General features: G+C 61.6%; 49 protein-coding genes and 1 pseudogene (2 of these 50 cut by a window edge). 21 read left to right on the top strand and 29 right to left on the bottom strand.

The window, feature by feature from the left end:
- Positions 1-989, top strand: the 3' portion of a protein-coding gene (locus tag NKJ40_RS04990; protein ID WP_352465069.1) for an adenylate/guanylate cyclase domain-containing protein. Its footprint begins 82 nt before the window's first position; 989 of the gene's 1,071 nt are visible here — the last part of the coding sequence; the start codon falls outside the window, past its left edge; the stop codon is at positions 987-989.
- A gap of 385 nt (positions 990-1,374) precedes the next feature.
- The gene (locus NKJ40_RS04985; RefSeq protein WP_352465068.1) at positions 1,375-3,600 is read left to right on the top strand and encodes a mechanosensitive ion channel family protein; all 2,226 of its coding nucleotides are present in this window, start codon (positions 1,375-1,377) and stop codon (positions 3,598-3,600) included.
- A gap of 371 nt (positions 3,601-3,971) precedes the next feature.
- Here the strand turns inward: NKJ40_RS04985 and NKJ40_RS04980 are convergent, their stop codons facing one another.
- Positions 3,972-4,868 (bottom strand): LysR family transcriptional regulator, encoded by an 897-nt coding sequence (locus NKJ40_RS04980; protein ID WP_352465067.1) that lies wholly within the window; start codon positions 4,866-4,868, stop codon positions 3,972-3,974.
- Positions 4,869-5,132: 264 nt separating this feature from the next.
- Here NKJ40_RS04980 and NKJ40_RS04975 point away from each other — a divergent pair, with 264 nt between their 5' ends.
- The 4 genes from NKJ40_RS04975 to NKJ40_RS04960 all read left to right on the top strand — a co-directional run bounded on the left by NKJ40_RS04975 (position 5,133) and on the right by NKJ40_RS04960 (position 8,099).
- Positions 5,133-5,867 carry an SDR family NAD(P)-dependent oxidoreductase gene (locus NKJ40_RS04975; RefSeq protein ID WP_352465066.1) on the top strand — a complete coding sequence of 245 codons (735 nt, stop codon included), beginning with the start codon at positions 5,133-5,135 and terminating at the stop codon, positions 5,865-5,867.
- Positions 5,868-6,017: 150 nt separating this feature from the next.
- Positions 6,018-6,617, top strand: a complete 600-nt coding sequence (locus NKJ40_RS04970) for an NADPH-dependent F420 reductase (RefSeq protein ID WP_352465065.1) — start codon at positions 6,018-6,020, stop codon at positions 6,615-6,617.
- Positions 6,618-6,620: 3 nt separating this feature from the next.
- Positions 6,621-7,124 (top strand): SRPBCC domain-containing protein, encoded by a 504-nt coding sequence (locus tag NKJ40_RS04965; RefSeq protein ID WP_352465064.1) that lies wholly within the window; start codon positions 6,621-6,623, stop codon positions 7,122-7,124.
- Positions 7,125-7,286: 162 nt separating this feature from the next.
- A complete protein-coding gene (locus tag NKJ40_RS04960; RefSeq protein ID WP_352465063.1) occupies positions 7,287-8,099 on the top strand; it encodes an SDR family NAD(P)-dependent oxidoreductase in 813 nt (270 codons plus the stop codon).
- A gap of 117 nt (positions 8,100-8,216) precedes the next feature.
- Here the strand turns inward: NKJ40_RS04960 and NKJ40_RS04955 are convergent, their stop codons facing one another.
- The gene (locus NKJ40_RS04955; RefSeq protein ID WP_352465100.1) at positions 8,217-9,128 is read right to left on the bottom strand and encodes a LysR family transcriptional regulator; all 912 of its coding nucleotides are present in this window, start codon (positions 9,126-9,128) and stop codon (positions 8,217-8,219) included.
- 88 nt (positions 9,129-9,216) lie between these two features.
- On the opposite strand from NKJ40_RS04955, the gene NKJ40_RS04950 reads away from it, so the two are divergent.
- Both NKJ40_RS04950 and NKJ40_RS04945 read left to right on the top strand, forming a co-directional pair.
- On the top strand, positions 9,217-10,236 hold the full coding sequence (locus tag NKJ40_RS04950) for an NADP-dependent oxidoreductase (RefSeq protein WP_352465062.1): 1,020 nt from the start codon (positions 9,217-9,219) through the stop codon (positions 10,234-10,236).
- 34 nt (positions 10,237-10,270) lie between these two features.
- A complete protein-coding gene (locus NKJ40_RS04945; RefSeq protein ID WP_352465061.1) occupies positions 10,271-10,573 on the top strand; it encodes a putative quinol monooxygenase in 303 nt (100 codons plus the stop codon).
- A gap of 107 nt (positions 10,574-10,680) precedes the next feature.
- On the opposite strand, the gene guaA is transcribed toward NKJ40_RS04945, so the two are convergent.
- The 4 genes from guaA to NKJ40_RS04925 all read right to left on the bottom strand — a co-directional run bounded on the left by guaA (position 10,681) and on the right by NKJ40_RS04925 (position 15,013).
- Entirely contained in the window at positions 10,681-12,243 is a 1,563-nt protein-coding gene (guaA, locus tag NKJ40_RS04940) for a glutamine-hydrolyzing GMP synthase (protein ID WP_352465060.1), read from the bottom strand.
- A 55-nt stretch (positions 12,244-12,298) separates the two neighbouring features.
- Positions 12,299-12,967, bottom strand: a complete 669-nt coding sequence (locus NKJ40_RS04935; RefSeq protein WP_352465059.1) for a 5'-methylthioadenosine/S-adenosylhomocysteine nucleosidase — start codon at positions 12,965-12,967, stop codon at positions 12,299-12,301.
- Positions 12,968-13,119: 152 nt separating this feature from the next.
- Entirely contained in the window at positions 13,120-13,578 is a 459-nt protein-coding gene (locus NKJ40_RS04930; RefSeq protein ID WP_352465058.1) for a PaaI family thioesterase, read from the bottom strand.
- 145 nt (positions 13,579-13,723) lie between these two features.
- Positions 13,724-15,013 carry an RsmB/NOP family class I SAM-dependent RNA methyltransferase gene (locus tag NKJ40_RS04925; protein ID WP_352465057.1) on the bottom strand — a complete coding sequence of 430 codons (1,290 nt, stop codon included), beginning with the start codon at positions 15,011-15,013 and terminating at the stop codon, positions 13,724-13,726.
- Between the two features lie 346 nt (positions 15,014-15,359).
- On the opposite strand from NKJ40_RS04925, the gene NKJ40_RS04920 reads away from it, so the two are divergent.
- Complete coding sequence (locus tag NKJ40_RS04920; RefSeq protein WP_352465055.1) at positions 15,360-16,037, top strand: MIP/aquaporin family protein; 678 nt, start codon at positions 15,360-15,362, stop codon at positions 16,035-16,037.
- Between the two features lie 73 nt (positions 16,038-16,110).
- Here the strand turns inward: NKJ40_RS04920 and katG are convergent, their stop codons facing one another.
- Positions 16,111-18,312, bottom strand: a complete 2,202-nt coding sequence (katG, locus tag NKJ40_RS04915; protein ID WP_352465054.1) for a catalase/peroxidase HPI — start codon at positions 18,310-18,312, stop codon at positions 16,111-16,113.
- 148 nt (positions 18,313-18,460) lie between these two features.
- Between katG and NKJ40_RS04910 the strand changes: the two genes are divergently transcribed.
- Positions 18,461-19,369: a hydrogen peroxide-inducible genes activator gene (locus tag NKJ40_RS04910; RefSeq protein ID WP_352465053.1), complete on the top strand. Its 909-nt coding sequence runs from the start codon at positions 18,461-18,463 to the stop codon at positions 19,367-19,369.
- A gap of 60 nt (positions 19,370-19,429) precedes the next feature.
- On the opposite strand, the gene NKJ40_RS04905 is transcribed toward NKJ40_RS04910, so the two are convergent.
- A complete protein-coding gene (locus NKJ40_RS04905) occupies positions 19,430-19,747 on the bottom strand; it encodes a hypothetical protein (RefSeq protein ID WP_352465052.1) in 318 nt (105 codons plus the stop codon).
- Positions 19,748-20,010: 263 nt separating this feature from the next.
- On the opposite strand from NKJ40_RS04905, the pseudogene NKJ40_RS04900 reads away from it, so the two are divergent.
- A pseudogene (locus NKJ40_RS04900) lies at positions 20,011-20,148 on the top strand (hydrogen peroxide-inducible genes activator); the annotation flags it as partial.
- Between the two features lie 806 nt (positions 20,149-20,954).
- Positions 20,955-22,091 carry a coiled-coil domain-containing protein gene (locus tag NKJ40_RS04895; RefSeq protein WP_352465050.1) on the top strand — a complete coding sequence of 379 codons (1,137 nt, stop codon included), beginning with the start codon at positions 20,955-20,957 and terminating at the stop codon, positions 22,089-22,091.
- 841 nt (positions 22,092-22,932) lie between these two features.
- Here the strand turns inward: NKJ40_RS04895 and NKJ40_RS04885 are convergent.
- Positions 22,933-23,592, bottom strand: a complete 660-nt coding sequence (locus NKJ40_RS04885) for a cupin domain-containing protein (protein WP_352465047.1) — start codon at positions 23,590-23,592, stop codon at positions 22,933-22,935.
- 371 nt (positions 23,593-23,963) lie between these two features.
- Between NKJ40_RS04885 and NKJ40_RS04880 the strand changes: the two genes are divergently transcribed.
- From NKJ40_RS04880 to NKJ40_RS04865, 4 genes are all read left to right on the top strand, one after another.
- Positions 23,964-25,730: an adenylate/guanylate cyclase domain-containing protein gene (locus NKJ40_RS04880; protein WP_352465045.1), complete on the top strand. Its 1,767-nt coding sequence runs from the start codon at positions 23,964-23,966 to the stop codon at positions 25,728-25,730.
- Positions 25,731-26,665: 935 nt separating this feature from the next.
- Positions 26,666-27,808, top strand: a complete 1,143-nt coding sequence (locus NKJ40_RS04875) for a TRAP transporter substrate-binding protein (RefSeq protein WP_352465044.1) — start codon at positions 26,666-26,668, stop codon at positions 27,806-27,808.
- A gap of 107 nt (positions 27,809-27,915) precedes the next feature.
- Positions 27,916-28,584 carry a TRAP transporter small permease subunit gene (locus NKJ40_RS04870; protein WP_292663631.1) on the top strand — a complete coding sequence of 223 codons (669 nt, stop codon included), beginning with the start codon at positions 27,916-27,918 and terminating at the stop codon, positions 28,582-28,584.
- A complete protein-coding gene (locus NKJ40_RS04865) occupies positions 28,581-30,332 on the top strand; it encodes a TRAP transporter large permease (RefSeq protein ID WP_352465042.1) in 1,752 nt (583 codons plus the stop codon). Before NKJ40_RS04870 ends, NKJ40_RS04865 begins: the two co-directional genes overlap by 4 nt.
- Before the next feature lie 337 nt (positions 30,333-30,669).
- Here NKJ40_RS04865 and NKJ40_RS04860 read toward each other — a convergent pair whose 3' ends face one another.
- The 8 genes from NKJ40_RS04860 to NKJ40_RS04825 form a co-directional block, all read right to left on the bottom strand.
- Positions 30,670-31,332, bottom strand: coding sequence for an ATP-dependent DNA ligase (locus NKJ40_RS04860; protein WP_352465040.1), 663 nt, complete (start codon positions 31,330-31,332; stop codon positions 30,670-30,672).
- Between the two features lie 163 nt (positions 31,333-31,495).
- A complete protein-coding gene (locus NKJ40_RS04855) occupies positions 31,496-31,834 on the bottom strand; it encodes a slr1659 superfamily regulator (RefSeq protein ID WP_352465038.1) in 339 nt (112 codons plus the stop codon).
- An 18-nt stretch (positions 31,835-31,852) separates the two neighbouring features.
- Positions 31,853-32,413 carry a slr1658 superfamily regulator gene (locus NKJ40_RS04850; protein WP_352465037.1) on the bottom strand — a complete coding sequence of 187 codons (561 nt, stop codon included), beginning with the start codon at positions 32,411-32,413 and terminating at the stop codon, positions 31,853-31,855.
- A 2-nt stretch (positions 32,414-32,415) separates the two neighbouring features.
- Positions 32,416-34,782 (bottom strand): SpoIIE family protein phosphatase, encoded by a 2,367-nt coding sequence (locus tag NKJ40_RS04845; protein WP_352465036.1) that lies wholly within the window; start codon positions 34,780-34,782, stop codon positions 32,416-32,418.
- Complete coding sequence (locus tag NKJ40_RS04840) at positions 34,779-35,957, bottom strand: methyltransferase domain-containing protein (protein ID WP_352465035.1); 1,179 nt, start codon at positions 35,955-35,957, stop codon at positions 34,779-34,781. The genes NKJ40_RS04845 and NKJ40_RS04840 overlap by 4 nt, the downstream gene beginning before the upstream one ends.
- Positions 35,954-36,481 (bottom strand): ubiquinone biosynthesis methyltransferase UbiE, encoded by a 528-nt coding sequence (locus tag NKJ40_RS04835; RefSeq protein WP_352465034.1) that lies wholly within the window; start codon positions 36,479-36,481, stop codon positions 35,954-35,956. The genes NKJ40_RS04840 and NKJ40_RS04835 overlap by 4 nt, the downstream gene beginning before the upstream one ends.
- Before the next feature lie 148 nt (positions 36,482-36,629).
- Positions 36,630-38,279 carry a putative bifunctional diguanylate cyclase/phosphodiesterase gene (locus tag NKJ40_RS04830; protein WP_352465033.1) on the bottom strand — a complete coding sequence of 550 codons (1,650 nt, stop codon included), beginning with the start codon at positions 38,277-38,279 and terminating at the stop codon, positions 36,630-36,632.
- Positions 38,280-38,699: 420 nt separating this feature from the next.
- The gene (locus tag NKJ40_RS04825; RefSeq protein ID WP_352465032.1) at positions 38,700-39,842 is read right to left on the bottom strand and encodes a helix-turn-helix domain-containing protein; all 1,143 of its coding nucleotides are present in this window, start codon (positions 39,840-39,842) and stop codon (positions 38,700-38,702) included.
- 231 nt (positions 39,843-40,073) lie between these two features.
- Here NKJ40_RS04825 and NKJ40_RS04820 point away from each other — a divergent pair, with 231 nt between their 5' ends.
- Positions 40,074-40,373 carry a hypothetical protein gene (locus NKJ40_RS04820; protein WP_352465031.1) on the top strand — a complete coding sequence of 100 codons (300 nt, stop codon included), beginning with the start codon at positions 40,074-40,076 and terminating at the stop codon, positions 40,371-40,373.
- A gap of 853 nt (positions 40,374-41,226) precedes the next feature.
- Here the strand turns inward: NKJ40_RS04820 and NKJ40_RS04815 are convergent.
- Positions 41,227-42,183, bottom strand: coding sequence for a calcium:cation antiporter (locus NKJ40_RS04815; protein ID WP_352465030.1), 957 nt, complete (start codon positions 42,181-42,183; stop codon positions 41,227-41,229).
- On the opposite strand from NKJ40_RS04815, the gene NKJ40_RS04810 reads away from it, so the two are divergent.
- Positions 42,176-42,301 (top strand): hypothetical protein, encoded by a 126-nt coding sequence (locus NKJ40_RS04810; protein WP_352465029.1) that lies wholly within the window; start codon positions 42,176-42,178, stop codon positions 42,299-42,301. The genes NKJ40_RS04815 and NKJ40_RS04810 overlap by 8 nt on opposite strands.
- 69 nt (positions 42,302-42,370) lie before the next feature.
- Here NKJ40_RS04810 and NKJ40_RS04805 read toward each other — a convergent pair whose 3' ends face one another.
- The 5 genes from NKJ40_RS04805 to hisS all read right to left on the bottom strand — a co-directional run bounded on the left by NKJ40_RS04805 (position 42,371) and on the right by hisS (position 48,454).
- Positions 42,371-42,592, bottom strand: coding sequence for a cysteine rich repeat-containing protein (locus tag NKJ40_RS04805; protein ID WP_352465028.1), 222 nt, complete (start codon positions 42,590-42,592; stop codon positions 42,371-42,373).
- 66 nt (positions 42,593-42,658) lie between these two features.
- Positions 42,659-44,425: an AMP-binding protein gene (locus tag NKJ40_RS04800; RefSeq protein ID WP_352465027.1), complete on the bottom strand. Its 1,767-nt coding sequence runs from the start codon at positions 44,423-44,425 to the stop codon at positions 42,659-42,661.
- A gap of 379 nt (positions 44,426-44,804) precedes the next feature.
- Positions 44,805-45,506: an ATP phosphoribosyltransferase gene (hisG, locus tag NKJ40_RS04795; RefSeq protein ID WP_352465026.1), complete on the bottom strand. Its 702-nt coding sequence runs from the start codon at positions 45,504-45,506 to the stop codon at positions 44,805-44,807.
- On the bottom strand, positions 45,503-46,621 hold the full coding sequence (locus tag NKJ40_RS04790; protein ID WP_352465025.1) for an ATP phosphoribosyltransferase regulatory subunit: 1,119 nt from the start codon (positions 46,619-46,621) through the stop codon (positions 45,503-45,505). Before NKJ40_RS04790 ends, hisG begins: the two co-directional genes overlap by 4 nt.
- A 273-nt stretch (positions 46,622-46,894) precedes the next feature.
- A complete protein-coding gene (hisS, locus tag NKJ40_RS04785) occupies positions 46,895-48,454 on the bottom strand; it encodes a histidine--tRNA ligase (RefSeq protein ID WP_352465024.1) in 1,560 nt (519 codons plus the stop codon).
- Positions 48,455-48,665: 211 nt separating this feature from the next.
- Here hisS and NKJ40_RS04780 point away from each other — a divergent pair, with 211 nt between their 5' ends.
- Complete coding sequence (locus tag NKJ40_RS04780) at positions 48,666-48,920, top strand: hypothetical protein (RefSeq protein WP_352465023.1); 255 nt, start codon at positions 48,666-48,668, stop codon at positions 48,918-48,920.
- 4 nt (positions 48,921-48,924) lie between these two features.
- Here NKJ40_RS04780 and NKJ40_RS04775 read toward each other — a convergent pair whose 3' ends face one another.
- Positions 48,925-49,560 carry a DNA-3-methyladenine glycosylase I gene (locus NKJ40_RS04775; protein WP_292664487.1) on the bottom strand — a complete coding sequence of 212 codons (636 nt, stop codon included), beginning with the start codon at positions 49,558-49,560 and terminating at the stop codon, positions 48,925-48,927.
- A 221-nt stretch (positions 49,561-49,781) separates the two neighbouring features.
- Here NKJ40_RS04775 and NKJ40_RS04770 point away from each other — a divergent pair, with 221 nt between their 5' ends.
- Together NKJ40_RS04770 and NKJ40_RS04765 are read left to right on the top strand one after the other, a co-directional pair.
- On the top strand, positions 49,782-50,516 hold the full coding sequence (locus NKJ40_RS04770) for a L,D-transpeptidase (protein ID WP_352465022.1): 735 nt from the start codon (positions 49,782-49,784) through the stop codon (positions 50,514-50,516).
- 261 nt (positions 50,517-50,777) lie between these two features.
- Positions 50,778-51,698, top strand: coding sequence for a bifunctional 5,10-methylenetetrahydrofolate dehydrogenase/5,10-methenyltetrahydrofolate cyclohydrolase (locus NKJ40_RS04765; RefSeq protein ID WP_292664484.1), 921 nt, complete (start codon positions 50,778-50,780; stop codon positions 51,696-51,698).
- A 12-nt stretch (positions 51,699-51,710) separates the two neighbouring features.
- Here NKJ40_RS04765 and glcF read toward each other — a convergent pair whose 3' ends face one another.
- From glcF to NKJ40_RS04740, 5 genes are all read right to left on the bottom strand, one after another.
- Entirely contained in the window at positions 51,711-53,042 is a 1,332-nt protein-coding gene (glcF, locus tag NKJ40_RS04760) for a glycolate oxidase subunit GlcF (RefSeq protein WP_352465021.1), read from the bottom strand.
- A gap of 68 nt (positions 53,043-53,110) precedes the next feature.
- Complete coding sequence (locus NKJ40_RS04755; protein ID WP_352465020.1) at positions 53,111-53,494, bottom strand: DUF4870 family protein; 384 nt, start codon at positions 53,492-53,494, stop codon at positions 53,111-53,113.
- Positions 53,491-54,747, bottom strand: coding sequence for an FAD-binding protein (locus NKJ40_RS04750; RefSeq protein WP_352465019.1), 1,257 nt, complete (start codon positions 54,745-54,747; stop codon positions 53,491-53,493). The genes NKJ40_RS04755 and NKJ40_RS04750 overlap by 4 nt, the downstream gene beginning before the upstream one ends.
- A 424-nt stretch (positions 54,748-55,171) precedes the next feature.
- Positions 55,172-56,668 carry an FAD-linked oxidase C-terminal domain-containing protein gene (locus tag NKJ40_RS04745; protein WP_352465018.1) on the bottom strand — a complete coding sequence of 499 codons (1,497 nt, stop codon included), beginning with the start codon at positions 56,666-56,668 and terminating at the stop codon, positions 55,172-55,174.
- A gap of 137 nt (positions 56,669-56,805) precedes the next feature.
- A protein-coding gene (locus NKJ40_RS04740; RefSeq protein WP_352465017.1) for a DUF3422 family protein crosses the window boundary here: on the bottom strand, positions 56,806-57,016 show its 3' end. It continues 1,124 nt past the right edge of the window; 211 of the gene's 1,335 nt are visible here — the last part of the coding sequence; its start codon lies beyond the right edge, outside the window — the gene reads right to left on this strand; the stop codon is at positions 56,806-56,808.

Genomic DNA, 57,016 nt, shown 5'->3' with positions numbered 1-57,016 from the left:
ACGCCCAGCTTCGCATAGCTGCGAAGGGCGGCAGCGTCAAACATTACGGACTCTCATCACTTCGCATTGGTAAGCCTGTTGCCGAGCAGCTTGAATTCATGGAAGGTTTGCTGCCCTGCCCGGAGCTTCCATACCATATGGCCATGGTCGAACTGCCCAGCGGGCGTGTCGCGGACCTCCATCTTTTTGCTGACAATGCCTACGTGTGGCTGCTCTTTCTTGACGCCACTGCCGAACGCGACAATAGGCAGCGACTTCAACAGAAGGCTTATGAAATGACGCTCCTGCAAGAGAGGGAGCGTCAACTCAACGAGAAATTACAATCGATGAACGAGGCGTTGAGGGCGAGCCAAGAGGGATTGTCGCGTGAATACCAGCGCGCCGAAGCCCTGCTCCTCAACATTCTTCCGGCGTCTATCGCGGAGCGGCTAAAAGCGCACGAAGAAATTGCAGACAACTACGCAGAGGTGAGTGTTCTTTTTGCCGACATCGTCGGTTTTACGGAAAGAGCGCGGAACGTCGGAGCCGTGACGACGCTCGCTATTTTAAATTACTTCTTCAAGGCGGCGGATCTGCTCTCGGAGCGATACGGCTGCGAAAAGATCAAGACAATCGGCGATTGTGTGATGGTGGTCGCTGGCCTACCCGCCGCGCGATCCGATCATGCGGAAGCCCTTGCGCACTATGCACTTGAACTGCGGAAGGCGGTTAAGCGCGAACGCTTCGCAGGAGAACCGATAAGACTCAGAATTGGAATTCACTCAGGACCAATCGTGGCGGGCGTCATAGGCAAAAGGCGGTTTGCCTATGACCTATGGGGCGACACCGTTAATCTCGCCGCACGTATCCAAACATCCGCGGAGCCCGATGAAATCCGTATTTCGGATGCAACCTATCAACTGCTTGGACCAAATTTTGCTTGCGATCCACTCGCGGAAACGGAATTGCGTGGTACAGGTCGTGTGCGAATGTGGCGGCTCCCGGCCTGATTTGCCGCATGGCAGTGCCGACCCTGGAGCGCGTTGCATCTCAAGCAACATCATGGTTTCGAATGTCCGCAGCGGTGCGCGAAGCAGTCGACCACCGAGCGACCGATGCCCAGTTCATAGAACGGCCGGAGGCCTGGGCCGAGGTCGGAATGCCCTGCCCCGCGGCCAAATAAACACCGCCAAGTACCCGGCGCAACAGTCTGGCTCGGAACGATGACGTCTTGCACCGCAACATCGGTTTCTTCAAGGTAGGGCAACAACGGACATAGATGTCGTTGCTCGCCGATCTGACCGGAAGGTTAACAGCACGATGCCACTCATGACTCGACGATTGGGAGCCAGGAACCTGGCGCGCCCGGCACGGCGTCTCGGAGACCTGACTGCGATGTTTGCCCTGATTGCCAGACCGCTCGTCTTTGGGATCGCCCTTTTGTTGGCTGGTCAGGCGCAGGCGCAGGCGCCGGCGACGGTCCCGCCTGAAAGGGTCAAACAGCTATTCGAGCTTCTCGACGATCCGTCAGTGAAGGCCTGGGTGGCCGAACAGCGAAATCAGGACGCCGGGTCAACGGGAGCGCCTGCCGAGGCAGGAGCTTCGCCGGCCGACGCATCGTCCGACGCCGTCGCCGCACCCGGCCAGATGAATACGATGGCATCCTCGACGCTCGATCGGATCAGGCATCATATCGAAAGAATCGTGCGAACTTTGCCCTTGCTGCCAGGCCAGTTCGCGCGCGTTCGGGCAGAGACGATGGAGGATATGTCCAGCAAAGGGTCTGCCGGCGTATTTGTGCTGATTGCGATGTTCATCGCTGCCGGCCTGGCACTCACTTGGGCAACGTACAAGTTCACCCGTCCATTTCGTCTTTGGATTATCGCTCAACCGAAGGATACGCCCGTTGGGCGAGCCAAGAAGATTGGGGGGCGCGCGCTTTATTCCAGCATGCTGATCGTCTCTTTCGCACTGGGCAGCGCCGGCGCGTTCATGTTGTTCGATTGGCCAATGCTTATCCGCGAGATTGTACTGACATTTCTGATGGCGGCGGTCGTTACATGGGGTGTGCGCATGTACGTCATGGCCATGCTCGTCCCTTCCTTCATGAACGTCGAGAACGCCGTCGAGGTTCGTGCTTTGCCGATCACCAACGAAGCGGCTGACCATTGGTCCTATTGGCTACCTCGGATCGTCGGCGTCTTCGCCTTCTTCGGCGCCGCGTTTATCCTCTTGCCAGGTCTCGGCATCGATCAGGACGGAATGATCGTCCTGTCACTGGGCGCCGATTTCGTGCTGCTGTTGCTCCTGCTGCTCGCCATTTGGCGTCGGCCAAGAACGCAGCGAGACGGTGCGCGCCACATCGGTCACACGGAAGCGACATGGCTATTGGCTGCTTATTTCGTCGTCCTGTTCCTGCAGCGTATCGCCGGCCTTTATACATACTTCTGGTTCACCTTCGCCGCATTCTTCCTGCCTTTGGCAATCGTGGTGACGCAGCGCGGGGTTAATTTCGTTCTGCGGCCAGGTTCGGAAGATGTCGGCCGGCCTACGATCCCGGCGGTGACGATCGCTGTCATCGATCGCGGAATCCGAATGATTTACATCCTAGCGGCGGCTTACTTTCTCGCACGTGTCTGGGGTCTGGACATGCAATCTATGCGGGACAGCGATACGACGACGACGTTCATATTGCGCGGCTTGATCAATGTCGTGGTCATTGCCCTCGCAGCCGATTTCGGCTGGTCGATCATCAAAGCTTTGATCGAACGAAAGCTGGGCATCGAAATACCGCACCCTGTGATCAGCGACGAGGACGTCCCGATCCTCGATCCGCAGCAGGCGCGGCTGCACACGCTCTTGCCGATCCTCCAGAACATTCTGCTCGCATCGATCATCGTGATGGCGGTGCTTATGATGCTCGCCTCGCTAGGTATCCAGATTGGCCCATTGATCGCCGGCGCCGGCGTCGTCGGCGTCGCCGTGGGCTTTGGGGCACAAACCATCGTCAAGGACGTCATTTCAGGCGTGTTTTTTCTGCTCGATGATGCGTTTCGTGTTGGCGAATACATTTCATCGGGCAATTACAAGGGTACTGTGGAAAGCTTTTCGCTGCGCTCGGTGAAGCTGCGCCACCATCGTGGTCCGCTGTTCACGGTACCTTTCGGTGAACTCGGGGCAGTCCAGAACCAGAGCCGTGACTGGGTTATCGACAAATTCAACATCACCGTTGGCTATGACACCGATATCGACTTCGCTCGCAAGCTGATCAAGCGGATCGGCCTCGAACTGGCGGAAGATCCCGAGTTCAAACACTGGGTGCTCGACCCGATCAAGATGCAGGGCGTACAGGAGTTCGGCGAATACGGCATCGTATTGAGGGTCAAGGCCACAACCAAACCAGGAGGCGCCTTCGGTATGAAACGCAAATTCTATGTACGCCTCCGCCAAGTCTTCAAGGAGCAGGGCATCGAACTTCCATTTCCAACGGTCCAGGTCCAGGGGCTACAGAACCCACATGGGGCAGAGAATGCGCCGTTGGAGATCACACCCGAGTTGAAAATGGCCGTCGCGCAGTCGCACACTATTCGGCGCAGAAAAAAAGCTAGCACAACGGAGTAGGAAAGCTGTGACACCTGACGGTCACAACGCGGCTTTCCGCGCATCGCCCGTGGCAGGGATACTCTTCTATCTTCAACCGTTAAGACGAAAAACATACCGTCACGAGCCTCACCGACCCTGACGGTACCTTGAAAAATTCGGCCGGCAGTATGCCGGAGTCCGTTAGACGTGGCGTTGGCGTCAAACTCTACATGCCGATAGATGCCGAACGCCAACGAACGGATCTATTTCAATGCTTTGTAGCGAGGCAGTTCCCAAAAAAGACCGTCGCGAGGCTGCCTACAACCAGAGTCGGTCGCGAGTTTTATGTCGGGCTGCGTAGTTGATACAGCGGTACGCTCGAGACAGCGCCATCGGCTACCTGCCGCGCATCAGTCGCGCGATATGGACAGCCCCGCGAGAAGCGGAGCGTACGCGGCGAGCCTGCGGGATACGAACTCCGTGAAGAGCCGCACGCGCTTCGTCTTGCGTGTCTCCCCCTGTGTGAGAAGCCAGAGCGTTCCGTACATGTGCAGGTCGGTGCCCGGCACCCTCACCAGTAGGGGGTCGGCATCTCCGACGAAGCACGGCAGTGTCGTCATCCCGAGCCCTTGCCGTACTGCAACGATCTGCGCCTCGCCGTCCGTGGTCCTGAACGGAACCCCCGTGGTGCGAACCTCACCCTCGCTGGCCCAATCCGGAATTCCATGAATGCTTATGACGATCCACCGGATGGGATCAGGCGCGCCCGCACGCCATGCGGCTAGTCGATCGCAGGACATGTAGACGCCGCCGAACAGCTCCGGTCCCTTCAGGCCGTGAAGATTGAGCGGCAGGGTTTTGCGGTCGTAGACGACGCGGATCGCGACGTCGGCCTCTCGGTTGGTCAGATTTGCCAGCTCGCCGGACGACAAGATTTCCATCTCGATGTCCGGATGCAGACGCGCGAAATCGGCGAAGTCCGGCATGAGCAGGTGTGTCGCGAGGGTCGGAGCCAACGTCACCCGCAGAAGCCCGCGCACGCTCTGGTCGCGCCCGAAGACGCGCGTCTCCAGCTGGTGCGACGACGCTTCCATCTGGTTCGCGAGCTCGAGGACCTCCTCGCCCGCAGCCGTCAGGCGGTAGCCCGAAGGCAGCTTTTCGAACATCTGCGCCCCGAGGCGTTCCTCGAGCTGTGCGATGCGTCGCAGCACGGTCGAGTGATTCACTCCGAGGCGCTCGGCGGCGGCCCGCACTGAGCCTCTGCGCGCGACGGCAAGAAAGTAGCGAACGTCATCCCAGTCGATCATGGTGCAATCCCGCACCGCGCGGTGCGCCTTCCAAAGCCCGTATCTAACACATCGAACAGCAGTACGGGCGGTCATCATCGCCTATGTCGACGAGCGCGGCGGCCCAATTCCGAACGGCGGACACCGATCGTCGCGGCTGGCGTCCAGCCGGATCGATTTTGCACCACCGATGTGCGTGCTTCCGCACTCAACAACTGACGCCGGCGGACCCATTTCGAGGTTCTCGGAGGCAGATGCTGTCCCGACAACACGAAAGGAGAAGTCATGGGAAAGCTTGAGGGTAAGTTTGCAGTCGTCACGGGTGGATCGAGCGGCATGGCGCTGGCGAGCGCCAAGCGGTTCGTAGAAGAAGGCGCCTATGTTTTCATCACGGGCCGGAGACAGGAGGCGCTGGACGAGGCCGTCAAGCTGATCGGCCGGAACGTGACCGGCGTGCGCGGCGACGCGGCCAATCTCGACGACCTCGACCGCCCGTTCGATACGGTCAAGCGGGTAAAGGGCAAGATCGACATCCTGTACGCGAGCGCCGGCACGGGCGAGGCCGCCCCACTGGGCGAGATTACCGAGCAGCACTTCGATGCGGCCTTCAACCTGAATGCGCGCGGCACGCTGTTTACGGTTCAGAAGGCGTTGCCGCTGTTCAACGATGGCGGATCGATCTTCATGACCGGGTCAGTTGCTTCGATCAAAGGTTTTCCGGGTTACAGCGTGTATGCGGCGAGCAAGGCGACGTTGCACGCATTCGCACGCGGTTGGCTCAACGAACTGAAGGGCAGGAATATCCGGGTGAACGTGCTGCACCCGGGGCCGATCGCCACACCGATGCAGGACCAAGTCCTCACCGAGGAGGCGAAGCAGATGTTCGAATCCCTGATCCCGCGGGGAAAGATGGGGCGTCCTGAGGAAATTGCGGCGGCCGCGGTGTTTCTTGCTTCCGACGATTCGAGCTTCGTGAATGGGGTGAAATTGTCGGTCGACGGCGGCTTCTCGGCCATCTGACATCGCGCCGAATCGCGGGAAGCGGCTGACCGGCGGGAACTAGCGCGTCCATGGTGGAACGACCACGCAAAGGTCGCCACACAGCAGAACGGATAACCCAGCGCCGTTGAAGGCCGGGGAATCAAGACCAAGACGGATCGGAGAAGTATTATGAGCTACGCTATTGTAGGATTCGGTAAGATAGGCCAGGCCCTCGCCCACGCCTTCGCCCGTAAAAACATCGACGTGACCGTCGCGAGCCGCCGGCCGCCCGAGGCGTTGGCGCCGCAGGCTCGGGCGATTGGACCCACGGTCGTCGCCAAGTCGCTGCGGGATGCACTCGAGGCCGACACAATCATCTTGGCGGTCCCGTTCGGGGAGCATCGCGAGGTTGCGAAGGTCCTGCCGAGCTGGAAAGGCAAGACGGTCATCGACGCGATGAACGCGTTTCCAGTCCCTGAAGAGCTGGACGGTCTCCCGTCCTCCGCGTTCGTCGCGAAGGCGTTCACCGGCGCCAAGCTCGTGAAAGGGTTCAATCACCTGATTGCGGCCACCCTGGCTGCCGATCCGATCGTCGAGGGCGGCCACCGGGTCGTCTTTCTGTCCAGCGACGACGAGGACGCGACCGTTCCCGTGGCGGCCTTGGCCAAACAACTCGGGTTCGCACCCGTCAAGCTGGGAAAGCTCAACGAGGGTGGCGCGCTGGTGCACGCACGCGGCCGCACTTGGGGCCAGCTCATCTTCCAGGATTTGTTCAAGAAGGAGCAGTGACCGATGTATGACCATGTGATTTGGCCCGAGCGATATGATCCGAAAACGTCGGCCATCTACGCACTCAACGACATTGACGTGAAGGCGCCGCCTGAAGTGGTCTGGAAGCTGCTCGTCGATGCCGAGAATTGGTCGAGCTACTTTCCCGCCGAAGATCAGGTCAAGATCCTGACCGGCAAGCCGGAACTGGCGCTTGAAACCAGATACAGCCGGGTGACGGTTGGCTTTCCGATGAGTCTGGTCGTGACGGAGTGTGAACCCCTCCGCAGGCTCGCGTGGGCGACGACCGTCGATGGCGACGAGACCGGCTCGAGCGCGTACCACGGCTGGGTCATCACTCCTACGGTCGATGGCTGCCATGTGCTGACCGAAGAAACGCAGCAGGGCCCTTGGTTCCTTGAGGAACTCGGGCGCAAGCATCCCGGTGCACTCTACCGCTATCACCAGGAATGGGTCGAAAGCCTCGCCCGCGCTGCGGAGGCGGAAGTGGTAAGCAAGGCAACGTGATGCGCTTGTCTTGAGGCCTGGCCCGTTGCTTGGGCCGCAACGCTTTCGACCGAACAGTACTGGGCCTGCCTTCGTCCGAATATTGTCGGTACTCAACAGACGACGGGCGCTTCCAGCCTGGATCGGCGGATGATCACCCACCTACCATTGGAGATAAATGATATGAATATTGAACTTAGGGGCCGCAAGGCGATTGTCACCGGATCCACCGCCGGTATCGGCCGCGCGACGGCGGAGGGGTTGGCCCATGCCGGTGCATCGGTCGTCGTCAACGGCCGTGGGAATACCCGGGTCGACGAGGCGGTGCGGCAGATGCGGCAGGCCTTTCCCGGAAGCGACATCTCGGGCATCGCCGCCGATCTTGCGACAGCGGAGGGTGCCGAGGCCTTGATCGCGCAGGCGCCGGACGCCGATATCCTTGTGAACAATGTTGGTACGGCTCACATCCGGAGCTACAGTGGCGTCGAGGACATCGCGAAGATCCCCGACGAGGACTGGCTTGGCCTCTTCCAGTTGAACGTAATGAGTGGCGTGCGCGTGACCCGTCATTACCTGCCGCGGATGGTGGCGAAAGGTTGGGGCCGCGTCGTGTTTGTAAGTAGCGAGTCCGCAGTCAACATCCCCAAGGAAATGCTCGACTACGGCATGACCAAGACCGCCCAACTCGCGGTCTCGCGCGGGCTCGCCGAGGCGGTCGCGGGCACGGGTGTCACAATCAACGCCGTCCTGCCGGGACCTACCCGCTCTGAGATCCTGGGCGACTTCATGGCGAAGCAGGCTGACGCAAACGGAATCACGCAGCAGGAGGCCGAACGGGGCTTCTTGAAGGCGATGCGTCCGACCACCCTCATCCAACGCTTCGCGACCACCGATGAGGTGGCCAACATGATCATCTACGCATGCTCGGAGCAGGCTTCGGCGACAACCGGTGCGGCTTTGCGGGTGGATGGCGGCGTGGTCCGCTTCGTCGCGTAGCTGCCGAGACGGTTATGGCGCCAATGGCGCCGACCAGCGGACGGTCGACACCAGCGGCTGAGCGTCCCTTGAGTTTCTCCTGCCCGGTGTCTTCAGGCCGAATGCTGGCCGTGACCTTCACCTGTTTCTCGACACACCCTGCAACAGGTCGAGGAAGGCGCGCACAGCGGGATTGGCGCGCCGGCTTTCCGGCCAGACCGCTGTGATATTGTGTCGCTCGACCGCATGGTTGGAAAGCACCGGCACCAATTCGCTGCGCGCGACATGGGGCGCCGCTATGAAGTTTGCGCTGATGCCGATGCCGCCGCCTGCAACCAGCGTTGCGATCAGCGCTTCGCTCGCGTCCACGACAATGCCGGATGGAGGCATGATTTCGATTTCGCGATCGCCGACACGGAAAGGCCAGCGCAACACTTGGCCGCTGCTTTGATAGCGCAGGGTCACAGTGTCGTGTCCTTCCAGTTCGTCCGGATGCGAAGGAGTGCCCCGTGCGGCCAGATAGGCTGGCGACGCGAAGCAGCAGAGCCAATGCGGTGCGAACTGGCGCGACAACAGCCGCGAGTCAGCGAGATCGCCGATCCGCACCGCAATGTCGATTCGCTCTTCAATGATATCGACGAACTGGTCGCTCAAGCGAAGGTCGACTGCGACCTTGGGGTGCAGCCGGCGAAAACTCGGCAGTGTGGGTGCGATCATATGGATGCCGATCGGCAGTGAGGTGGCGATCCGCAGAGTGCCTGACGGTTCCGAGCGCGCCATCATCGCCAGCTGCTCGATCTCCTCTGCTTCGCGCAGCAGCCTAAGCGCGCGCTCATGCAGGTCGCGCCCTTCTGGTGTGAGGGTCAGCGAGCGGGTCGTGCGGGTAATGAGGGATATGCCCAGGTTCTGCTCCAGCCGCTGGATGCTTTTGCTGATAGCTGAGGGCGAAATCGACAAGGATCGGGCGGCCGCGGTGAAGCTGCCCATCGACCCGACACGGGCAAAGGCGATCAGCCCCGTTAGCCTTTCAAGTGCTATTTGTTCCTTCATGGAATTACTAAAGCGAATTCGAGCATAATTATCAATCTTGTACGATTTGACTACATCACGTTCAACCTTGGACACACCTAACGGAGTGATGATGAGCGATGTGATGAAAGCAGTCCGTCTGCACGAGTTCGGCGGTCCAGACTTGTTGCGCTACGAGAATGCGCCCCGCCCCGCTGCGACGCCGGGTGAGGTTCTGGTCCGGGTCCACGCGGTCGGCCTCAATCCGCCGGACTGGTATCTGCGGGGTGGCTACCGGTCGCTCCCTCCGGAGTGGCAACCTTATCCCGCCTTTCCGCTGATCCTCGGATCGGACATGTCGGGCGTTGTCGAGGCTGTCGCCAGTGACGTGCGGGGCGTTGGCGTCGGCGACGAAGTCTATGCCATGGTGCGTTTCCCAGAGCATGTCATGGAAGGCAGCAAAGCCTATGCCGAGTATGTCAGCGTGCCAGCTTCGCAGCTGGCGCGGAAACCAGCCAACATCAATCATGTCCATGCGGCCGGCGCGCCCATGTCGCTGCTCACCGCCTGGCAGTTCCTGATCGAGTTGGGTCACGACGAACCCAACCCGTTCCAATCGTTCACGCATGTGCCGGTGCCCCTTGAGGGCAAGACGGTTCTCGTCAACGGCGCCGGAGGTGGCGTCGGGCATTTGGCCGTGCAACTCGCAAAATGGAAGGGTGCGCGTGTCATTGCCGTGGCATCGGGCAAGAATCGGGGTCTGATGGGCGACCTCGGCATCGATCAATTCATCGATTACACCAGAACGTCGGCCGACGAGGTCGTGCGCGATGTTGATCTCGTCCTTGATGCCGTCGGCGGTCCGGACACCGGCCGCTTCCTCCGCACCTTGAAGCGGGGTGGTGCCCTGCTACCGGTGTACCCGCTTGGCTTTACCGGCCACGACGAAGCCGAAACGCGTGGTATCACGGTTTCGACCACGCAGGTCCGTTCGAATGGCGCACAACTAGCGCAAGCCTCTCGCCTGCTGGACGATGGCACCGTCCGCATCGTCATCGACAGCACGTTCCCCCTCGCCGAGGCGGCAAGAGCACACGAGCGCGCCGCTCGCGGGAACATCCAGGGCAAGATCGTCCTGACCGTTGCATAATCGAAAGGATGGGGAAGTCTCAGGGGAAAAAACGATGCTTATCGTGACCGGATATGTCCACGTCGAACCATCCGCGGTGGCCGAGTTCGTCACCGATATCGAGGCGCTTGCGCACAGTGCCAAGCAGCGTGACGGGGGCCTGTTCTACGCTGTTGCCGTGGATGGTCGTGCCGCCGGCCGTCTGCTCGTCGCAGAGCGGTGGAGAGATCAAGCATCCCTCACTGCTCATCTTCATGCGCCCGAAACTCTGACATTCGTGGAGCGGTGGCGGGACCGGATGAGAGGCGACCTCCGCAAATACAACGCGGCGAACGAACGGACGCTCTTCGATGAATAGCGGCGTTATCTTATGTTCTATACACCCGCCGGGAGTGAGATCCGGACTGGAACGGCAACTGCGGCAGCGAAAATCGCTGCGGAGACACCTACTGCCGCCGCTTCCCTTCACTCCCACTCGATAGTGCCTGGCGGTTTGCTCGTCACGTCGTAGACGACGCGGTTGATGCCCCGCACCTCGTTGATGATGCGGGTGGCGGCTGCTCCCAGGAATGCCATGTCGTAGTGGTAGAAATCCGCGGTCATGCCATCGACCGAGGTGACGGCACGCAGCGCGCAGACGAATTCGTAGGTGCGGCCGTCGCCCATCACGCCGACGGTCTGCACCGGCAGCAGCACGGCGAAGGCCTGCCAGATGGCATCGTAGAGCCCGGCCTTGCGGATCTCGTCGAGATAGATGGCGTCGGCCTCGCGCAGGATCTCCAGCTTTTCGCGGGTAATGCCGCCCGGGCAGCGGATGGCGAGACCGGGACCGGGGAATGGATGCCGACCGATGAAGCTGTCGGGCAGGCCGAGCTCCTTGCCGAGCGCCCTCACCTCGTCCTTGAACAATTCGCGCAGCGGCTCGACCAGCTGCATGTTCATGCGTTCGGGCAAGCCGCCGACATTGTGGTGCGACTTGATGGTCACCGACGGTCCGCCGGTGAAAGAGACGCTTTCGATGACGTCGGGATAGAGGGTGCCTTGCGCCAGGAAATCGGCGCCGCCGAGCTTCTCGGCCTCCTCTTCGAACACTTCGATGAACAGCCGGCCGATGGTCTTGCGCTTCCTCTCGGGGTCGGCCTCGCCCTCCAATGCCGAGATAAACCGGTCCGAAGCATCGACCAGGATCAGCGGCAGATTGTAGTGCTGGCGAAACATCTCAACCACGCCGGCCGCCTCGTCCTTGCGCATCAGCCCGTGGTCGACGAGGATGCAGGTGAGCTGGTCGCCGACCGCCTCGTGGATCAGCAGGGCCGCGACCGAGGAATCGACGCCGCCCGACAGTGCGCAGATCACCTTGCCCTTGCCGACCTGTTTGCGGATCGTCTCGACCGCGTGCTCGCGATAGGCGCGCATCGTCCAGTCGCCTTCGATGCCGGCGATGTTGTGGACGAAGTTTTGGAGCAGCCTGGCGCCGTCCGGCGTATGCACCACTTCGGGGTGGAACATGAGGCCGTACATCTTGCGCTCGACATCGCCGAAGATGGCGAAGGGCGAGCCCTCCGATTTTCCGAGCACCTCGAACCCCTTCGGCAGGGTGATGACGCGGTCGCCATGGCTCATCCATACCTGGTGGCGCTGGCCGGGCGCCCAAAGGCCCTCGAACAGCGCGCTGTCCTTGGCGATCTCGACGAAGGCGCGGCCGAATTCGCGATGGTCGGAGCTTTCGGCGACGCCGCCCATCTGCACGCACATCGCCATCTGGCCGTAGCAGATGCCGAGCACCGGCACGCCGGCATCGAAGACGATCTGCGGCGCGCGCGGGCTGCCGATGTCGCTGGTCGAGGCCGGGCCGCCGGACAGGATCACCGCCTTCGGGTTGATGCGCTTGAACGCCGCCTCGGCCGACTGGAAGGGCACGATCTCGGAAAAGACGCCGGCCTCGCGGATGCGGCGGGCGATCAGCTGGGTGAACTGGCTGCCGAAATCGACAATCAGGACGGTGTCGGGATGATTGGCTGTTTTCATGGCGAGCGTTTAGAGAAAGAAACGAGTCGGCGCAATGGGCTGCGAGGCCTCTCTCTCACTCCGATTCCGCATCTTCACGCGACAGATCAAACTCGATCGCGCCGGAGGCGATCGCCTGTTCCAGCAGTTGCACCGCCGCGGCCAGCTTCTCGTCGATGACGTGCAGATATTCGGTCCAGTCGCCAACGTGTCTCAGATCGGCCGCGCCGTCGGAAATGCCGCGCAGGCCGATAAGCGGCACGTCGAACAGCTGGCAGGCGCGCAGGCAGGCGAAGGTTTCCATATCGACCATATCAGCCGCGATTGCGTCGTAGGCGGCGCCGGTGACTATTGCCGCCCCGGTCGACAGCGTCGCCGGCCTGATGCCTGGTATGCTGAACGGCAGCGGCACGCTGACAGGCAGGTCGAGAAACGGCGTGGCGCCTTTCTCGAACCCCAGGGGCGAAGCGTCCATATCGCGGTAGGCGACTGAAACGGCCTGGTAGATCTCCGTCTGCTCCAGCGTCCGGCTGCCCGCCGACCCGAGCGACACGACGAGATCCGGCAGCGCGTTTTCGGCCGCCCGCCGGGACAGTTCCGCGCCGAGCCCGACACCGGCCTCGACCGGCCCGACGCCGGTCAGCAGCGGCGTGAACAGCCGTTGCAGGTGTGGACCGTATTCGGCCTCGGCCGCCATGACGAAAAGAACGGATCTGCCGGACAGGCGAGACACTTTACCGGTCACGACGATCTACTCCTTTTCTGGCCCTACCACTGGAGCCGGAAGGTAAGAAGGGCGACGTGCCCTCACCGGCCCCCGGCCCTTCGCTATGGCTCCGGGCGTTCGTCGCTCGAGAAGCCCATTTAGGGGCTTTTCGTCCGCTGCGCGGACGCTCCTCACCCCTCGATACCGTCGCGGCCGAGCACCGTCATCATCGTTCCGGTCATTGTGGCGATCAGCTTGGCCTCGCCGTCGATGGCGAACGCATAGGCCTGGCCGTCGGCGACGATAATGGTGCGGCCGGGCTTGGTCACCGAGCCGCGGAACAGAAAACGCTCGCCCCGGCCGGGCGCCAGCAGATTGACCTTGAACTCGATGGTCAGCACGCCGGAATTTTCCGGCATCAGCGAGAATGCCGCATAGCCGCAGGCCGAGTCGAGAGCCGTCGAAATGACGCCGGCATGAAGAAAGCCGTGCTGCTGGGTCAGTGCCGCAGAATAGGGCATTTCGATCTCGATAATGCCGGGCGTCACCAGCGTCAGCTCGGCGCCAATGGTCATCATCGCGTTCTGGCGCGCAAAGGACGTCCTGACGCGGTCCTCATAATCGGGAGCAGGAACGATCTTTGCTGCCATGGCCGTCGACCTTCGTTTCTCGACAAATCTTATTGCAAAGGCATTTATCGCAGAGGGGTGGGCGGCAGGCAATCGCAAATGCTGCACTGCAGCAATTGGCTAAACCTGCTGATAAGAAGCGAGATCGGCGACATCCGGCAACCGTTCAGCCGGCACGCCGCAGCGCGCAGAAGTAAAAGCCGTCGGTGCCGCTCAGCAACGGCGACAGCGAGATGCCGCCCGCAGCGCCAATACGCACTGCCGCTTCGTGGCCCGCAAAACGGTTGTCCCAAAGCTGGCGGTGATCGACCGGGACAAAACCGGCGCGGCGATCCCGGAAGGCCGAAACCTGATCGCCATTCTCCTCGTCGAACACCGAACAGGTGATATAGACCAGCAGGCCGCCGGGTTTGACGAAGTCCCTGGCGGCATCGAGGATCGTCTCCTGCTCGCCCTTGCGGGCGTCGAGCTGCCTCTGCGTCAGCCGCCATTTGGCATCCGGCCGGCGCCGCCACGTGCCGCTGCCGGTGCAGGGCGCATCGATCAGGACGATGTCCATATGCTTGCCGAGCGGCGCGAGCTCCGCCGGCTTGGTGACGATCTGCACATTGCGGTTTTCCGAGCGGCGGATGCGGTCGAAGATCGGCGCCAGCCTTGCCTTCTCGGCATCGTGGGCGAAGACCTGGCCGCGATTGTCCATCGCCGCGGACAGCGCCAGCGTCTTGCCGCCGGCGCCGGCGCAAAAGTCGAGCACCTGCATGCCAGGTTCGGCGCCGGCCAGTTCGGCCGCAATCTGGGAACCCTCGTCCTGAACCTCGAACCAGCCTTTCTGGAAGGCCGGCTCGGCCTGCACGTTCGGGTGCCTGCCGTCGCCTTCGATCGGCGGGATGCGGATGCCGTGTGGCGCGATCCGGGCGGGCTTGGCGCCGGTCTCCGCCAATTCGGCCAGCACCTTGCCACGATCGGCCTTCAGCGTGTTGACCCTGAGGTCGAGCGGCGGGCGAGTGCCAAGCGCGGCACCCTCTTCCACCCAGGCCGTGCCGAACGCCCGTTCGAACAGCGGCATGCACCAGTCGGGGATGTCTGCCCTGACAGCCGGCGGCGCATCGGCAAGGCGGCGAGCCGCAAGCGCTGTTAGTTCGTCGGCGTTCAGCAGCGGCGGCGCGAACTTGTCGCCCTCGAGCGCCTCGTTCAGCGACTGCGCCGTCTGGCCCCATTCGAGCAGCAGCGCGCCGAAGCCGATGGCGCGCGGCGTGTCCTCGCCCAACAGCCAGCCAGCCGAGCGCTTGCGACGCAGCGCGTCATAGACGATGTTGCCGATCGCGGCGCGGTCGCCGCCACCAGCGAAGCGGTGCGACAGGCCCCAGTCCTTCAGCGCATCGGCCACCGGCCGGTGACGCCGGCCAATGTCGTCAAGCACTTCGATGGCTGCCGCCAGCCGCCCGCCCAGTCTCATTGTCGTCTTCCATTACTCAGCAAAATAAAATCCGGCCCTGCTCTTAGAGCTTTTCGTGTCCTGATTGAAACAGTTCTGTTTCCCCGACGGCGAGACAATCCATGCAAGGGGGTGACGATGTGGGTTGGTGCATCGCGAGCCGCCGCCACCAAGCGGGCGTCGGCATGCGGAACCAAATAATTCGATCAATATATTACAAGTCTCTAATGTGCTTGTCTGACACGCACAAGCACGCCGACTGGTGCAACTGCTCTGCTTTGCAACTTTTGCGGTTGCGAATACTCTTTGCGCGGTGATTCGCGTCGCAGAAAAAGGCGGAGCCGCGGGTCGATACGAGGAGAGGGCAATGAAGACTTATCTGGCGGAAGTTCTAGGCACGTTTCTATTGGTGTTCATCGGCACGGCTTCGGTGGTGACGGGCGGCTTCGGCGGCGCGCTGCCGCTTGGCCAGGAAGGTATCGGTCTGGCGTTCGGCATCGGCCTCATTGCGGCGGCCTATGCGATCGGCCCGATTTCGGGCGCGCACCTCAATCCGGCGGTGACGCTCGGCGTGTTTCTTGCCGGGCGGATGCCGGCCAGGGATGTCATTCCCTACTGGATCGCGCAGATCATCGGCGCCATCATCGCGTCGCTGGCACTGTGGATCATCGTCTCCGGACAGGTCGGCGGCCACACCGGCGGCTTCGGCGCCAATGGCTGGGACGTGACGAAATGGGGCGTCAGCTCGGCCTTCCTGTGGGAGCTGATCGGCACCTTCACCTTCGTCACGGTGATCCTCGGCGTCACCAACGCCAAGCACGCGACGACCTTTGCCGGCCTGGTCATCGGCCTGACGCTGGCGGGCCTGCACTTCGCCATCATTCCGGTGACCGGCACGTCGCTCAACCCGGCCCGTTCGATCGGACCGGCGCTGTTTTCGGGAACTGCGGCGATCGGCCAGCTCTGGCTGTTCATCGTCGCGCCGCTGATCGGCGGCGCCATCGCCGGCGTCGTTGCCAAGGCCGAAATCTTCGAGAAATACTGACTTTTCGAAAGCTTCAATACGAAAAAGGCGCGGGTCCGGCCCGCGCCTTTTTTGTTGGCATCACTTGCCGGTTTCAGGAGCGGGCAAGGTCAAAACGGTCGGCGTTCATCACCTTGGTCCAGGCCGCAACGAAATCCCTGGCGAACTTCTGCCCGGCGTCGGCCGAGCCGTAGACCTCGGCAAGCGCACGCAATTGCGCGTGCGAGCCGAAGATCAGGTCCGCCCGGGTGCCGGTCCACTTGACTGTCCTGGTCTTGCGGTCGCGCGCTTCGTAGACTTCATCGGAGCCGGCGGCCGGATCCCAGACCGTGTTCATGGAGAGCAGGTTGACGAAGAAATCGTTGGTCAACGTGCCCGGCCTGTCGGTGAACACGCCGTGCTTCGACTGGCCGGTGTTGGCGCCGAGCACCCGCAAGCCGCCGACGAGCACCGTCATCTCCGGCGCCGTCAAGGTCAGCAGCTGCGCCCGGTCGACCAGCATCGCCTCGACCGACATCGGCGGCCTGCCCCTGACATAATTGCGGAAGCCATCGACTTTCGGCTCGAGCGCGGCGAAGGACTGGACATCGGTCTGCTCCTGCGAAGCGTCCATGCGGCCCGGCGTGAACGGCACCTTGACGTCATGGCCGCCGTCTTTGGCCGCCTTCTCGACCGCGGCGACGCCGCCGAGAACGATCAGGTCGGCAAGCGAGACCTTCTTGCCGCCGGACTGCGAAGCATTGAACTCCTTCTGGATGCCTTCAAGCTTTTCTAGCACCTTGGCCAGCTGCGCCGGCTGGTTGACCTCCCAATCCTTCTGCGGCGCCAGGCGGATGCGGGCGCCGTTGGCGCCGCCGCGCTTGTCGGAGCCGCGGAAAGTCGAGGCCGAGGCCCAGGCGGTCGAGACCAGTTCGGACACGGACAGGCCGGAGGCCAGGATCTTCGCCTTCAGCGAGGCGATGTCCTGTTCGCTGACCAGCTCGTGGTCGACTGCCGGGATCGGATCCTGCCAGATCAGCTCTTCCTTCGGCACGAGCGGGCCGAGATAGCGGACGGCGGGACCCATGTCGCGATGGGTCAGCTTGAACCAGGCGCGGGCGAAGGCATCGGCGAACTGGTCCGGATTCTGGTGGAAACGCCGCGAGATCTTCTCGTAGGCCGGGTCGACGCGCAGCGCGAGGTCGGTGGTCAGCATAGCCGGCGCGCGGCGCTTCGAGGCATCGTGCGCGTCCGGCACGGTGCCTGCACCGGCGCCGCCCTTCGGCGTCCACTGATGGGCGCCGGCCGGGCTCTTGGTCAGCTCCCATTCGTAGTTGAACAGATTGTCGAAGAAGTTGTTGCTCCATTTGGTCGGCGTCGTGGTCCAGGTCACCTCGAGGCCCGAGGTGATGGCGTCGCCGGCAATGCCGGTGGCATGTTTGCTCGACCAGCCGAGGCCCTGCGCCTCGATGCCGGCGCCTTCCGGCTCCGCCCCGACCAGCGATGCATCACCGGCGCCATGGGTCTTGCCGAAAGTGTGGCCGCCGGCGATGAGCGCCACGGTTTCCTCGTCGTTCATGGCCATGCGGGCGAAGGTTTCGCGGATGTCGCGCGCCGCGGCCAATGGATCGGGCGTGCCGTTCGGCCCTTCCGGGTTGACGTAGATCAGTCCCATCTGCACGGCGCCGAAATGGCCCTGAAGTTCGCGGTCGCCGGAATAGCGCTCGTCGGCGAGCCACTTGGTTTCCGACCCCCAGTCGACGTCCTGCTCGGGCTCCCAGACATCGGCGCGGCCGCCGGCGAAGCCGAAGGTCTTGAAGCCCATCGATTCCAGCGCGACGTTGCCGGTGAGGATCAACAGGTCGGCCCAGGAGATTTTCCTGCCGTATTTCTGCTTGATCGGCCACAGCAGCCGGCGCGCCTTGTCGAGGTTGGCATTGTCCGGCCAGCTGTTGAGCGGCGCGAAACGCTGCTGGCCGGCGCCGGCGCCGCCACGGCCGTCGCCGATGCGATAGGTGCCGGCGCTGTGCCAGGCCATGCGGATGAAGAGCGGGCCGTAATGGCCGAAATCGGCCGGCCACCAATCCTGCGAATCGGTCATCACCTGGTGCAGATCCCTGATCACCGCGTCGAGATCGAGGCTCTTGAATTCCTTGGCGTAGTCGAAGTCCTCGTCCATCGGGTCCGAGAGGCTGGACTGCTGGTGGAGGACGGCAAGGTCGAGCTGGTTCGGCCACCAGTCACGGTTGCTCCTCCTAGCCGATCCATGTGGGACCGGGCATTTGCCGGCGCTGTTGTCGTCGGTTTTCGCGTCCATCTTTGCCTCCGATTTTGTTGATTTTCCGGGATTTTGTTGATTTTCCGGGCAGGGCCAGCGGCCGCGCCATTCTGGAACGGTTCCAGACTAGCCCGCCCAGCCGATAAAGACAAATTGCCTTTGCTGTTTATTCTGATAGGTTTTCCTTATGATCGGTTTGACCGTCCGGCAGATGCATTATTTCGAAGCGCTGGCGCAGACGCTGCATTTCGGCCGCGCGGCAAAACTCGCCGGCGTCAGCCAGCCGGCGCTTTCTTCGCAGATCGCCGAGATGGAGCTGCGGCTCAATTGCCGGTTGTTCGAGCGCGGCGGCAAGGCGGTGCGCATGACCGACGAGGCGCAGGTCCTGCTGCCACGCATCGAGCGCATTCTTGCCGACGTCCGCGACGTCGAGGCGACGGCCCGACGCGGCCGCCCGGCGCTGGAGGGCCGCTTCCGGCTCGGCATCATCCCGACGGTGGCGCCCTATCTGCTGCCGCATGTGCTGCCGGAACTGAAACGGCACTTTCCAGCATTGCAGCTCGAATTGCGCGAGGCGGTAACCGCCTCTTTGGTCGAGGACACCAGCTCGGGAAAGCTCGACGCCTTCGTCGCGGCACTGCCCCTCGATTACCCGGGCCTGGTCACCGAAGAACTTTTCTCCGACCGGTTCTTCCTGGCCGTGCCGGCCGGCGACCCCGCCTTCGCCTCGCCGCCGGTGCCGCCGGAAAGCCCGGCGCTGGAGCGGCTGATGCTGCTGGAGGAAGGCCATTGCCTGCGCGAACAGGCGCTCGCCGTCTGCGGCAGCGTGCGGCCGGTGGCGATGGCAAGCTACGGCGCAACCAGCCTGACGACGCTCTTACAGATGGTGGCGCATGGGCTCGGCGTGACGCTCATCCCCGAGATGGCGGCAGGACCGGCCAGCACTATCCCCGATTTGAAAATCGTGCCGTTCCAGGAGCCGATGCCGCAGCGCACGATCTGCCTGGCATGGCGGCGCAACAAGGTCCGCCACGATGAATGCGTCGAACTGGCGAAGATCATTCGCGGGCTGGATGCAGCGGTGCTGGCGGCTTGAGGCGAGGATATTGGTCAAAGATCCGGTTTTAGCCACGAAGCCAACCCGCAAGCCTACCTCTCAAGTGTGCCCCGCCACGCTGCCCATCGCTTTGGCCTCAGCGTGTGGCGCGAAGAAGCAGCGGATCGTCATATGAGGGGCGGAAGTGCAGATGTGATACTGGCTGTCTTCGCTCTCCAAAACCCGGTTCCTGGAGATGAAGTATTTTGTCTTGGACCCGGTCCGGATGTTGAAGTTGCCGCCCGGTAGCGGCTCGACATAGCGCGGGCTGATGACCCGGCAGTCTTTGTTGCCGCAGCATTCGTAGCCGGTAACCGGATCATGGTGGCCGGAATACCAGTTGTGGGCGACAGCGAGAGCGATGAGGACGAGCTTCATGTCTGTTTGACCTCTCGGTGCCGAGGGCCCAACGCTCAACTTCGAAGAGACCCTACAGTATGACAATAGGGGACGTTTGCGAGTGGTCCAAGCGTCGCCGATTAACGGTGGACCGCGGCGCTCGCCAACGGCCTTCTGACACAGCCGCTCGATCTTGTGACCAGTCGACCAAAGCAGTTCGCGACCGATGCCTTCGAAGCGCCGAACCTCGCCTTTCGGTTCAAGCTACACTCTAGGTCAAGCTTAGATGCGAAACCAACAGGAGGATCGTGCCGTTCCAGGAGCCGATGCCGCAGCGCACGATCTGCCTGGCATGGTGGCGCAAAAAGGTGCGGCACGATGAATGCGTCGAATTGGCCAAGATCATCCGCGGGCTGGATGCGGCGGTGCTGGCGGCTTGAGCGGGGATGCCGGTCAAAGGTCAGATTGATCCGAGCGGCATAACTCATCGCGAACGAGGCCATTCAGAACGCTGTGCCGGCCTTCCGGGTGAAACGACTTCAGTCCCTTTTCCAGGCCGCGAGCAACGGGCCTTTGCTTCCATAGACAGGGTCCTTCCGCGGCCGGCCGACCCTGGGGATCGTGACGACCGCCTTGGCATGGTCGGCGGCGGTCGTGCATTCGTCATAGGTGCCGGACTGAGGATAGGCGCCGACGACCAGAAAATCGTCGGATGCGGAAAGACGCTGGTGCCCGTGCCGGCCGGAAGCACCGCGACGTCGCCGGCCTTCAGCGACAGCATTCGTCCCGGCGAAGATCATCCGCGGGTTGGAGGCGGCGGTACTGGCTGGGTGAGGTACGCCGTACCATCCAGCGGAAGTTTGGTGTTGACCCGAAGTCGACCTTCGCAGACCTGAATGGCTGCTTTGCGCCGTTGAGTAGTGAAGATGGTCATCCCGAAAGCCGAAAGTTCCGTTTGTTCGAATGATGACAACTAAGGAAATCGGAAACAGCCTTTGCGCGCAATTCCGTGCTTTGGCGTTGCCGAGAGTGCTTCACTGGCATTGATCTTTTTGATGCGGCATCCACGGTGCCCCGGCGTGCAGTAAGTGGAGAATACAATAGCGGTGAGGGCCGCGATCGGTGAGGTTCAGTGATGAATCATGCGCAGAGTACCAGGTCAAAATGTCTCCGCTGTGACTTCACCTTTATTAAACGACGGCCCTTGATTTTACTTCACGAGATACGCGGCAGGGGGTGTAACGCCATGCTGTCCCTCATTCCGTTATGCCTCGTTCTGCTGTTGGCATTTCCGGCAAATGGTCAGTTGGCGCCCGAAGCGTCAGCGGTTGCCACAGCTAACGACACCTCGTCGGTCGTGGTTTCCGAACACACCGAGGTCGGCAAAGAACCGGGCAAGCCACAACCGAGCGCGCTCGGATCCCATATATCTAGGGAGCTGGCGCTCAGCGAAGCGCAGGCACTCAAGGAGGGCGCGCAAACGCCGCTCGGCGAGCATGAGGAGGCTTCACGCCGCGAATTGGCCGCAGCACGAGCGGAGCTAGACGCTATGCAGCGCGGCGCACGTGACCTAAGCGCCCAGGCACACGTACTGGCAGACACGGTGGCTCAGCAAGCACAAGCCCTGAATGAGCAGCAGCGAACAGACGAAGCGCTCGCGCTCGATCTGGAGACGGCGCAGCGTGTTATCGAAAGCTACAGGGCCGAAGCCAGTCTCTGGAACAGCGAGAAGGCTGCCGCGCTTGGAGCGCACCCCTCTATGGACGCCTCCCAGCTTGCTGCGAAGCGAACGCTTGATGACGAGCGGCACAAGGTTGAGCTCTTGGAACAAGAACTTACCACGGCTCGCCAAACTATCGATGCTCTTAAGAAAGGCGTAAATCTGGCAGCCGTCGAGCAGGCGAACGCCATAAGGGACCGACAGGTGGTCGAGGCCGCTCTAAAGCAGGCTCGAGAAACACTCGAACGGGAACGCGAACGAGCAGATTCAGCTGTACGTGACCTCGATATTGTTCGCCAGGAACGCGATGCTTTAAAGCAGAACTCGGTAGAATTGAGTGCCGCGCTGGACCAAGAGCGTGAAAGGGCTATCGGTCTAGCCCGCAGCCTCAGTGCCGCGCGTGAGGCAATTGATATTGTCAAGGGTAAGCGTCGCACTGCGGCTGTGGAGCGCGCGCCGAAAGCGCGTACCCCCGCGAGTGCACTTGCAAGTAGGTTATCGCATTCGGGCGCCCAACCACACCGTAAACCGGGCTTGCCGAAAAAACAGAAAGTGAAGGTCCAAAAGTCGCCGCAAACTGCTCTGCTGGCAACCATACCTCTTCCCGCAGCATTGCTTCCAACACGGCCATCAAAAAGCTCGAGCCGCGCCAGTGAAGACTAGGGAGCGAAATGTATGCCGCAGGGGAGACGACAATGAAGAAGTATGTCGCAGCCGCGTTGACGATCGGGATCACAATTGGGCCTGCCTCGGCTCTTGAAGCAGGGGTGGGCGGTAGGGCGGGCGGTGTCGGGGTCGGTGCTGGAGTGAGCGCCGGTTCGCAAGGCTTATCAGTGGGGGCGGGCACGAGCGTCGACGGCGTAGGCGGAGCAAATGTTGGAGCTTCGGTCGGTGCGGATGACGGATCAGTCGACGCAGGCGTTAGTGCCAGCGGCAACATTGGTGACACAACCACAAGTGCCAGTGTGGGCGACGATCCGTCCGCCGAAAACGAAGCGGCTACCGCACCCGACAGTTCGAATGCAGCGACAGCCCCTTCCTCTGCCAAGACCGCCAGGCAATCCATCGTCCTGCCACCCGTCCTCAGGCCTTCCAAAGCCGGTGAGGGTGACTCCACCAAGGGGTATCCCTTTGGATCTCTGGGACCACTGACAGTGAAACCCGGTACGCCGGTTGCGGTGGTGCGAGCCTGCCGCACGGCGATCATGGCCGCTGCGACGCCGCTTGGCGCCGTCCGTGTCCACGCGGTAAGCGCAGGCGCCTTGCATCAAGGTCGGGGTGCACTCACGGCGCCGATCGAGGTGCGAATAGACTACGCAGGAAAAGGTGGCATCGAAGTCCGGCAGGCGCAAGTCAGTTGTCGCCTCGATGCGTCGGGCAGGGTCACTGCAATAATATAGCACCAAGCCTGATCGCCAGCGCTGCGCACGCCGACAGCGGCACGATCCGCTTCGCCATCTATCTACAAGGCGGCCTTCTTCATCGGTGGCGCCGTAGGTGTTGGTCAAAGGTTCGGTTTGAGCCCCGAAGCCAACCCGCAAGCCCCTTCGAAAGGAACGACTTCAGTCCTTTCCCAGGCGGCGAGCAACGGGCCTTTGCCTCCATAAACAGGGTCCTTGCGCGGACGGCCCACCTTGGGGATCGTTACGACCGCCTTGGCATGGTCGGCGGCGGTCGTGCATTCGTCATAGGTGCCGGATTGAGAATAGGCGCCGACGACTAGAAAATCGTCGGATACGGAAAGACGCTGGTGCCCGGTGCCTGCCGGAAGCACCGCGACGTCGCCGGCCTTCAGCGACAGCGTACGTCCCTTGTTGCCGCCAAAGCGAACCTTGGCCGTGCCGCGCGCAACGCCCAGCACCTCGTGGATCTGCGAATGGTAGTGAACGTAGTCGTAGATGCCGTTGCGCCAGCTATTGCCCCAGCCATTTGCGTCGAAAAGCGCCTCCATGACCGCCGCCGGATCGAATTCCTCGGGCAGCGTCACGGCGCCGCGATAGACGACAAGCGGCCAAAACGGATGGTTGGGCACCAGGCCATCGTCCTTGAAGCGAAATTCGTTCGGTTTGCGCGGCCTCAGGAGGTCGGCGACCTCGCGCCTGTCTGGCCTGGCGATACCGGTGACCTGCTCGACGGCTTTCTTCGTGGTTTTCAGGATGCTCATGGAATGGGCCTTGAGTTGGTGGGAGCTGAATGCGGATTAACCGGCTGCGCGGCGGTCAGTTCCGTTGGCGGCAGAGATCTGCGATCTGCGCCACGGCGGCTCCGCAACAAGATCCGGCAAATCCTGAATGGCTGCTTTGCGCCGCATGGCAGTCATTCCTGCGGTCCCGTCCATTCAACAAAAGCGGACATCGCCAATGGACAGGCCACAGGCAGCTATGCGCCCGACATTTTGCCTCGAACGACGGGAGTAGATCCTAAGCAGACCATCCGACCAATGGCTCGGAGCTATCTTCCTTTGGCCTAACCGCTCTATGTTGAGACAGCGTGCCTGGTCGGCAGTAGTGTCGGACTGGAGGGAGGGAGCATCACATGAGTGAGACCCGCAAAATAGCAGCGATCCTGGTCTCGGATGTGGTCGGCTACAGCCGGCTAGCCGGCGCGGATGAGGATCGCATCTTGGCACGGCTGCGGGCGCTGCGCAGCGATCTCATCGACCCCACCATCGCCGTTCATCGTGGCCGCGTCGTCAAGCGCACAGGCGACGGGAGCCTTGTCGAGTTCAGCAGCGTTGTGGAAGCAGTGCGCTGCGCGCTGGAAGTGCAGAACGCCATGCTTGAGCGCAATGCCGGGGTGCCGGATGATCGCCGCATCGAGTTCCGGATCGGCATTCACTTGGGCGACGTCGTGCAAGAACGCGATGGCGACCTGATGGGCGATGGCGTCAATATCGCCGCGCGCCTAGAAGGAATCTGCGAACCTGGCAATATCTGTCTTTCCGAGCAAGCCTATTGGCAGGTTAAATCAAGGCTCGATATCGCGATCAACGATCGCGGTGCGGTTCAGCTCAAGAACATCGCCGAGCCGGTCCGGGTTTATTCGCTACAGGTCGGCATTCCCGCGAAGGCCAGACCCGCGGCATCGGCGGAGGCCCTCGTGCCGGACAAGCCTTCGCCGCAGCTCGCGCTGCCCGACATGCCTTCGATTGCCGTGCTGCCCTTTGTCAACATGAGTGGCGACGCCGAACAGGAGTTCTTCACTGACGGGCTGACGGAGGACATCATTACCGATCTGTCGAATGTGCCCGGCTTCTTCGTCATCGCCCGCAACTCCACCTTTGCCTACAAAGGCAAGCCCACCGACGTCCGTCAGATCGCTCGCGATCTGGGCGTCAAATATCTCCTCGAGGGCAGCGCGAGGCGGTCCGTCAAGCGTTTGCGCGTCAATGTGCAGCTGATCAACGCGGCCGAAGGCGGCAATCATGTGTGGGCCGAGCGCTTCGACCGCGAAATTGTCGACATCTTTGAAGTTCAGGACGAGGTCACGCGCCGCGTTGTTGAAGCGATCTCCGGCAAGATTGGTGCGAAGAATATTTCTGCCCGTTCTAGGCCATCAAATCTAGAAGCCTATGACCTTTGTGTTAGGTCACGGGAGAAATGGACCATGTCCAGATCAGACAACAGCGACGCGCGTTCAGCTTTGGAACGCGCCGTTTCGCTTGAACCAAACTATTGTGAAGCGCACAGCAATCTTGCCCTTGTGCTGTTATTTGGCTGGGTTGATTGGGGAGAACCACAGATACCCGATCGCGCAAATGCTCTGATGCACGCGCAACGAGCCATGCAAATCGATCCCGGCGATTCCAACGTTCGCAGGATCCTGGGCTGCGTTCAGCTTTTTGAGCGCAATTGGGATGAAGCAAAATTCCAATTCGATGCTGCCATACGGATAAATCCCAACAATGCAGATGCGGTAGCATGGATTGGGGAGCTTCAAATCTACTTGGGCAAGCCGCAAGCGGCGCTGACAGCTTGTGAAGAGGCGTTCCGATTAAATCCTCGTCCACCTGGTTGGTACTTCTGGATCGTGGGAATGGCGCAGATTTCCACCGGTCACTACGAAGAAGCTGTTGCGACCTTGAGCCTGGAGGAAACATATGGGACCGGTTCAAGGGTGAACCTGATTGCCGCGCTTGCTCTTGCCGGCCGCTTGCCTGAGGCACAGGAGGAAGCCCGCCTATTTCTTACGGGCAATCCAGGTTGGACGATCGGTGAACTGACAGCGAACTTGCCCTTTAGGAGCATGAGTGCTGCGCAGCCCTTTGTCGATGGCTGGCGTCTGGCGGGCTTGCCAGACTAGGCGGCACGGCAAGGGGGCCGTTTCCAAAGGCAATGGCGTAAGCTAACTACGGCTCCAGCAGTGTCGACAAGCCAATGGCCCTTTCTAGATAGCGCAAACATGCTGGCGCGCTGTTTCGAGATCGCATAACTTGTTGCCAGTTTCCTTGGCTGGTCGCATGGGATCGCGCTGCACGATGGGTAAGAACACTTGGACCGCAGAGCAGGATCGGCTGCCTTGATGCCGATGCGGAATTCAATGGGCCTGTCGGACGGCACTTCTGCGTTACGCTCGTGCATCTTGTGCTGGATTTCGACGGCGCAGGCCCCCGCATTTAGCACGCTCGGGAACTCGACCAGTAAGCCGTCGCCGGTCAGCTTGACTATCCTGCCCTGATGCTCAGCGATCTTGGCGTACACCAGTTCGTGGCGATGCGCCTTGAAAGTCGACAGGGTCCGCTCTCGTCGAGATCCATGAGCCTGGAGTAGCCGACCACATCGGCCGCGAGATGGCGGCAAGGCTAGGCTGACAGCGTTCTTGGCCATTGGCAATGTGCTGACGAGCAAGGAAATCGTGCGGATTGTATGGCCCTCAGGCGTGGTGTCTATCGCGCCCCTTGGCTGTTATTGGGTTAGCTTAAGACCTTGGTCGCGCCACGCCGAACGTCCGCTCTCTTTTTTCGGACGCCATAAGCCGACCTTCCGAATTCGGCCCCCATGCTGCCGGGCGGCAATGCGCCCGAATGCGGACCTTTGTATCCTTCGCAAGAGCGGTCATTCAATGGCGCGATGCGTAACTGCTACTCGCCCATTGCTTGGGAAAATACCCCCACCTGTCCTTAAGAAAGAACCGCACTAGTTTAGGCGATGGGACGCGCGCTGCAATTTTTGCTGGGCCGTCGTTGAGAAGTATTGTCGGACGTGGGCTTGAAAAGCCAACACCTTCGGGAGGAACCGATGACCAAAGCAAGTATCCAGACCAATATGAGGTCGCGCCGCAAGTTCCTTGGCGAGGCGGCCGTGGCAGCTGCGGCGATCGTTGCTGCGCCAAGCGTCGTCAAGGCGCAAGGGCCGGTCAGCATGCGCTGGCAGAGCACATGGCCTTCCAAGGATATCTTTCACGAATTCGCGCTTGATTTCGCCAAGAAAATCAACGACATGACGGGCGGCGACCTCAAGATCGAGGTGCTGCCGGCGGGCGCCGTGGTGCCTGCGTTCGGCCTGCTTGACGCGGTGTCGCAAGGAACGCTTGATGGCGGCCACGGCGTGCTCGTCTACCACTACGGAAAGCAGACGGCGCTAGCGCTCTGGGGATCCGGCCCGGGCTTTGCCATGGACGCCAACATGCTGCTGGCCTGGCACAAATACGGTGGCGGGAAGGAGCTCCTTGCAAAGCTCTATGATTCCATAGGCGCCAATGTGGTTTCCTTCCCCTATGGACCGATGCCGACACAGCCGCTCGGCTGGTTCAAGAAACCGGTTTCCAAGGTCGAAGACATCCAAGGCCTCAAGTTCCGTACCGTTGGCATCTCGATTGACGTCTTCACCGGCCTGGGTGCGGCCGTCAACGCGCTACCTGGCGGTGAAATCGTTGCGGCATTGGATCGCGGCCTGCTCGACGCGGCCGAGTTCAACAACGCCTCGTCCGATCGGGTGCTTGGTTTTCCGGACGTGTCCAAGGTCTGCATGCTGCAGAGCTATCACCAGAATGCGGAGCAGTTCGAGGTCCTGTTCAACAAGGCGAAATACGACGCCCTGCCCGATCAGATGAAGGCAATCATCACCAATGCGGTCGAGGCAGCCTCGCAGGACATGGCCTGGAAGGCGATCGACCGTTATTCGAAAGACTATTTGGAGATGCAGACGCAGGACAAGGTCAAATTCTACAAGACACCGGAAGCAATCCTCAAGCGACAGCTGGAGGTCTATGACGAGGTCGTGAAGAAGAAGGCGGCTGAAAATCCGCTGTTCAGGGAGGTCCTTGAGTCGCAGATCGCCTTTGCCCGGCGGACAACACAATGGGAACAGGACGTAGTCGTCAGCCGCCGCCTGGCCTTCGATCATTACTTCGGACGTGGCGGGGCAGCAAAGAATATCTGAAGCACAGTTTGAGCCGGCAAGGCACCATCGGGGCCATGACCGAACGGTGCCTTGCCTTCTTACCGACACTCACTCTGGCCAACACTCTGGCCATCCGGCTGCCTCGCATGAACGTCCAGCAGTTCCTGAATACAGTCGATGCAATCAGCGCGTGGGTCGGCAAGGCCGCGGCGTGGCTGATCATCGGGCTGATGACGCTGGTCTGCGCCGAGGTCTTCAAGCGCTACATCCTGAACATGCCCACGGCGTGGATATTCGACGCCAGCAACATGTTGTACGGCTCGCTGTTCATGCTCGCCGGAGCCTATGCGCTGGCGCAGAATGCCCATGTGCGCGGCGACTTTCTCTACAGCTCGATGCGACCCCGGATCCAAGCCGCGCTCGATCTTTTGCTGTACGTGGTTTTCTTCCTGCCGGGGATCGCGGCCCTCGTCTATGCAGGCTACGACTATGCCGCGATTTCATGGCGGATCGGGGAGCATTCGACCGTGACAGCGGAGGGTCCGCCGATCTACCAATTCAAATCGGTCATTCCGCTGGCCGGCGCCCTGGTGATGCTCCAGGGCGTGGCCGAGATCGTGCGCTGCATCGTCTGTCTCAGGACTGGGCAATGGCCCAGCCGGCGCAAGGACGTTGCAGAGATCGACGTCGTGGAGGGACAGCTCGCGCTCAGCGAATATGTGGATGAAGGGACGCGCAAGACCGCCATCGAGCGCGCACAAAAGATAGACGAGGAAGCACGCCAGCGCGGAATGGGTGGAGACCTGCAGAGTTGAGCGATCCAGCCCTCGGACTCACGATGCTCATGCTCATCGTGGTCGTCATCGTCATGGGTTTCCCGACAGCCTTCACGCTGATGGGCCTTGGCATGTTTTTCGGGTTCTATGCGTTCTACAACCCGGCGGAGCACTGGATCGACAACCGCGTCTTCGATCTGATGGTCGAGCGCACTTATGGGGCAATGACCAATGACGTCCTGATCTCCATCCCGCTTTTCGTGCTCATGGGATATGTGATGGAACGCGGGGCGCTGGTCGACAAGATGTTCTACAGCATCCAGCTTTCGTTCCGACGGGTACCGGCGTCGCTGGCCATTGCTACCCTTATCGTCTGCACCTTCTGGGGCATCGCCAGTGGCCTCGTCGGCGCCGTTGTGGTCCTGATGGGGGTGATTGCCTTCAATCCGATGCTGCGCGCCGGATACGATGTGAAGCTCGCTTCCGGCGTGATCACCGCGGGCGGCACGCTGGGCATCCTGATCCCGCCCTCGGTCATGATCATCGTCTATGCGGCGGTTGCAGGCCAGTCCATCGTGAAGCTCTATGCCGCGGCGATGTTCCCCGGTTTTTTCCTCGCTTTCCTTTATCTCGTCTACATTCTTGGCTGGGCGATAATCAATCCGAAGATCGCCCCGCCTTTGCCGGAGGATCAAACAAGGGTTCCGGTGCCGGCGTGGATGCGAAGCTTTCAGACAGTTTACTCGCGCAACATGCTTGTTGGACTTCTTTCCGCATTGTTCTCGCCGTCCAAGGCGACGGCGCTCGAGACGGAGAGCGGACGCCTCACATATTGGAAGCTGTTCAAGAATTTCTGCGCTGCGCTGGTGCCCTTCGCCTTGATAGTACTCACCCTCTTGCTGGTGTGGTGGTATGTCGTCATCTATCCGCAAGCATCGGCCGACGTCGAAGCTCCAGCCGGATTGGAGCAGCTCGGTGCTCCGGCGGTGGAGGAACTCGGCGCACCCGCGGTGAATGCAGGGCCGGCAACCAGCTTCTACGTCACCTTCGGCATCATCGCGGCACTCGCCGCGGTGGTGCTCGTCCGCTACTATCGGAACATGACCGCCGAACGGCTCGAGATCCTGAAGCTCCTGGTCTCGTCGGTCATGCCGCTGGGCATACTTACCGTCGTCGTGCTCGGCGTCATCCTATTCGGAATCACGACGGCGACCGAGTCCGCGGCAGTCGGCGCCGCTGGTGCCTTTCTGCTGGCGTTCCAGGCCCGAACGCTCGACTGGAAGCGCATCAAGGAAGCAGTGTTCCTGACGGCGAAGACCACAGCCATGGTTTGCTGGCTCTTTGTCGGCTCGGCGCTGTTCTCCGCCGTTTTTGCGATCCTCGGCGGCCAGGCACTTCTCGAGCAATGGGTGCTGTCGCTCGACTTGTCGCCCGTGCAGTTCATGATCCTGTCTCAAGCGATCATATTCATTCTCGGTTGGCCGCTCGAATGGACCGAAATCATCATCATCTTCGTGCCGATCTTCCTGCCGATGTTGAAGCACTTCAACATCGACCCGATCCTCTGGGGGGTTCTTGTCTTCGTGAATTTGCAAGCGGCGTTCTTGTCACCCCCGGTAGCGATGTCGGCGTTCTATCTCAAGGGCGTTTCCCCACCGCACGTCACCCTCAACCAGATATTCGCAGGCATGATGCCTTACATGCTGATCGTCATCCTCTGCATGATCCTCATGTATATCTGGCCCGGCATGGCGCTCTGGCTTCCGAACTATCTTTACGGCGGCTGAGAAAGACTCGGTTCTCGGACGCCTTCCGCGACAGCGCGTTTTCGGCCGCTTTGACCCACGGGATGTCCTTTGAACGCCAAGGCAGGATCTCGGAGATACAGGTGATCGGAAGGTCTACTTTCGGGCTACAATCGGCGCGAGCGAATGACGGGTCACAGTTCACGTCGACTCACGCAGGGCATGAAGGTCCGTTTCTGGCCTTCCGAGCCTCGAAGCCGCAAGTCCGCTTTCGGGCCGATGTCGGTCATTCCGGCCAACTTGGCAGCCTGCCAAAAGCGGACATTGCTGGCGTGCCGACGCCGAGCCCGCGGGTGCACCGGAGGCGGGTCGTCGACGCTCAGAAATCGGCTTCTTCGAAATGTTTGGCCTTCAGCCATGTGTTCGACGATCCGCTCCTGTAGCGGCTGTCGGCGCGTTTCGAAATGATGCTCTCGAGCCCCGTCTTCTCGATGGCCCGGAAGATCGCTAGCGGACTGCGCTCGAAATGCTCGCTGTACTGGATCTTGCCGAGACCGTGCTCAACCAGTTGCCACAGCACCTGCTTGCGCTGCAGCAGGGGCAAGGAGGCTAGATTGCGACCGTCGAGATGGAGGATGTCGAACGCGACGAACACCAGCCGGCTGGGTTCGTTCCAGATCGTGGCTTCCAGCGCGGGGTAATCGGGAGCGCCCTGGTCGCCTGGCACAATGACCTCGCCGTCGATAATGGCAGCCCGGCATGGCAGCTCGACAGCCAGCGCGATGGGCCAGTATTTCGTGGTCCAGTCACGGCCGTTCTTGTTGTAAAGACGCACGCCGTCTTTGTCGATGATGAGCTGCGTTCGGTAGCCGTCAAGATTGATCTCGTGAACCCATCCCCCATCTTCGGGCGGCTGCTCGACCCAAGTCGGGATCTGTGGCGGAATGAACTCCAGCCGGCCACCGTTGACCTTGGCACGCTTACTCAATGACGCCACCTTCGACTGCGCAGCGACGGCTGATCGGCACAGGCGGCCCGACATCCCCCCAACCCGGACGCCTGCCGCCTGTGCCAGCCCCCGCCAAGCCATTGCGAGCATCTGCGCACGTGGCCGAATTGTCGTTAGCTTCGCATCCGAATACTTATCCGGGCGTACATATCTCGCTCTTGCACGCCGTCCTTTGGCTAATTTCGGACGACCTTCGTCAGTCCATCAAAAGCACCACAGCGGGATGCAGCTTCTTCAGATTCGGCAATGATTTCGATTGCCAGGGTATGTCTGGCGTTCCACGCACGACGAGTCGAACATCGGGATGCTTGCGCACCTCGATGGTAAATTTCGCCAGCAGGTTGATGCCGGAAGAGTTTAGAAAGTGAAGGTCCTTCAGATTGAGCGTAATGGAAGCGGGATTAGAGGCAAGAACACTGGTCGCCAACGCCGTGATAGGCGCACCGGCCTCGGAACTGGCAAGCCGCATTGCACCGTCGAAGAAAATTTCGCTTCCTTCAGTCCACACACGGTAGTCGTCTGTCTTGATTTCCATAGCCTGGCTTCGTTTCTTCTAGTTGTGAATTTGCGAGATCGGAATAGAGGCATATGTCTCCACGCAAAGCCGATCGCTTTCGTCGGCGGCGCTGAATATCCAAGCCAGGCGTGCGCCGTAGTCGCTCATCAAGGTCAGCAATCCAAGTCCGGAGCCTGACATGTCGGGGTTGGCGGCATTCTCTTCAATTCGCTGTATCAGCAGGTCCTTGGGGTCGCCAACCGTGAGATCCGCCAGGAGACTTTGGAACTTAGAGGCATCTTCACCATCGACGTCATTCGACACTTTGAGCTTGAAGCACTCCGAATCCATCGACGCCTCGATCAAGATCTCACCTGGTGCGCGAAACTTGACGGCATTTTCGATGAGTTCGTTGACCAGATATCCGATACTGTGCCGCACTTCTATGTAGTCATTGCGGGACGACCGGAAGCGCAACGCGAAAAGATCGGCGATGAAGTCCGCGGTCGTAGCACAATGACGCCAACTCAAGTCGAGAGGTCCGTCGTACAGCCGCACGCGACTGGCGCTCTCCTTCATCCCGATTGCAATGTCAGGAGTACCGAACAGCGTTGTCATGGCTATTTGTGCCTTATGATCACGAGGGTGATGTCGTCGTGGATCTTCTGGACCCCGATATGGGCCATCAGATCGTCGATGATCCCGGTTTTGATGTCCTCGGCGCTGCTGCCGTGACGTTTTTGTGCGCTCTGGCAGAGGCGCTCGAACCCGAACAATTCTCTGTCTTGGGCTTCGGCCTCGGTCACACCGTCTGTGTGCAGCACGATCACGTCGCCGCTCCCGAACAGGATGTCACGCGTGGCAATGAACTTCGAGATGTCATTCTCCAAGCCAACCGGCAGACCAAGATTGATTGTATCGATACGTTCAACTTCCCCATCCGCACGCAAGACGAGAACGTCCTCATGCTGGCCGGATAGCGTTACCCGCTCATCCTCGAAGTCAAGAAAGGCCAACGAGAGATGCTTGCCGGTGTTCGTCCGCTCGATGTTTTTGTAGATTGCCCTGTTCAATCGATCCAGAAACTGGTGCGGGTCCCCCTCGTTGGTCTCCTGCAGCGCACGTGCAACGGATTGGACCATCAGCATCAGCACGCCGCTCTCGAGACCATGACCGGTCACGTCGCCGATGCCGATCTTGACCCGTGGCCCGTTCTGCAGGACGTCGTAATAGTCGCCGCCGACCTCGTCGGCCGGCCGCATGTAGGCTGCGATCTCCAGCCCCGGAATCGCTTCTAGTTCGAATTGTTTCGGTAGGACCATCATCTGGATCTGTCTGGCGACCGCGAGTTCGGCACCAAGGCGAACGTTCTCGTCCTGCAGCTTTTCGTTGAGTGCGGAAATCTCCTGATTTGCGTCCCCAAGTTCCCTGGTTCGTTCGTCGACGAGTTGCTCGAGGTTTTCCGTGTGAAAGCTGATCTGCTCAGCCATGCGGTTGAAAGCGACCCCTGCCGCTCCAACTTCGTCGCGCGTTGGGATGCTCACGCGGACTGAATAGTCTTTGGACTGGAGCCGCTGGGCGGCGCTGGCAAGCGCCCTGAGGCCCGCGGTGATCCGCTTCGAAATTCCAAGCACGGCGGCAAAAACAATCAGAAGCGAAACGACGATCGCGGCGATCTGAAAGAGCAGGATACGGTTGGTTGCACGGGAAATACTCTTCTGCGCGGCGAACAGGGATGCATAGATCTCTCGTTCGGGAACGACGATCCCGACCGACATCATTTCGGACTTGATCGGTCCCGAACTCCACAGATTGGTCGGCTTCAATCTTTTGAGGACAAAAATGTAGGGTACGCGTTCGCCCTTGTCGGCGAGCATGACATGCTGAATGACACCGTCATTGTTCTGGTCGAGAGGCAGCAACGCGATAGCCGGCTGCGTGCTTCCCCGCAGGGACCTCTCCAGGCCGGTGACGCCCTGGGTGCCCGCATCGCTCGATGAGGTCAGGCCGATGATTGCCTGGCCTGACGGATTGATCGCCACCACGTTGCCAGTCGACATTGTGAGAAAGCCGAACCCGGTCTCGGCGATCTTCACACGTTCGACGACTTCCGCGAGTTGATCGAGAGTGATGTCTGCTCCCGCTATACCAGCGATACCGGTGCGATCGCGCGTCCACAGCGGGTGGAAAAAGCTGACGATTAGCTTTCCCGTGATCGCATCGGTGTAAGGCGCTGTCTGGGTGATATCGTCAGGGACCGGACGCGAGGCTGGATTCTTGGCCCATTGCTGCCATGACCCATAGATTCCCGGAAAGAAAAACTCCCAGAACTCCGCCTTGTTGTGGCCTGGATAGAGCCGGTCGAAGGTCTGTGCCTGGTCCGTATACGGTACGGTCCTGAAGATCGGCCGTTCCTTTGGGCCAATATAGTACATTTGCAGTTTGGACGACCCGCTGGACATGAGCGTCGGCGCAACGAGGTCCAACACGGTGCTGTCTTCTATTTCCCGCTGAACGCTTGGCATTGGACTGTGGTCGGCGCCCAGCAGGTAGCCCCAGACGCTGACCACGGAAGGCGCTCCCGGCAGGTTCTGTGCCCAATCGCCCTGTGCGTCGTAGACGACCCTCACGGAGCCGGGCACCTCCTTCGAAAGCGTGGCCCCGACCTGTTGTTGCCTGCTTGGATCGTCGATCTGGGCCTGCAGCACGCCCGCCAGCGCCTTGACGTCCCCATGGACTCGATCGAGCAGCAGGTCAACGCTTAACGCTGTCGATTCGGCATAGGAACGAATGTATTCTTGGTTTGCGGTCGTCAGGCCCTCACCGACTTCGGATGTGGCGTCGCGCGACAGTGTTTGAACATTCCAAAGCGCCAGGCCACCGCTCAGCAGGAGGTCGAACAGCACGGCGCCGCCAACGACCAATACGAATTTCGCTCGAAAGGAGCGCAGGCCGAATCGCGGTGTTCGCTCATCATCGGCTTTCATTGCGGCCGTCGCCCCGATGCCACCCAGATCGGCCAACCCGCATAACCCTTGGGGTGGAGCGCAGCGAAAATGTGGTCCTGGAAGCCCTGCCGAAACCGTGCGACGAACTCCGGTCCATCGCCGCGTCTGGTCGCCATCTCGCCCGCATAGACATCCGCCCAGGCCGCAATGACATCGGCGAAGTCCTGCGGATCCCCGTCCAGGTTAGTGACCATGAAGGTCTCCACACGGATGTCTTCGAATCCGGCTTCGATCAGGTATCGCCGGCTCTTGGGTCCAAGCTCGACGTCCATCTCGAAATGCCCGAACAGCTTCGCCACCTCGTTGTAGGTCCAACGAATGCTTTCGGCGCGCGGCTCGCCGAGGCAATGCGAATTCTTCTCGTTGGTGATATAGACCCGCCCGCCTGGCTTGCAGATGCGGTAGAGCTCCTTGAGAATGAGTTCAGGTCGATTGAAGATTTGAAGGGAATGTCGGCAGGTGACCAGGTCGAACTGCGCTTCGTCGAGCAGCATCTCCGACGCATCGCCATAGGTATATTCGATGCCCCGGATGTCGAACTCCCGCATCACTCGTCGAGCATAGGTCAGGCTTGATATGGAATGGTCGAGGGCGACGATCCGCGACGGCTGGAACTCCTTCTGCGCGAGCACGGCGAAATCACCGATCCCGCAACAGATGTCAGCCATGACGATCCCGGACCTCATGCCGTGTCGCGGCAAGATTGCGCGCTCGTGGCGCCAGGTCAACTTTGTCTGAGTGCGCAGGATGGGTACGAACCCGCCTTCCTCAAGGAAACCCTGCCCCGGATAGAATTCGGTGTCATACTCCTCAACCGTGATGTTCGGTTCGATTGCGCTCAGGCGACCGAATTTTCGCGAGGTCCATCCGACGACGCTTGACGTGATGACCATGAATTTGAGATCGGGTCGAGCGCGACAAGCGTCGATGATGATCCTCGAAAAGCTGTGAAACGCAGCGTTGTTCATCTGCGTCAGGCGCCTGACATTGACGTAGAGAACGCCGCGCACATGGCCGATCGCATCGCGGAGCAATGCTATGCTCGGCCCAAGTTCATCGATCGCCTGAGGCCGGACCACTCCCGAAATGGAGAACTCCTGGTTATTGGCGTCGTATTGCGTCTTGAAGCGCGGGAGAAGGTCGTAAGGGCTCAATGTTGCAAGCCCTCAAGCGGAAGGTCCACGACAAGCTTGATTGCATCGCCGTCGGCGTCCTCGATCCAGAGTGTCGCGTTGTAGTCAACAGCCAGTTCCAGGAGTACGACCTCGCGGCTCGGCGCGAGATCCCCAGATACCGAATTGAGATACCGCTCTCTGGCCTCTATTCCTACGAACTGCGACACGGCTTCTTCGTAGAATTGGCGCTCCTCTGGCACGCAAGGAAATGTCAACTCGATCCTATCCGTCGCGCCATGGCGAGACACCCTGCATGCCAGTTCGCCGTCGGCATGGCGAGTACGAAAGGCGACTTCCAGCAATTCGTTGAAGGCAGAGGAAAAGAGATTTGAATGGTGGACCGAGTCTGACCTGTTTTGACTGATCATCCGGGCCACGTATGTCGAGACATAATCGCAATGCTTCCAAGCGGAGACAAACGCTTTGATTTCCATGTCGATCTGGATCATCGGCTCAAAAGTCGGCTCGCCAGCCAGGTCATGATGAACAGGTCCCATCGGCATCCTCACTCTCGCGGGGTGATGGCCTCCGCGATGAAAAATTTCCCGCGCCCGTAATGAGTCAGTCTCGCACCGACTCGAAGAATTGCGCGGTATCTGCCTCGATCGTTCTACGAATCTCCGCCTCACCGTTAACGAAGGGCGCAAGGCGCTAGAGCGCTTGTTTTGATTCCTCCATCGCGCGTACCACCCTCAGCGGGGACCGCCTGATGAAACCGCTGATCGCCTCGGCTCCAAGCGGCTTTCCCAGGAAGTTGCCTTGCAGGCAATCGCAATTCTCCTTGATCAGCCACCGTGCCTGTGCCGGGGTCTCGACGCCCTCGGCAGTGACATTTATCCCGAGGCCGTGCGCCAGATTCATGATCGATCGCACGATCGTTTGGCTTTTGAGATCGGTCTCCAAGTCCGCAATAAAGTACTGATCTATCTTCAACGTATCGAAGGGAAAATTTTTAAGGTAGCTCAACGAAGAATAGTATGTTCCAAAATCGTCTAGCGATATTCGTATTCCCAAGACATTCAGCGTATTCAATGTGTCTATATTGTCGATCGTCTTCTCAAGTAGAACCCTCTCGGTTATCTCAAGTTCAAGTCTGTCGGCTTCAATCCCAACTGCGTCGACGACCTGAGCGACGGTGTCCGTCAGCGAACCGCTGAGGAACTGAGCCGGCGACAGGTTCACTGCGACTGTCAGCGAGGAAGGCCACGTCAACGCCTGGCGACAGGCTTCCTCGAGCACCCATCGTCCAATCTCGTCCATCAGACCGTCGGCTTCGGCGATCGGTATGAACACGTTGGGTGGAATGATTCCGACCTCGGGGTGCCGCCACCGCAGCAGCGCTTCGAAACCGGTCACTGACGAGGGAGGCCGAATGAGCGGCTGATACTCCAGATAAAGCTCGCCGCGCTCCAGAGCGGTTCGAAGGCTGCGCCTAAGATTCTCGCGTTGCTCGAGCAAGAGCAGCATCGAACGGTTGAATGTTCGAGCGCAGCCGCGTCCATCTGTCTTGGCTGCGTAAAGAGCAATGTCAGCGGCTTTCATCAACTGTTCGCCATCGGTCCCGTGCTCCGGCCCGAAAGCAATTCCGATACTCGAGCCGACGAACACGGGAATGCCGTTGATGACGAACGGGTCTTTGAACGCGTCGACTAGCGATCCGGCGAGGCGCTCAGCCTCTGCTGGCTGCTCCTTTCCCAATTGGATGACAGCGAACTCATCGCCGGCATACCGGTATGCGGATTCGCCGTCCTGCAGCGCGTCGCGGATACGACCCGCCGCGAGTTGAAGAAGAGTGTCGCCTGCTCCATGGCCGAGCGTGTCGTTGACCGCTTTGAAATCGTCAAGGTCGATTTGCAGAAGGGCGGCTTTCGGCTTTGATCCGCCGAGGGCCGCCATTGCCTGCTGCAGCCGCTCGCCGAATCGCCGCCGATTCTGCAGTCCGGTCAGCACGTCGTGCGTCGCCTGATGGAGTAGAACTACATGCTCTTGTTCCTCCGCTGCGCTCCGCCCGCCGTCCTCCCTTGATTCGATGATTCCCGCACCATTTGCCGTGGTGAACACAAAAACGGACCGGTGCGCTCCGCCCGATGATCGCGGCAAGTCGATGCTTGCCGGAGAGCCACCCTGGAACACACGAAGAAATTCGTCGCGATAGCTCGTATCGAGAAAGCTCGGGTAGATCTCCCAGACGGCGGCGCCTGGCGCTACCGCGCCTCCGTACACGCCTTTGAGCCTGGCCGCGTAGTGCGTCAGGCGAAAGTCACGGTCATAGAACGACAAAAGTTCGGTCGTGTTCGCCAAAAGGTCTGCGAGAACGCCTTCGCCGACACTTGGAGCATCGCTCGATGAAGGCCCCTCACTCTCCGTGCCGACGCCTGAAGCCTCTGAGGGCAAGAACCACCTCCATAGGCGGTGCAGACTCGCGACCCCCAGTCTAAAAATAGCATAACTGTCGAGCTTGGCAAACTTTCAAATCGCAGTCTTAATAAGAGCCGCCCGCAGCCTAGTTCCATGTATTCTCCGCCGTGATTGGCGGCAAATTATCGATAACGATGAACCGTCACAGTTCGTTAACAAACCGTGAATTGGCCAGAATCAGCTGTGTGATTGATGCGCAGTAGGCGCGGCACGAAGATATTGTGATCCATGAGGTGGCGTGACCTTCGCCGCCCCGGGCAACCCCTCTTCTGAGTCAGCCCCATCAGCTTCGCGATCCTGTAATCAGTTTCCGAGCGCCTTGAGCCAACCTTCAAAGGAAGAGGCCTCCTTGTCTCCGGCATGCGAAACAGAGTGGGCGGGGCGCGGCAATACCACAGTACTGCGGCCTTCGCGGGGGCTGTAACCGAATTCCTTGCTGAATGCTCGGCTGAAATTAGCCGCTGAACTAAACCCAAAGGCCTCGGCAATTTCAACAATGCGCCGGCTGTCCCCTGGATCGCTAAGCGCAACATGGGCTGCCATAAGGCGGCGACTTTGTATGTAATGGAGAACGCCACCGCTCGGTTCGAACACCTGATAGAGACGAGAGCGCGATACGCCGAGCGCCCGGCACATTGAATCCGGTGTGAGATGAGCTGCATCCAAATTGTTTTGGACGTATCGACGCGCTCGCTCCATTAGGGCGACACTTCTCAACTGTTCGGCGGCCGCAGCCTGTTCGGCCGGAGGCCCGAGGCAGGCAATGATCATGCTGCGTGTTACGTGCACAATGCGGGGTAGATCGTCAGCGGTGAGACTGCGCAGCCTTGCTTCGATGCTGTTGACGTAGTCGACCAAAAGGTTGGCAAAGTTACCGGACAGAATTGAATTGTTCTTTGCATCGAGGGTTGACGCCGCATCAGAGAACAAATCACGCGGCAGATAGAGAACGAGACTTTCCGAGTCCGTTACCCTCCCGCGAAACGGATAGCCAAGTGATCTGATCTCCAACTTGCCCGGCTGGTTTTCCGCAACGCGGCGATCGATCTCCGTCCACGACCGGCCGGTACGAGGCAAGACGATATACCAGTGATCGATCGAACTGGATCGGAGCTTCGCGGCGGAACGCATGAAGCTATGTGCCGGCGCGCGCTGTTGAATCATCAGCATGCCACCGAGATTCCAAGCCGTGTGGTCGGCGGGAAAGCCATCGTTCAACGATTTGTCATCCGGCAACCTGACCTCGACAAGCGGCGCCATATGCGCTTGCCAAGCGGCGAACTGATCCTCTGGCGCCAGTTCCAGCGTCGAAAAGGGCAGAGGTTCGAACGCCGGCGCGGGCGATGGAGCGTCCTCATTGTGGGGTTGATCTTCGCGTGGCCAACGACGCCGATCACGGTCCCGCGGCTGCCCCGCACGGACCTCGTCTTGCCTCTTAGTGTCCATCGCGTGGTGCCACATCCGAATCGGGTATGCCCATGCCCGTCTCAATCATGTGGTGTACTTCGGGCATCTGGCAAGACTGGTGAACTCGAGTCGAGTGAAACGGCGATCACGCTGGATTACGGCAAGAAATGCATTGCGAGATAAGTTTCTGGATGCGACGCCAACGACACTCTTCAACCTGGTGCGTATAGAATCGGGCATCGTGGAATATCAGTTGAGGAGACCACCAAAATGGCCACTAGGCTCAACGGCGAAGCTCGTCGCAGGATAATTCTGGATGGATACGGTAACAACGAGCCGTTGAAAAACATTGCGGCAAAGGTCGGATGCTCACTGGCGAGTTTGAAAGTCACCGCCAGCAAACTCGGTTGCACTCGAACTCCGAAAGAGGCAGCCGAATTTCGGCGCGGATTTCACGTCCCGGAAAACAAGCGGCAGGATTACTATAGACTTATGATTACCGGACAATATAAAGCCCGTGAGTGTGCGATTATGCTAGGATTAATAACGGAGCAATCAGGAACCAAGTAAATTGATTCCTATGCACTGCAGATGACATTGTCATTTAGACAGCCATCGCTTCAGCGGTTCATCAGCAAAAGCCCGCCGCAAGCACGGTAGCGGGCCCTGAAAAGGTTCGCACAGATGTTGCGTCGGCATTTCAATCGCACCTGCCTCAGCCCTCATGACCTGGCTATTTGCGAACGCGTGTTCGATCAGGTCTGCGCGGATGAGCATCTCGACCCTTTGGACCAGGCGGCCGAAATCTTGACAGTAATGGTTGTGGCCATTTTTCGAAATGCTCACACCAGCGAGCGCGAACTACTTGAGGCGGTCAAGTCTCATCGGAAAAGGCTGGGGGAATCGGGCATTAGTACATTCGCCCAAGTGCCAGTAATTTTGGTTCAAAGATGATGGATAAGAGCGATAAGCAAAGGCGGTTGCATGAATCCTTTCAGTCGCGACGCACTGTTGCCAAGACACCGGACTTGAAACCGGCGCAGGCACGAGTTGACGGTGGTTCCAATACCATTCCCTGCACTGGTTGAGATTTGCTTCAGTGCAAGCGGACCTACTATCGGGGGCTCGGCTGTCGTGGTCGGGCCAGTTAGAGACTTCAATCCCACCTGTTTGAATGTCTGCCAGCGCCTTTTGGACGCCAGAAGCTGCCTGTCCGCTTCCGGCCCTATCGACACGTTGAAGGCCTTGATAGTAAGCGTCCCATGGCGCACAGCAGACAAATTGGAGCGGCCGCACCTCAAGCCGTCCTTATCGTCACACCCCAACTCTCGACCATTGCCTCAACGGGATCTTCTGCAGCTTACTTCGCAACTCGGTGTGGAAACGGATGACCGCTCCGCATCTGCCTGCCAACCCAGCACTCTCACGGCACAAAAATCAAAAACACATACGTGCAAAACACCACCAGATGCACCAGCCCGGTCAGGAACGTCGTTCGCTCCGTACTAAAGCTCACATTGCAGATAAAAAGCGCCAGCACCAAAAGCACCACGTCGGTCGCCGGCAGCCCCAGGGTCAGCCCTCTTCCGGTCAGCAGGCTGGCGGCGGCTATGCCCGGTATTGTCAGGCCGATCGTGGCGCAGGCCGAACCCATGGCGACGTTCAGGCCGCGCTGCAGTTCGTTGCTGAGGGCGGCACGAACCGCTGAAATCGCCTCCGGCATCAAGACCAACCCGGCGATCATCGCGCCGACAATGGCGTCGGCCTGGGGCACCTGGTAGGCGACGAGCGCGTCTTCGACGCTTGCCGCGACCTGCTCGGCCAGCATGACGATGCCGACCAGCCCGATCAGCAGGAGCACAGCGCCGGCGGCGATGCTTTCGTGGGCGTCGGTTCGCACCGCAGCGCCATGTGCTTGTGCGTCGATGAAATCGTCGCGGTGGCGGACAGTCTGCGCGAACAGAAAACCGGCATAGAGCAGCACTGAAAGCACGCTGACGAAGCCAAGCTGGGCCGCCGAGAATGTGCCGGGATCGGTGGTTCGCGTGTAGGTCGGCAAAATGAGCGTCATGACGCTCAGCGCGACCAGAACCGCCAGATAGGCGCTGGTCCCTTGGCGGACGATCGCCTGCTTGCGATGGCGCCAGCCGCCAAATGTGAGACACATGCCGACAACGCCGGTAGTGGTGATCATCACTGTCGAGAAGACGGATTCGCGCGCAAGCGTCGGGTTGTTGGCGCCGTGCAGCATGATGGAAACGATGATCGACACTTCGATTGCCGTCACGGCAATGGTCAGCACCAGCGTGCCGTACGGCTCGCCTACCCGCCTGGCCACCGCCTCGGCGTGGTCGAGCACCACGAAAATGGTGATGAACATGATCGCGCTCGAAAGCGCGCCGATAAATATCCTGGTGCTCAGCGACCCTTCGTCCACCGACACCCCGCTGGCCCTGACCGCTATCGCCATCGCCATCGCGGCCAGCGGCATGCCGTAGGAAACCGCCGATCTTGCGAAACCACTCAGTGTCACCTTTTTGCCTTCCACCCGCAGGGAAGCTCGCGCGCTAGCCGGGCGTGTTGGCCTTGACGACCTTCTTGCATTCGGGCGTCAGCTCGCTCATGTGACCGGCCAGGCATTTGACGACGCGGCCACCGCCCGGCAACACGCCCTTGCACAATCTCTGGTAATCTGCCTGGCAGGCCTCACGCTCGGCCGCCGTCTGCGCCAGCGCCGCGGTGGCTGCCAGCTGAGTTGCCAGGAAAAGTATGCTTAACCCAATCCGCATGGAACACCCCTCAATATGTTGCCCAAACAACGCCTCCGTCGCGCGTAAATACGAACGGAAGCCTTCTCAAGCCGTCTTCTGCGTCACCAATCCCAGTTCGTCGATCATCGCCTGGCGCATAAGGAATTTCTGCGGCTTGCCGGTCACCGTCATCGGCAATTCGGTGCGGAAGCGGATGTAGCGCGGGATCTTGAAGTGGGCGATCTGGCCGGCGCAGAACGCCTTGATCTCCTGCTCCGTGGTGATCTGGCCGGGCTTCAGCACGATCCAGGCGCACAGCTCCTCGCCATATTTCGGGTCGGGAATGCCGAACACCTGCACCTCCTTGACCTTGGGGTGGCGATAGAGGAACTCCTCGACCTCGCGTGGATAGACGTTCTCGCCGCCGCGGATGACCATGTCCTTGACCCGGCCGACGATGTTGCAATAGCCCTCGGCATCGATGGTGGCGAGGTCGCCGGTGTGCATCCAGCCGTCGGCGTCGATGGCTTCGCGGGTCTTCTGCTCATCGTCCCAATAGCCCTTCATCACGGAATAGCCGCGCGTGCAGAGCTCGCCTGGCGCGCCGACGGCGACGGTGGCGCCTTCGGCGTCGATGGCCTTGACCTCGACATGCGGATGGACGCGGCCGACGGTCGAGACGCGCTTTTCCAGGGGATCGTCGACGCTGCTCTGGAACGACACCGGACTGGTCTCGGTCATGCCATAGGCGATGGTCACCTCGGCCATATGCATCAGCGAAACCACTTTCTTCATCACCTCGATCGGGCATGGCGAGCCGGCCATGATGCCGGTGCGCAGGCCGGTGAGGTCGAAGGAGGCAAATTCCGGATGATCGAGCAGGCCGACGAACATGGTCGGCACGCCGTAGAGCGCGGTGCAGCGTTCCGTCGCCACCGCCTTCAGCGTGGCGCCGGCATCGAACCCCTCGCTCGGGAAAACCATGGTCGCGCCCTTGGTGACGCAGCCAATCGTGCCCATCGACATGCCGAAGCAGTGGTAGAGCGGCACCGGGATGCACAGCAGGTCGTCGACGGTGAGCCGGATTGCCGCGGTGACGAAATTGCCGTTGTTGACGATGTTGTTGTGGGTCAGCGTCGCTCCCTTGGGCGCACCGGTCGTGCCTGAGGTGAACTGGATGTTGATGGCATCGTCCGGTTTCAGCCCGTCGGAGATGCGGTCGAGCCTGTCATGCTCGTCGCGCCCGGCCATCGCCAGCACGTCGGCGAAATTGAACATGCCCGGCGAACTCTCCTCGTCCATGCGGATGACGATCTTCAGCGCCGGCAGTCTGTTGGCTTCGAGCTTGCCGGGCGCAGCCTGTGCGATCTCCGGCGCCAGCGTCTCGATCATGCCGAGATAGTCGGAACTCCTGAATTTGGCGGCTGTGACGAGCGCTCGGCAAGCGACCCTGTTCAAGGCATATTCCAGTTCGACCAGCCGATAGGCCGGGTTGATGTTGACCAGGATCAGGCCGATGCGGGCTGTGGCGAATTGCGTCACCAACCATTCCCAGCGGTTCGGCGACCAGATGCCGACGCGGTCGCCTTTCTCGAGGCCGAGCACCAGGAAGCCGGCGGCGAGCGCATCGACCGTGTCCGACAGTTCCTCCCAGGTGAAGCGCTTGTCCTGCTCGACGAAGACGGCGGCATCGAGCGTGCCGTATTTGCCGACGGTGTCGGCAAACAGCGCCGGGATCGTCAGGTTGAGGAGCGGCACGCTGCGGTCACCGGAGACATGCGCCGTGCCGTCGACCGGCGCAATGAACGAGCCACCCTCGCCCTTGCCGCGCAGGCTGGTGGCATTCTTCAACTCGTCGAGATTGATCGGCATCGCCGTGTCCTCCGCAGACCAGCCGAGCCTATCAGCCCGGCGGGGTGGTGGAAATCCCGTCGATGGTAGGGCTGGGGTGAGAACTCGCCCTGTCAGGGCCGAAAAACAAAAAACCCGCCTCGGCGGGCGGGTCTTCGGGGCCAATTGGCACCATAGCAAGATTAGTAGCATAGCTGCCGGCACAAAGCAAGAACAAAATTGCTGTGTCTTCGTGCCAGCTAGGGTTCCTCGCCCCACGAAAGTGGGGAGAGGTGGCTCGGCGAAGCCGAGACGGAGAGGGGACTGCGCCCTACGAAGGCCCCCTCTCCGGCCGCTTCGCGGCCACCTCTCCCCCGCTTCGCGGTGGGCGAGGAACCCAGGTCTTGAGAGGTCGGCCGCGTCAGGCTGCGTTCACCGACGCCATCCTGGCCGCAACGTCGCGCAACACCGCCTCGTCGGCCGCAGCGCGCGCCTTCCTCGACGCCACGAGACAGGCCTGCGAGCGCAGGATGACGCCGTCGGCCAGCACCTTGAGATGATTGGCGCGCAGCGTCGCGCCTGACGTGGTGATGTCGACGACGATGTCGGCCAGTCCCGCCGCCGGCGCGCCTTCGGTGGCGCCCAGGCTTTCGACGATGCGGTAGACCTGGATGCCGTGCTTTTGCGAAAAGAACTGCTGGGTCAGGCGCCAGTATTTGGTGGCGATCCTGAGTCGCCGGCCATGGCGCTGGCGAAAATCGGCGGCGACGTCGTCGAGATCGGCCATGGTGTCGACATCGAGCCAGATGTCGGGCACGGCGACGACGACATCGGCATTGCCGAAACCGAGGCGGGCGATGATTTCGGCGCGCGCCTCGCAATCGGCGAGGTTTTCACGCAAAAGATCCTCGCCGGTGATGCCGAGATCGACCGAGCCCTGGCCGATCTCGCCTGCGATCTCGGAGGCCGACAGGAACGCTATCTCGACGCCGTCCAGGCCGTCTATGCGGGCGCGGTATTTGCGCTCGTCGCCGGGCAGGCTGACGGCAAGCCCGGCCTTGGCCAGCATCTCCAGCGCCTGCTCCTTGAGCCGGCCTTTCGACGGCAACGCCAGCGTGATCATGGCGCCGTCTCCCGCAGCGCCTCGATGCGGTCGAGCCAGACGGAAAAGCCGACGCCGGGGATCGGCGTTTTGGCGCCGAGCAGCGTCAGCAGCCGGTCGTAGCGGCCACCGCCGGCCAGCGGCCGGTCGCCGCCTTGCGCCGCGATCTCGAAGACGAGGCCGGTGTAGTAATCGAGCGGCCGGCCGAAGGCGGCGTCGTAGCTGATTTCAGACATCGGCAGGCCGAGGCTTTCGATGGCCGCGGCGCGGGCCGCAAAATTCTCCAGCGCAGCCCCCAGCGAAAGGCCGGCGTCGGCGGCAAAGCTTTCGAGCGCCCAGGCGGCGCTATCGAGCGGCACGTCGATTGCCAGAAAACCTTTCAAAGCCGCGAACGCCTCGTTCGACAGCCGGACGCTGCGCAGCTCGGCCTTCTCGATCAGGCGCCTTGCAATCTCGGACGGCGAACGCCCGACCGTTGCCGACAGGCCGGCCTCTTCCATGCCGCCGGCGATATGCGCCGAAAGAGCTTCCAGATCGCCATCGAGGACAAGGGCGGCGACCGGGCCGGCGAGCTGGCTGTTGCGCGGCGGATTGGCGAGATCGGCAAGGGCGGCCTGCAGCATCGGCGCCGAGCCGAAGGCGCGGGCCAGCCGCATGCGCCAGCCGCGCGGCAGGCCAAGCGCTGCCAGCACCGCCTCGAAAATGGTCTGGTCGCCGAGCGTCACCGCCAGCTCCCGGCCGGGCAGCACCAGCGAAAGCAGCGCATGCGCATCGGCCAGCGAGCGGGCATCGGCGGCGGCCGTGTCGCGGTCGCCGAGGTCCTCGATGCCGGCCTGGAAGAACTCGTTGCCGCCCTCGCGGCGCTGGCGAAACACCTCGCCGAGATAGGAATAGCGGCGCGGCGTGCCGGCCTGGCTGGCAATGTGGTCGAGGCAGACCGGAATGGTGAATTCCGGCCGCAGGCAAAGCGTCTGCCCTGTCTCGCTCTCGGTGAGAAAAATCCGCCGGCGCAAATCCTCGCCGGCCATGTCGAGGAACGGATCGGCCGGCTGCAGCACGGCAACCTCGACCGCATGGGTGTTGCGCGCGGCGAAGAGCGTCGCGATGTCTGATGCGATGGCGGGGCGCGAGGTCATGGCAGGCGCCCTTCCCTTCTTCCCCTGTGGGAGAAGGTGGATTGGCGCGAAGCGCCAAGACGAACGGCTGGACGGAGTTCGAACGTAGGCGCTCTACGGCGCCCCCCTCTGTCCTGCCGGACATCTCCCCCACAAGGGGGGAGATTGGATGTCGCGCCGGCTTTCGCCAATCGCGGACGTTGCAAGAAAAGCGAGATCGACGAAGCAGCCGATCTCCCCCCAAGTGGGGGAGATGTCCGGCAGGACAGAGGGGGGCGCGAAGGAACGCGACCTCTACTTGCCACGCGCCCGCTCCTCGGCCTGCGCCGCCAGTATCTTCTTCACCTCGGCAACCAGCCCACTTTCCGCCACCGTCACCTGCGCCGGGCGTGCGGCGCGCCATTCGGCGTTGTCGGCGATCTCGGCCGACATCTTCGCGCCCTCGATCAGGTCCTTGATCTGCACCTCGCCCTTGGCGCGCTCGTCGCCGCCCTGGATGATGGCGACGGGACTGCCGCGGCGGTCGGCATATTTCAGCTGCGCCTTCATGCCGGCGCCGCCGAGATACATTTCCGAGCGGATGCCGGCGGCGCGCAGCTCGGCCACCATCTTCTGGTAGCGGCCGAGGCATTCCGTGTCCTTGTCCATGGTCAGCACCACGACCGGCGCGATCACGTCCGACGTGTCGAGCTTGCCGAGGTTCTTCAGCGCCGTCATCAGCCGCGAGACGCCGATGGAAAAGCCGGTCGCCGGCACCGGCTCGCCGCGGAAGCGCGAGACCAGGCCGTCATAGCGGCCGCCGCCGCCGACCGAACCGAAGCGCACGATCTGGCCGTCCTCGTTGGGGATTTCGGCCAGCAGCTCGGCCTCGTAGACCGGGCCGGTGTAATATTCGAGGCCACGGACGACGGAGGGGTCGATGCGGATGCGATCCTCACCGTAGCCGCTTTGTGCGACCATGGTTCTTATCTGCTCCAACTCTGCAAGACCCTCAACAAACGAGGCGTTCGTGATGCCCAGATGTTCGAGTTTCCTTTCCTCGATAAGATTGCTGAGACCGGGGTTGATGGATCCCAGTGTCTGGACAATTTTTTCGGGATCGTGCTGCGCCATGACTGTGAAATAGCTGATGACAACGTCGACTTGCGTATTGTCCAGCCCGGCGCCCTTGGTGAAATCACCGCTCTCGTCCTTGCGCCCCGCGCCCAAAAGCAGGCGCACGCCCGCGACGCCAAGCTTGTCCAGCTTGTCGATGGCGCGCAGCACGGTCAGCCGGCGGCCGATATTCTCGTCGCCGCCGAGGCCGATCGCCTCGAGCACGCCGTCGAGCACTTTTCGGTTGTTGACGCGGACGACGTAATCGCCGCGCTTGATGCCGAGCGCCTCCATCACATCGGCCATCATCATCGCCATCTCGGCATCGGCGGCGACGCCCGGCGTGCCGACCGTGTCGGCGTCGAACTGCATGAACTGGCGGAAGCGGCCGGGGCCGGGCTTCTCGTTGCGGAACACCCAGCCGGAGCGATAGCTGCGATAGGGTTTCGGCAGGCGCTCGAAATTCTCGGCGACGAAGCGCGCCATCGGCGCGGTCAGGTCGTAGCGCAGCGACAGCCACTGGTCGTCGTCGTCCTGGAAGGAGAACACGCCCTCGTTCGGCCGGTCCTGGTCGGGCAAAAATTTGCCGAGCGCATCGGTGTATTCGATCAGCGGCTGGTCGACCGGCTCGAAACCGTAGAGCTCAAAGACCGAGCGGATCGTCGCCATCATCTTCTCGACGGCGCGCAGATCGTCGGCGCCGCGGTCGACAAAGCCGCGCGGCAGCCGCGCTTTCATCTTTTCGGATTTGTCGGCCATGGGATGGGTACTTTGCTAAGCAATCGGTGACTTATTTCGGGTCGGCGTGTCCTACCGATGCAGCCCGGAGAAGGCAAGGGTTTGCGGCTTTTCCCTGCTCCCCCTGCGCGAGAAGGCAAGAAAAAGAAGCTGAAACAATCGCGCCATGCGCGCGGCATCGTGCCGACACAATCCGGGCCGATAAGCGCGCCGAAACACGGGGTTCGGGGCCATGGCCACGCTACAGAAGTTCGACATCATCGATAGCGGCGCACGCGACGACTCTGTCCGGCTGCGGCCGGCCGACAATCATGCGCCGAAGGCGACGAAGCAAATCGCGGGATCGTTCGAGATCGCGGTGCAACAGCGCAGCGGGCCGACCATGCGCGACGTGCTGATGACCGGCCTGCTGGTGATCTATCCGGTGTTCGCCGCGCTGGCGGCCATCCTCGCCGGGTTTTTCCTGGCCGGCGCCGGCGGCGCCTGAGCCGCTATTTCGGCCGCTTGAACGCTTTTCGTTCCGCCTCGACCGGCTCGCGGCAGACGCAGCCCTCGAGATGGTCGTTGACCAGCCCCATCGCCTGCATGAAAGCGTAGACGGTGGTCGGGCCGACAAAGCTCCAGCCGCGCTTCTTCAGCTCCTTCGAAATGCGGACCGAGACGGCCGTCGTCGGATTGGCGCGCAGATGGGCGAGGTCGACGATCTCGGGCCGCTCGCCCGGGCCGGGCTCGAACTTCCAGAACCAGGCGGCCAGCGAGCCGGCCTCGTCGATGAGTTCGCGGGCGCGCTTGGCGTTGTTGATGGTCGAGACGATCTTGCCGCGATGGCGGATGATGCCGGCATTGCCAAGCAGGCGCTCGACATCGGCGTCGGTGAAGGCGGCGATCTTGTCGACATCGAAGCCGGCGAAGGCCTCGCGGAAATTGTCGCGCTTGCGCAATATGGTCAACCAGGACAGGCCCGACTGAAAGCCTTCGAGGCAGATCTTCTCGAACAGCCGGCGGTCGTCGGCGACCGGCCGGCCCCATTCGTGATCGTGGTAGTGCAGGTAATCCGGCAGATTGCCGTGCCAGAAGCAGCGGGCGATGCCGTCGGGACCGGCAAGCAGACCTGTCTTTTCATCCATGGCGGATTCCGTTCGTGTCCTGGCGTTAACGCGTTTTGACGCGGCCTTTACCGCGGCTTTACCAGATTCCTGAACCGGGCGGTAACCACACCAAAAGCTTTACTGACAGATCGGCATTTTACGCATTCCGATTCATGTTTCGGTTGCCGCTTCGCGCCCAATGTCGGCGAAATCGGGGAGGCTTTGCACCCCGGCATGTTCGACGATCAAGGTGCGTTGCGATGAAGACATTCTTGTTCCCATTGTTCGGCGCCGCTGCCGTGCTTGCGGCCGGCGCCGCGAATGCCAACGACCGCTATGCCGAAAGGCCGCCGGTGGTCGTCAGTCCCGACCTTTCGGCGCCCTGGGTGCTGCAGCTCGGCCATGCGCCGGGCATTGTGCGGCAGAGCCGGCTAGAGACGCAGCCGCAACGGCGTTACTGGCGGCCGGCCGAACCGGATCAGCTGCGCACCGCAGCGGTGCAGGCGCCGGCCAAGCGCATGGTGATGCGGCCGAAGATCGATCCTGTCTATTTGCCACAGGAAGTCGCCTATGACGGCCCGCAGAAGCCGGGCACGATCGTCATCGATACGCGAGAGAATTTCCTCTATCTGGTCGAGAAGAACGGCAAGGCGCGGCGCTATGGCGTCGGTACCGGCAAGCCGGGCTTCGAATGGTCCGGCACCCACAAGATCACCAACAAGCGCGTCTGGCCGGACTGGCGGCCGCCGGCGGTGATGATCGCCCGCGAAGCCGCCAAGGGCCGTTATCTGCCGACCTATCTCGCCGGCGGCATGGAAAACCCGCTCGGCGCACGCGCGCTCTATCTCGGCTCGACCGAATACCGCATCCACGGCACCAATCAGCCCTGGACGATCGGCGGCGCGGTGTCGTCGGGCTGCATCCGCATGCGCAACGAGGACGTGGTCGACCTTTACGAACGGGTCAATGTTGGCACGACGGTTGTAGTGCTGTAATCTGCAGTTGACCTCACCGATGATTCTGCTCAGAAGCCTCGGGAGCATTGAATAACGGGGGACGGGCCGTGTGGGGATGCGGCCAGTCACGAAAGGGCAGCGCGGCAAGCCGTGCTGCCCTTTTTGTTTCCGCCAGCGAGAATTGACGGGAAGATTTTGCCGGCACGTCGCGCGACCGGCATGGCGGTTCGCTTTTCGCGCTGCCTTTTCGCGGTTGCTTTGCTATGTGGCAGCTAAAATCCAGATAAAGGCCCCATCCCGATGTCCCTTTCCGATGACAGCCGCTATCTCAGGGGCGGCCCGGTTGCCCAACGCATCATCGCCGGCGTGCGCGAGGACGCGGCGATCGCCACCGCCGAAGGCTTTCCGCCCAAGCTGGTGTCGATCACGGTCGGCGATACCGCGGCGGTCGACGTCTATGTCCGCAACCAGCGCGCCAAGGCGGGGCTGGCCGGCATCGGCTTCGAGGAAAGGCGCTTTCGCGCCGACATCACCGCCGGCGAACTCGAGGCGGCGATCCACGGCCTGAACGCCGATCCGCGCGTCACCGGCATCATCATCCAGCGGCCGGTGCCGGTGCATATCCCGATCAAGACGCTGCAGGCGGCGGTGCATCCACTCAAGGATGTCGAGGGCATGCATCCGGCCTCGATCGGCAACATCGTCTACAACCAGCTCGACCTGGCGCCCTGCACCGCCGCCGCTTCGGTTGAACTGCTCAGGGAAACCGGCCTCGACCTCAAGGGGCTCGAAGTGGTGGTCGTCGGCCATTCCGAGATCGTCGGCAAGCCGATCGCTTTCCTTTTGATGAGCGAAGGCGCGACGGTGACCGTCTGCCATCACATGACACGCTCGGTGGCGGCACACGCACGCCGCGCCGACGCGCTGTTCGTCGCGGTCGGCAAGCCGCGGCTGATCAAGGCCGACATGGTCAAGCCGGGTGCCGCCGTCATCGACATCGGCATCAATTCGGAAATCGGGCCGGATGGCGAGAGCCGCATCGTCGGCGACGTCGATGCCGAGAGCGTCAGGCATGTCGCGTCTTGGATCACGCCGGTGCCGGGCGGCGTCGGCCCGATCACCGTGGCGATCCTGCTGCGCAACACGATGGTGGCGCTCAGCCGCCAGCGGGCACGCTACCAGGCGACCTACGGCACGGCGGACAGACTGGCGGCGGAGTAGGCGACTGGCGGATCACTCGGCCGCGACAAGCGCCCTGTCGTCGCGAACGCCTTCGGGCTTCGGCCCACCATAGGCCCAGTCGAGCAGCCTTATCGTGTGCACCACCGGCAGCTTGGCTGCGGAGGCGATCTGGGTGATGCAGCCGATATTGCCGGTGGCGACGATTTCAGCACCGGTCGCTTCGATATTCCTGACCTTGCGGTCGCGCAGCGTCGCCGAAATCCCGGGCTGCAGGATGTTGTAGGTGCCGGCCGAACCGCAGCACAGATGCCCCTCGCGCGGCTCGCGCACGACGAAGCCGGCTCTGGCCAGAAGCTCCTTCGGCTGGCGGGTGATCTTCTGGCCGTGCTGCATCGAGCAGGCGGAATGATAGGCGACGACCGTGCCCGGCTTGCGCACCGGCTCGGGCAGGTCGAGGCTTGCCAGATATTCGGTGATGTCCCTGGCCAGCGCCGAGACGCGCGCGGCTTTGTCGGCGTAGGCCGGATCGAGGCGCAGCATGAAGCCGTAATCCTTGATGGTGGTGCCGCAGCCCGACGCGGTGATGACGATGGCGTCAAGCCCGCCCCGCTCGACGGCGCGCGTCCAGGCGTCGACGTTCCGTCGGGCGGAGGCCAAGGCAGCGTCCTCGCGCCCCATGTGATGCACCAATGCGCCGCAGCAGCCCTCGCCCTCGGGCACGACAACCTCGACGCCAAGCCGGGTCAGCAGCGAAATCGCAGTTTCATTGATGCCGGGATCGAGCACGGATTGCGCGCAGCCGGTGAGGATGGCGACGCGACCATTTTTCTTCGCGCCCTGCCCGGCATGGACGCCCGGCGAGGCCAACGGCGAGACTGCCGGGACCGACGCCGGTGCGAGCCTGAGCATGGCGCCCAGCGGCCTCAAGGCCTGGATTTTCTCAAACAGGCCGGCGAATGGCTGGCCGAGCTTCGCCAGCTTGAGCGCCGCGCGGAAACGCGAGGGATAAGGCAGCACGAAGGCCAGCATGGCGCGGGTCAAGCGGTCGGCCAGCGGACGCTTGTAGGTCTCCTCGATATGGGCGCGGGCGTGGTCGACCAGATGCATGTAGTTGACGCCCGACGGGCAGGTGGTCATGCAGGCAAGGCAGGACAGGCAGCGGTCGATATGGGTGACGATCTCCTTGTCTGCGGGACGGCCGTTTTCCAGCATGTCCTTGATCAGGTAGATCCGCCCACGTGGCGAATCCAGCTCGTTGCCGAGCGTCACATAGGTCGGGCAGGTGGCGGTGCAGAAGCCGCAATGCACGCATTTGCGCAGGATCTTCTCCGATTCCGCGACATGCGGATCGGCAAGCTGGGCAAGCGAAAAGGAGGTCTGCACGTAAACGAATCCTTACCGTTTGAGCGTGATCTTTTCAAAAAACTGGTACCCACTTTTTGGGATCATGCTCATAGCCCGAGGAACCAGCTTTCCGGGTTCTTGACCGGCTCGCCGCGCTGCAGCGCCTGCAAGCCGAGAATGCAGCGGGCGATGAACCAGACCGCGACGGCAACCATCAGCACGACACCGATGACCACGACCATCAGCAGCGCCGAGATCAGCGCATAGAGCAGGCCGATCCAGAAGGTGCGGATCAGGAATGTGTAATGGCTCTCGACGAAGCCGCCGGCCTTGCCGCGATTGATATAGGCCAGGACGATGCCGACAATGCCGCTGACGCCGATGGCTAGGCCGGCGAGATAGAGGATGTAGATGACCAGCGCGTTGGTCGGACCGGGCTCCAGCCAGCGGTCGGTCTGGCGTGAGGTACCGTTTTGACCTGGATCGCTCATTGTGCTCCTCCCTCGGTTGCCGGGGCGAGAGTAGCAGAGCCAGCGACCGGCGCCATACGCCCGGGATTGAGGATGTTCTTCGGGTCGAATTCGGCCTTCAGCCGCGCCGACAGTGCTGCCAGTTGCGGCGCTTGCGGTTCGAACACCGGTATCGCAGCGCGGTGCGCAGGGGTTGCGCGCACCAGCGTCGCATGGCCGCCGCCATGTTTTTTGATCAAGCCGCGCAACAGGCCGGCCTCGGGATCGTCCTGCTGCATGCGCAGCCAGATCAGCCCGCCCTGCCAATCGTAGAGGGCATCGACCGCGGCCTGCATGCGCAGCGCCAGCACCATAAGGTGGCCCTGCGACGGCGCCATCGAGACGCGCCACACCGGCCTTTCGCTGCCATCGGCGAACGGCGCGCAGTCGCGGATATCGCGCCAGACCGAATACGAGACCGAACCGGAAATCTCCTGCAGCGGACCGGCGTTTTTCAGCAGGTCTTCCAGCGCCGCGATGCGGTAGGCGACCGATGGGCCGAAACCCTCGACGCGCAGCAGCGTCGCCGCATCGCCGCCGAGACTGCCGCCGGCGACCCGCGCGGCGACCCGTTCAGGAAGATGGGCCGCACTCGACACCTCCGCGCTGGAACCGAGCGCCAGCGCCATGGCGGCGGCGGCATGATCGTCGAGCAGGCCGCGGATGGCGAGCGTGACTTCGGTCTCGGCTGAAGGCAGCACCTTGAAGGTGACGTCGGTCAGCACCGCCAGCGTGCCCCAACTGTAGGCCATCAGCTTGGACAGATCATAGCCGGTGACGTTCTTGACCACGCGGCCGCCCGACTTGAAGGCCTCGCCACGGCCGGAAACGGCCGATATGCCGAGAATGTGGTCGCGTGCAGCCCCGGCCTTCAGCCGCCGCGGGCCGGAAAGGTTCGCCGCCAGCACGCCGCCGATCGTGCCTCGTCCTGGCTCACCGCCAAGCAGCGAGCCATAATCCATCGGCTCGAAGGCAAGCTGCTGGCCGTTTTCGGCAAGCAGTGTCTCGATCTCGGCGAGCGGCGTGCCGGCCTTGGCCGAAAGCACCAGTTCGGCCGGTTCGTAGAGCGTAACGCCGGTGAGGTTCGAGAGATCGAGCGTGTGCTCGGTTTGCAGCGGACGGCCGATGCCGCGCTTGGAACCATGACCGAGGATTTCCAGCGGTATGTCTTCCGCCGCTGCCCATTGGACGGTGGAGAGGACTTCGGAGGGTGTGGACGGGGCGAATGTGGTCATGGTGACCCACAACCTCTATTTAAGAACAGCATTGGCAAGTGCTGCAGAAATCCATCTTTGATCATCGCCCGAAGGTTCATGACTTGCGATCTTGCGACGACCAGACTGTGTAATATGCAATAAGTTCCGACCACGGCCGTAGGGATCTCGCTCACGAACCAAGCGAAGGTATCCATGGCCGACGAGCCAACGCATATCGGGCGTATAGGGTGGGCAATATCTTCTACCAATCCGCAAACCCTCGGGGTAGGAGCGATCGATCAACCACAGCAGCGTCATCCGCCGCCGCATTCCCGGAGGCGACGCAAGCGGTTCTTCGGGAAAGCCCTCTCCCCGATCGATCTCTGCTCGCCTTTCAGTTACCCGCCGTTTCCAAGGTACGGGGCGATTTATCCACCTTGCCGGTCCTGCTAAACGACCCATCTCAAAACCTCGGAATATCGGGAAACGCTGTCTGCCCGCGATGCACGTGCATCCTCCCGAGTTCGGCGCATCGCCTCAGCTGCGGGAAGACCTTGCCAGGGTTGAGCAGATGGTTGGGGTCGAAGGCGCATTTGACGCGCATCTGCTGGTCGAGGTCGATCTGGTTGAACATTTCCGGCATCAGGTCGCGCTTCTCGACGCCGACCCCGTGCTCGCCGGTCAGGACGCCGCCGACCTTGACGCAGAGCCGCAATATGTCGGCGCCGAAGCTTTCCGCCTTGTCGAGTTCGCCCGGCACATTGGCGTCATAGAGGATCAGCGGATGCAGATTGCCGTCGCCGGCGTGGAAGACATTGGCGACGCCGAGCCCGTATTTCTGCGACAGTTCGCGCATGCCGGCGAGCACGCGCGGCAGTTCCTTGCGCGGTATGGTGCCGTCCATGCAGTAATAGTCGGGCGAGATGCGGCCGACCGCCGGGAACGCCGCCTTGCGGCCGGCCCAGAAGCTCAGCCGCTCCTGCTCCGACTGTGACGTGCGGCATGTGGTCGAGCCGTTCCTGTAGGCAATGGCTTCGACCAGGCCGATCAGGTGATCGACCTCGACACCCGGCCCGTCGAGCTCGACGATCAGCAGCGCCTCGACATCCAAGGGATAGCCGGCCTGGACAAAATCCTCGGCGGCGTGGATGGCCGGGCGGTCCATCATCTCCATGCCGCCCGGGATGATGCCGGCGCCGATGATGTCGGCGACGCATTGGCCGGCCTGCTCGCTGGTCGGGAAGCCGATCAGCAGGGCACGCGCCGTCTCCGGCTTCTTCAGGATGCGTACGGTGACCTCGGTTACGACGCCGAGCAGTCCTTCGGAGCCGGTCATCACGCCGAGCAGGTCGTAGCCTTCCGCGTCGAGATGGCTGCCGCCGAGGCGCACCACCTCGCCATTCATCAGCACCATCTCGATGCCGAGCACATTGTTGGCGGTGAGACCGTATTTCAGGCAGTGCACGCCGCCGGAATTTTCCGCGACATTGCCGCCGATCGAGCAGGCGATCTGGGAGGATGGATCTGGGGCGTAGTAAAACCCCTCCTGCTCGACAGCGGTGGTGATGCCGAGATTGGTGACGCCGGGCTGGGCGACGACGATGCGGTTCTGAAAATCGATCTCGAGGATGCGGTTGAAGCGGCTCATCACCAGCAGCACCGCGTCCTCCAGCGGCAGCGCGCCGCCGGAGAGCGAGGTGCCGGAGCCGCGCGGCACGACGCGGATGTTGCGGTCGCTGCAATATTTCAGCACCCGCGAGACCTGCGCCACGGTTTGCGGCAGCACCACGACCAGCGGCAATTGCCGGTAGGCGGTGAGCCCGTCGGTCTCGAAGGCGCGCATTGCATTGGCGGCGTCGACGACACCCTCGCCGGGCACGATGATGCGCATATCGGCGACGATCTCGTCGCGCCGGCGCATCGTGGCCTCGTCTGGTTTCGGCATGGCAAGGCCGGACATCGACAGCCTCCTTCGATCGACTGGTAAAAATCTTTTACCAGCGACGGCTGTCGGTTGCAAATGCCGCTTTGGCCGGAACGGAGGCCTATGGCCGGGACAGCCTTCCGCAGCGGCAATCTGCCGCTGCGCGCCCCACACTACTCGCCCGGCTGCTTGCCCGGTTCGGAGTGCGTGCGGCGGACGCGACGCACGCCCCACCAGACGAGCAGCACGGCGAGCGGCACTGAGGCGGCGGTGACCATTTCCGGCGCAAAGGCATGGCCGAAGATCGAGACGCCCTTGGCGACGTAGCCGATGAGGCCGACGACATAGTAGGACACCGCGGCGACCGAGAGCCCCTCCACCGTC

The sequence above is a fragment of the Mesorhizobium sp. M0119 genome, from assembly GCF_040322615.1.
Taxonomy (GTDB): domain Bacteria; phylum Pseudomonadota; class Alphaproteobacteria; order Rhizobiales; family Rhizobiaceae; genus Mesorhizobium.
Note: the sequence above shows the minus strand (reverse complement) of the source record. Positions and strands in the feature narration are given on the sequence as shown.

Excerpts from the sequence above, each read along its gene's own strand:
- NKJ40_RS04825 (WP_352465032.1), bottom strand. The coding sequence starts at position 39,842 with ATGGACACTAAGAGGCAAGACGAGGTCCGTGCGGGGCAGCCGCGGGAC.
- NKJ40_RS04810 (WP_352465029.1), top strand. The coding sequence starts at position 42,176 with ATGAACATGATCGCGCTCGAAAGCGCGCCGATAAATATCCTGGTGCTC.
- NKJ40_RS04895 (WP_352465050.1), top strand. The coding sequence starts at position 20,955 with ATGCTGTCCCTCATTCCGTTATGCCTCGTTCTGCTGTTGGCATTTCCG.
- NKJ40_RS04960 (WP_352465063.1), top strand. The coding sequence starts at position 7,287 with ATGAATATTGAACTTAGGGGCCGCAAGGCGATTGTCACCGGATCCACC.
- NKJ40_RS04930 (WP_352465058.1), bottom strand. The coding sequence starts at position 13,578 with ATGGCAGCAAAGATCGTTCCTGCTCCCGATTATGAGGACCGCGTCAGG.
- NKJ40_RS04835 (WP_352465034.1), bottom strand. The coding sequence starts at position 36,481 with ATGCCGATGGGACCTGTTCATCATGACCTGGCTGGCGAGCCGACTTTT.
- NKJ40_RS04790 (WP_352465025.1), bottom strand. The coding sequence starts at position 46,621 with ATGACCTCGCGCCCCGCCATCGCATCAGACATCGCGACGCTCTTCGCC.
- NKJ40_RS04975 (WP_352465066.1), top strand. The coding sequence starts at position 5,133 with ATGGGAAAGCTTGAGGGTAAGTTTGCAGTCGTCACGGGTGGATCGAGC.
- NKJ40_RS04800 (WP_352465027.1), bottom strand. The coding sequence starts at position 44,425 with ATGCCGATCAATCTCGACGAGTTGAAGAATGCCACCAGCCTGCGCGGC.
- NKJ40_RS04980 (WP_352465067.1), bottom strand. The coding sequence starts at position 4,868 with ATGATCGACTGGGATGACGTTCGCTACTTTCTTGCCGTCGCGCGCAGA.
- NKJ40_RS04755 (WP_352465020.1), bottom strand. The coding sequence starts at position 53,494 with ATGAGCGATCCAGGTCAAAACGGTACCTCACGCCAGACCGACCGCTGG.
- NKJ40_RS04875 (WP_352465044.1), top strand. The coding sequence starts at position 26,666 with ATGACCAAAGCAAGTATCCAGACCAATATGAGGTCGCGCCGCAAGTTC.
- NKJ40_RS04870 (WP_292663631.1), top strand. The coding sequence starts at position 27,916 with ATGAACGTCCAGCAGTTCCTGAATACAGTCGATGCAATCAGCGCGTGG.
- NKJ40_RS04920 (WP_352465055.1), top strand. The coding sequence starts at position 15,360 with ATGAAGACTTATCTGGCGGAAGTTCTAGGCACGTTTCTATTGGTGTTC.
- NKJ40_RS04805 (WP_352465028.1), bottom strand. The coding sequence starts at position 42,592 with ATGCGGATTGGGTTAAGCATACTTTTCCTGGCAACTCAGCTGGCAGCC.
- hisS (WP_352465024.1), bottom strand. The coding sequence starts at position 48,454 with ATGGCCGACAAATCCGAAAAGATGAAAGCGCGGCTGCCGCGCGGCTTT.
- NKJ40_RS04765 (WP_292664484.1), top strand. The coding sequence starts at position 50,778 with ATGTCCCTTTCCGATGACAGCCGCTATCTCAGGGGCGGCCCGGTTGCC.
- NKJ40_RS04770 (WP_352465022.1), top strand. The coding sequence starts at position 49,782 with ATGAAGACATTCTTGTTCCCATTGTTCGGCGCCGCTGCCGTGCTTGCG.
- NKJ40_RS04925 (WP_352465057.1), bottom strand. The coding sequence starts at position 15,013 with ATGAGACTGGGCGGGCGGCTGGCGGCAGCCATCGAAGTGCTTGACGAC.
- NKJ40_RS04970 (WP_352465065.1), top strand. The coding sequence starts at position 6,018 with ATGAGCTACGCTATTGTAGGATTCGGTAAGATAGGCCAGGCCCTCGCC.
- NKJ40_RS04860 (WP_352465040.1), bottom strand. The coding sequence starts at position 31,332 with ATGTCGGGCCGCCTGTGCCGATCAGCCGTCGCTGCGCAGTCGAAGGTG.
- katG (WP_352465054.1), bottom strand. The coding sequence starts at position 18,312 with ATGGACGCGAAAACCGACGACAACAGCGCCGGCAAATGCCCGGTCCCA.
- hisG (WP_352465026.1), bottom strand. The coding sequence starts at position 45,506 with ATGATCACGCTGGCGTTGCCGTCGAAAGGCCGGCTCAAGGAGCAGGCG.
- NKJ40_RS04885 (WP_352465047.1), bottom strand. The coding sequence starts at position 23,592 with ATGAGCATCCTGAAAACCACGAAGAAAGCCGTCGAGCAGGTCACCGGT.
- NKJ40_RS04955 (WP_352465100.1), bottom strand. The coding sequence starts at position 9,128 with ATGAAGGAACAAATAGCACTTGAAAGGCTAACGGGGCTGATCGCCTTT.
- NKJ40_RS04950 (WP_352465062.1), top strand. The coding sequence starts at position 9,217 with ATGATGAGCGATGTGATGAAAGCAGTCCGTCTGCACGAGTTCGGCGGT.
- NKJ40_RS04985 (WP_352465068.1), top strand. The coding sequence starts at position 1,375 with ATGTTTGCCCTGATTGCCAGACCGCTCGTCTTTGGGATCGCCCTTTTG.
- NKJ40_RS04910 (WP_352465053.1), top strand. The coding sequence starts at position 18,461 with ATGATCGGTTTGACCGTCCGGCAGATGCATTATTTCGAAGCGCTGGCG.
- NKJ40_RS04745 (WP_352465018.1), bottom strand. The coding sequence starts at position 56,668 with ATGTCCGGCCTTGCCATGCCGAAACCAGACGAGGCCACGATGCGCCGG.
- NKJ40_RS04815 (WP_352465030.1), bottom strand. The coding sequence starts at position 42,183 with ATGTTCATCACCATTTTCGTGGTGCTCGACCACGCCGAGGCGGTGGCC.
- NKJ40_RS04965 (WP_352465064.1), top strand. The coding sequence starts at position 6,621 with ATGTATGACCATGTGATTTGGCCCGAGCGATATGATCCGAAAACGTCG.
- NKJ40_RS04855 (WP_352465038.1), bottom strand. The coding sequence starts at position 31,834 with ATGGAAATCAAGACAGACGACTACCGTGTGTGGACTGAAGGAAGCGAA.
- NKJ40_RS04905 (WP_352465052.1), bottom strand. The coding sequence starts at position 19,747 with ATGAAGCTCGTCCTCATCGCTCTCGCTGTCGCCCACAACTGGTATTCC.
- NKJ40_RS04850 (WP_352465037.1), bottom strand. The coding sequence starts at position 32,413 with ATGACAACGCTGTTCGGTACTCCTGACATTGCAATCGGGATGAAGGAG.
- NKJ40_RS04750 (WP_352465019.1), bottom strand. The coding sequence starts at position 54,747 with ATGACCACATTCGCCCCGTCCACACCCTCCGAAGTCCTCTCCACCGTC.
- NKJ40_RS04845 (WP_352465036.1), bottom strand. The coding sequence starts at position 34,782 with ATGAAAGCCGATGATGAGCGAACACCGCGATTCGGCCTGCGCTCCTTT.
- NKJ40_RS04820 (WP_352465031.1), top strand. The coding sequence starts at position 40,074 with ATGGCCACTAGGCTCAACGGCGAAGCTCGTCGCAGGATAATTCTGGAT.
- NKJ40_RS04775 (WP_292664487.1), bottom strand. The coding sequence starts at position 49,560 with ATGGATGAAAAGACAGGTCTGCTTGCCGGTCCCGACGGCATCGCCCGC.
- guaA (WP_352465060.1), bottom strand. The coding sequence starts at position 12,243 with ATGAAAACAGCCAATCATCCCGACACCGTCCTGATTGTCGATTTCGGC.
- NKJ40_RS04945 (WP_352465061.1), top strand. The coding sequence starts at position 10,271 with ATGCTTATCGTGACCGGATATGTCCACGTCGAACCATCCGCGGTGGCC.
- NKJ40_RS04880 (WP_352465045.1), top strand. The coding sequence starts at position 23,964 with ATGAGTGAGACCCGCAAAATAGCAGCGATCCTGGTCTCGGATGTGGTC.
- NKJ40_RS04780 (WP_352465023.1), top strand. The coding sequence starts at position 48,666 with ATGGCCACGCTACAGAAGTTCGACATCATCGATAGCGGCGCACGCGAC.